General features: G+C 50.8%; 49 protein-coding genes and 1 riboswitch (1 of these 50 running past the window's edge). Of the genes, 22 read left to right on the top strand and 27 right to left on the bottom strand.

What is annotated here, in order from left to right:
• The 4 genes in view from ACYQ2L_RS15820 to ACYQ2L_RS15805 are tightly spaced (at most 38 nt apart) and all read right to left on the bottom strand, a layout consistent with a single transcriptional unit that may run on beyond the window.
• Positions 1–53 carry the 5' portion of a hypothetical protein gene (locus ACYQ2L_RS15820; protein WP_460057763.1) on the bottom strand. The gene continues 553 nt to the left of window position 1, outside the view, so the window shows 53 of its 606 coding nt (coding positions 1–53); its start codon is at positions 51–53; its stop codon lies off the left edge, out of view.
• Positions 50–433 carry a nucleotidyltransferase domain-containing protein gene (locus ACYQ2L_RS15815; protein ID WP_460057761.1) on the bottom strand — a complete coding sequence of 128 codons (384 nt, stop codon included), beginning with the start codon at positions 431–433 and terminating at the stop codon, positions 50–52. The genes ACYQ2L_RS15820 and ACYQ2L_RS15815 overlap by 4 nt, the downstream gene beginning before the upstream one ends.
• A 38-nt stretch (positions 434–471) precedes the next feature.
• Positions 472–843, bottom strand: a complete 372-nt coding sequence (locus tag ACYQ2L_RS15810) for a type II toxin-antitoxin system VapC family toxin (protein WP_460057758.1) — start codon at positions 841–843, stop codon at positions 472–474.
• Positions 833–1,075 (bottom strand): type II toxin-antitoxin system Phd/YefM family antitoxin, encoded by a 243-nt coding sequence (locus tag ACYQ2L_RS15805; RefSeq protein ID WP_460057756.1) that lies wholly within the window; start codon positions 1,073–1,075, stop codon positions 833–835. The genes ACYQ2L_RS15810 and ACYQ2L_RS15805 overlap by 11 nt, the downstream gene beginning before the upstream one ends.
• Positions 1,076–1,233: 158 nt before the next feature.
• Between ACYQ2L_RS15805 and ACYQ2L_RS15800 the strand changes: the two genes are divergently transcribed.
• Complete coding sequence (locus ACYQ2L_RS15800; protein WP_460057754.1) at positions 1,234–1,461, top strand: type II toxin-antitoxin system Phd/YefM family antitoxin; 228 nt, start codon at positions 1,234–1,236, stop codon at positions 1,459–1,461.
• Positions 1,461–1,841: a type II toxin-antitoxin system VapC family toxin gene (locus tag ACYQ2L_RS15795; RefSeq protein WP_460057752.1), complete on the top strand. Its 381-nt coding sequence runs from the start codon at positions 1,461–1,463 to the stop codon at positions 1,839–1,841. Before ACYQ2L_RS15800 ends, ACYQ2L_RS15795 begins: the two co-directional genes overlap by 1 nt.
• A 43-nt stretch (positions 1,842–1,884) precedes the next feature.
• On the opposite strand, the gene ACYQ2L_RS15790 is transcribed toward ACYQ2L_RS15795, so the two are convergent.
• The gene (locus tag ACYQ2L_RS15790; RefSeq protein WP_460057750.1) at positions 1,885–2,484 is read right to left on the bottom strand and encodes an HD domain-containing protein; all 600 of its coding nucleotides are present in this window, start codon (positions 2,482–2,484) and stop codon (positions 1,885–1,887) included.
• A gap of 140 nt (positions 2,485–2,624) precedes the next feature.
• Here ACYQ2L_RS15790 and trhO point away from each other — a divergent pair, with 140 nt between their 5' ends.
• Positions 2,625–3,569 carry an oxygen-dependent tRNA uridine(34) hydroxylase TrhO gene (trhO, locus tag ACYQ2L_RS15785; protein WP_460057748.1) on the top strand — a complete coding sequence of 315 codons (945 nt, stop codon included), beginning with the start codon at positions 2,625–2,627 and terminating at the stop codon, positions 3,567–3,569.
• A gap of 51 nt (positions 3,570–3,620) precedes the next feature.
• A complete protein-coding gene (locus ACYQ2L_RS15780) occupies positions 3,621–5,876 on the top strand; it encodes a SulP family inorganic anion transporter (protein WP_460057746.1) in 2,256 nt (751 codons plus the stop codon).
• On the opposite strand, the gene ACYQ2L_RS15775 is transcribed toward ACYQ2L_RS15780, so the two are convergent.
• Positions 5,873–6,634 (bottom strand): alpha/beta fold hydrolase, encoded by a 762-nt coding sequence (locus ACYQ2L_RS15775; RefSeq protein WP_460057744.1) that lies wholly within the window; start codon positions 6,632–6,634, stop codon positions 5,873–5,875. The two genes, ACYQ2L_RS15780 and ACYQ2L_RS15775, sit on opposite strands and share 4 nt — an antisense overlap.
• A 201-nt stretch (positions 6,635–6,835) precedes the next feature.
• On the opposite strand from ACYQ2L_RS15775, the gene ACYQ2L_RS15770 reads away from it, so the two are divergent.
• Positions 6,836–7,207 (top strand): helix-turn-helix domain-containing protein, encoded by a 372-nt coding sequence (locus ACYQ2L_RS15770; RefSeq protein ID WP_460057742.1) that lies wholly within the window; start codon positions 6,836–6,838, stop codon positions 7,205–7,207.
• A 50-nt stretch (positions 7,208–7,257) separates the two neighbouring features.
• On the top strand, positions 7,258–8,802 hold the full coding sequence (locus tag ACYQ2L_RS15765) for an ankyrin repeat domain-containing protein (protein WP_460057739.1): 1,545 nt from the start codon (positions 7,258–7,260) through the stop codon (positions 8,800–8,802).
• Here the strand turns inward: ACYQ2L_RS15765 and ACYQ2L_RS15760 are convergent.
• Genes ACYQ2L_RS15760 through ACYQ2L_RS15750 form a run of 3 tightly spaced genes read right to left on the bottom strand, consistent with a single transcriptional unit; the run spans position 8,775 to position 12,438 of the window.
• Positions 8,775–9,722, bottom strand: a complete 948-nt coding sequence (locus ACYQ2L_RS15760; RefSeq protein ID WP_460057737.1) for an ABC transporter ATP-binding protein — start codon at positions 9,720–9,722, stop codon at positions 8,775–8,777. The genes ACYQ2L_RS15765 and ACYQ2L_RS15760 overlap by 28 nt on opposite strands.
• A complete protein-coding gene (locus ACYQ2L_RS15755) occupies positions 9,719–11,389 on the bottom strand; it encodes an ABC transporter permease (protein WP_460057735.1) in 1,671 nt (556 codons plus the stop codon). Before ACYQ2L_RS15755 ends, ACYQ2L_RS15760 begins: the two co-directional genes overlap by 4 nt.
• Positions 11,368–12,438 carry a thiamine ABC transporter substrate-binding protein gene (locus ACYQ2L_RS15750; protein ID WP_460057733.1) on the bottom strand — a complete coding sequence of 357 codons (1,071 nt, stop codon included), beginning with the start codon at positions 12,436–12,438 and terminating at the stop codon, positions 11,368–11,370. Before ACYQ2L_RS15750 ends, ACYQ2L_RS15755 begins: the two co-directional genes overlap by 22 nt.
• Positions 12,439–12,533: 95 nt before the next feature.
• Positions 12,534–12,648, bottom strand: a riboswitch (TPP riboswitch).
• Between the two features lie 117 nt (positions 12,649–12,765).
• Here ACYQ2L_RS15750 and thpR point away from each other — a divergent pair.
• Positions 12,766–13,407, top strand: coding sequence for an RNA 2',3'-cyclic phosphodiesterase (thpR, locus tag ACYQ2L_RS15745; protein ID WP_460057731.1), 642 nt, complete (start codon positions 12,766–12,768; stop codon positions 13,405–13,407).
• 11 nt (positions 13,408–13,418) lie between these two features.
• Here thpR and ACYQ2L_RS15740 read toward each other — a convergent pair whose 3' ends face one another.
• Positions 13,419–14,144 (bottom strand): hypothetical protein, encoded by a 726-nt coding sequence (locus tag ACYQ2L_RS15740; protein ID WP_460057729.1) that lies wholly within the window; start codon positions 14,142–14,144, stop codon positions 13,419–13,421.
• An 80-nt stretch (positions 14,145–14,224) separates the two neighbouring features.
• Between ACYQ2L_RS15740 and ACYQ2L_RS15735 the strand changes: the two genes are divergently transcribed.
• The gene (locus ACYQ2L_RS15735) at positions 14,225–15,073 is read left to right on the top strand and encodes a UTP--glucose-1-phosphate uridylyltransferase (RefSeq protein WP_460057727.1); all 849 of its coding nucleotides are present in this window, start codon (positions 14,225–14,227) and stop codon (positions 15,071–15,073) included.
• A 30-nt stretch (positions 15,074–15,103) separates the two neighbouring features.
• On the opposite strand, the gene ACYQ2L_RS15730 is transcribed toward ACYQ2L_RS15735, so the two are convergent.
• Positions 15,104–16,624 (bottom strand): MATE family efflux transporter, encoded by a 1,521-nt coding sequence (locus ACYQ2L_RS15730; protein WP_460057725.1) that lies wholly within the window; start codon positions 16,622–16,624, stop codon positions 15,104–15,106.
• 16 nt (positions 16,625–16,640) lie between these two features.
• Positions 16,641–17,570: a glycosyltransferase family 2 protein gene (locus ACYQ2L_RS15725; RefSeq protein WP_460057723.1), complete on the bottom strand. Its 930-nt coding sequence runs from the start codon at positions 17,568–17,570 to the stop codon at positions 16,641–16,643.
• 112 nt (positions 17,571–17,682) lie between these two features.
• On the opposite strand from ACYQ2L_RS15725, the gene ACYQ2L_RS15720 reads away from it, so the two are divergent.
• The 5 genes from ACYQ2L_RS15720 (at position 17,683) to ACYQ2L_RS15700 (ending at position 23,202) form a co-directional block, all read left to right on the top strand.
• Positions 17,683–18,468 carry a metal ABC transporter ATP-binding protein gene (locus ACYQ2L_RS15720; protein WP_460057721.1) on the top strand — a complete coding sequence of 262 codons (786 nt, stop codon included), beginning with the start codon at positions 17,683–17,685 and terminating at the stop codon, positions 18,466–18,468.
• Positions 18,461–19,345 (top strand): metal ABC transporter permease, encoded by an 885-nt coding sequence (locus tag ACYQ2L_RS15715; RefSeq protein ID WP_460057718.1) that lies wholly within the window; start codon positions 18,461–18,463, stop codon positions 19,343–19,345. Before ACYQ2L_RS15720 ends, ACYQ2L_RS15715 begins: the two co-directional genes overlap by 8 nt.
• On the top strand, positions 19,342–20,589 hold the full coding sequence (locus ACYQ2L_RS15710; RefSeq protein WP_460057715.1) for a hypothetical protein: 1,248 nt from the start codon (positions 19,342–19,344) through the stop codon (positions 20,587–20,589). Before ACYQ2L_RS15715 ends, ACYQ2L_RS15710 begins: the two co-directional genes overlap by 4 nt.
• Positions 20,589–21,488 carry a metal ABC transporter solute-binding protein, Zn/Mn family gene (locus tag ACYQ2L_RS15705; protein WP_460057712.1) on the top strand — a complete coding sequence of 300 codons (900 nt, stop codon included), beginning with the start codon at positions 20,589–20,591 and terminating at the stop codon, positions 21,486–21,488. Before ACYQ2L_RS15710 ends, ACYQ2L_RS15705 begins: the two co-directional genes overlap by 1 nt.
• A 76-nt stretch (positions 21,489–21,564) precedes the next feature.
• The gene (locus ACYQ2L_RS15700; RefSeq protein ID WP_460057709.1) at positions 21,565–23,202 is read left to right on the top strand and encodes an alpha-amylase family glycosyl hydrolase; all 1,638 of its coding nucleotides are present in this window, start codon (positions 21,565–21,567) and stop codon (positions 23,200–23,202) included.
• An 83-nt stretch (positions 23,203–23,285) separates the two neighbouring features.
• On the opposite strand, the gene ACYQ2L_RS15695 is transcribed toward ACYQ2L_RS15700, so the two are convergent.
• The 3 genes from ACYQ2L_RS15695 to ACYQ2L_RS15685 are packed head-to-tail and all read right to left on the bottom strand — an operon-like array spanning position 23,286 to position 27,052.
• Positions 23,286–23,687, bottom strand: a complete 402-nt coding sequence (locus ACYQ2L_RS15695; protein ID WP_460057706.1) for a starch-binding protein — start codon at positions 23,685–23,687, stop codon at positions 23,286–23,288.
• Positions 23,688–23,698: 11 nt separating this feature from the next.
• Positions 23,699–25,789, bottom strand: a complete 2,091-nt coding sequence (locus ACYQ2L_RS15690) for an early set domain-containing protein (protein WP_460057703.1) — start codon at positions 25,787–25,789, stop codon at positions 23,699–23,701.
• A gap of 15 nt (positions 25,790–25,804) precedes the next feature.
• Positions 25,805–27,052 carry a fibronectin type III domain-containing protein gene (locus ACYQ2L_RS15685; protein WP_460057700.1) on the bottom strand — a complete coding sequence of 416 codons (1,248 nt, stop codon included), beginning with the start codon at positions 27,050–27,052 and terminating at the stop codon, positions 25,805–25,807.
• 227 nt (positions 27,053–27,279) lie between these two features.
• Here ACYQ2L_RS15685 and ACYQ2L_RS15680 point away from each other — a divergent pair, with 227 nt between their 5' ends.
• The 5 genes from ACYQ2L_RS15680 to ACYQ2L_RS15660 all read left to right on the top strand — a co-directional run bounded on the left by ACYQ2L_RS15680 (position 27,280) and on the right by ACYQ2L_RS15660 (position 31,541).
• Positions 27,280–27,684, top strand: a complete 405-nt coding sequence (locus tag ACYQ2L_RS15680; protein ID WP_460057697.1) for a glycogen-binding domain-containing protein — start codon at positions 27,280–27,282, stop codon at positions 27,682–27,684.
• Positions 27,685–27,746: 62 nt separating this feature from the next.
• Complete coding sequence (locus ACYQ2L_RS15675) at positions 27,747–29,447, top strand: alpha-amylase family glycosyl hydrolase (RefSeq protein ID WP_460057694.1); 1,701 nt, start codon at positions 27,747–27,749, stop codon at positions 29,445–29,447.
• Positions 29,448–29,495: 48 nt separating this feature from the next.
• Entirely contained in the window at positions 29,496–30,053 is a 558-nt protein-coding gene (locus ACYQ2L_RS15670; protein WP_460057691.1) for a YeeE/YedE family protein, read from the top strand.
• Positions 30,054–30,060: 7 nt separating this feature from the next.
• Positions 30,061–30,510: a YeeE/YedE thiosulfate transporter family protein gene (locus ACYQ2L_RS15665; protein ID WP_460057688.1), complete on the top strand. Its 450-nt coding sequence runs from the start codon at positions 30,061–30,063 to the stop codon at positions 30,508–30,510.
• Between the two features lie 23 nt (positions 30,511–30,533).
• Complete coding sequence (locus ACYQ2L_RS15660) at positions 30,534–31,541, top strand: M48 family metallopeptidase (protein ID WP_460057686.1); 1,008 nt, start codon at positions 30,534–30,536, stop codon at positions 31,539–31,541.
• A gap of 24 nt (positions 31,542–31,565) precedes the next feature.
• Here the strand turns inward: ACYQ2L_RS15660 and ACYQ2L_RS15655 are convergent, their stop codons facing one another.
• The 6 genes from ACYQ2L_RS15655 to fabD form a co-directional block, all read right to left on the bottom strand.
• Positions 31,566–32,468, bottom strand: a complete 903-nt coding sequence (locus ACYQ2L_RS15655) for an ATP-binding protein (protein ID WP_460057684.1) — start codon at positions 32,466–32,468, stop codon at positions 31,566–31,568.
• 84 nt (positions 32,469–32,552) lie between these two features.
• Entirely contained in the window at positions 32,553–34,736 is a 2,184-nt protein-coding gene (locus ACYQ2L_RS15650; RefSeq protein WP_460057682.1) for an ATP-binding protein, read from the bottom strand.
• A gap of 97 nt (positions 34,737–34,833) precedes the next feature.
• Positions 34,834–35,340: a hypothetical protein gene (locus ACYQ2L_RS15645; protein ID WP_460057679.1), complete on the bottom strand. Its 507-nt coding sequence runs from the start codon at positions 35,338–35,340 to the stop codon at positions 34,834–34,836.
• 91 nt (positions 35,341–35,431) lie between these two features.
• Positions 35,432–36,688 (bottom strand): beta-ketoacyl-ACP synthase II, encoded by a 1,257-nt coding sequence (gene fabF / locus ACYQ2L_RS15640; RefSeq protein WP_460057677.1) that lies wholly within the window; start codon positions 36,686–36,688, stop codon positions 35,432–35,434.
• Between the two features lie 23 nt (positions 36,689–36,711).
• Entirely contained in the window at positions 36,712–37,494 is a 783-nt protein-coding gene (fabG, locus tag ACYQ2L_RS15635) for a 3-oxoacyl-[acyl-carrier-protein] reductase (RefSeq protein ID WP_460057674.1), read from the bottom strand.
• Positions 37,495–37,506: 12 nt separating this feature from the next.
• A complete protein-coding gene (gene fabD, locus ACYQ2L_RS15630) occupies positions 37,507–38,445 on the bottom strand; it encodes an ACP S-malonyltransferase (RefSeq protein ID WP_460057671.1) in 939 nt (312 codons plus the stop codon).
• A 140-nt stretch (positions 38,446–38,585) separates the two neighbouring features.
• Between fabD and ACYQ2L_RS15625 the strand changes: the two genes are divergently transcribed.
• The 3 genes from ACYQ2L_RS15625 to ald all read left to right on the top strand — a co-directional run bounded on the left by ACYQ2L_RS15625 (position 38,586) and on the right by ald (position 43,063).
• Complete coding sequence (locus tag ACYQ2L_RS15625; RefSeq protein ID WP_460057668.1) at positions 38,586–39,617, top strand: beta-ketoacyl-ACP synthase III; 1,032 nt, start codon at positions 38,586–38,588, stop codon at positions 39,615–39,617.
• 93 nt (positions 39,618–39,710) lie between these two features.
• A complete protein-coding gene (locus ACYQ2L_RS15620; RefSeq protein ID WP_460057665.1) occupies positions 39,711–41,945 on the top strand; it encodes a methyl-accepting chemotaxis protein in 2,235 nt (744 codons plus the stop codon).
• On the top strand, positions 41,942–43,063 hold the full coding sequence (gene ald / locus ACYQ2L_RS15615; RefSeq protein ID WP_460057662.1) for an alanine dehydrogenase: 1,122 nt from the start codon (positions 41,942–41,944) through the stop codon (positions 43,061–43,063). Before ACYQ2L_RS15620 ends, ald begins: the two co-directional genes overlap by 4 nt.
• A 36-nt stretch (positions 43,064–43,099) precedes the next feature.
• Here ald and ACYQ2L_RS15610 read toward each other — a convergent pair whose 3' ends face one another.
• From ACYQ2L_RS15610 to ACYQ2L_RS15590, 5 genes are all read right to left on the bottom strand, one after another.
• On the bottom strand, positions 43,100–43,468 hold the full coding sequence (locus tag ACYQ2L_RS15610; RefSeq protein WP_460057660.1) for a response regulator: 369 nt from the start codon (positions 43,466–43,468) through the stop codon (positions 43,100–43,102).
• Positions 43,468–44,340: a nucleoside triphosphate pyrophosphohydrolase gene (mazG, locus tag ACYQ2L_RS15605; protein WP_460057658.1), complete on the bottom strand. Its 873-nt coding sequence runs from the start codon at positions 44,338–44,340 to the stop codon at positions 43,468–43,470. Before mazG ends, ACYQ2L_RS15610 begins: the two co-directional genes overlap by 1 nt.
• 465 nt (positions 44,341–44,805) lie before the next feature.
• Complete coding sequence (locus ACYQ2L_RS15600) at positions 44,806–45,510, bottom strand: HAD family hydrolase (RefSeq protein ID WP_460057655.1); 705 nt, start codon at positions 45,508–45,510, stop codon at positions 44,806–44,808.
• The gene (locus ACYQ2L_RS15595; RefSeq protein WP_460057652.1) at positions 45,503–46,810 is read right to left on the bottom strand and encodes a D-arabinono-1,4-lactone oxidase; all 1,308 of its coding nucleotides are present in this window, start codon (positions 46,808–46,810) and stop codon (positions 45,503–45,505) included. Before ACYQ2L_RS15595 ends, ACYQ2L_RS15600 begins: the two co-directional genes overlap by 8 nt.
• 23 nt (positions 46,811–46,833) lie before the next feature.
• Positions 46,834–47,610 (bottom strand): inositol monophosphatase family protein, encoded by a 777-nt coding sequence (locus ACYQ2L_RS15590; RefSeq protein ID WP_460057650.1) that lies wholly within the window; start codon positions 47,608–47,610, stop codon positions 46,834–46,836.
• Positions 47,611–47,691: 81 nt separating this feature from the next.
• Between ACYQ2L_RS15590 and ACYQ2L_RS15585 the strand changes: the two genes are divergently transcribed.
• Complete coding sequence (locus ACYQ2L_RS15585; protein ID WP_460057648.1) at positions 47,692–48,966, top strand: hypothetical protein; 1,275 nt, start codon at positions 47,692–47,694, stop codon at positions 48,964–48,966.
• 34 nt (positions 48,967–49,000) lie between these two features.
• On the opposite strand, the gene ACYQ2L_RS15580 is transcribed toward ACYQ2L_RS15585, so the two are convergent.
• On the bottom strand, positions 49,001–57,610 hold the full coding sequence (locus ACYQ2L_RS15580; protein WP_460057645.1) for a beta strand repeat-containing protein: 8,610 nt from the start codon (positions 57,608–57,610) through the stop codon (positions 49,001–49,003).
• Between the last annotated feature and the right edge of the window lie 61 nt (positions 57,611–57,671).

The raw sequence follows: 57,671 nt of genomic DNA, 5'->3' as shown, positions 1-57,671 counted from the left end.
ACACAGAATGCAGTAAACAACATCACCTGTTTCAAGATGGAAGTATTCTTCATGATTCCTCCTGTCTGAGCTGATCCCGGTTCTCCGCAAGTACAGTGCCGTTTCTCCGTACGAAACCTGCGAAGGCAGCGGGAACATCCTGCAGATTCACAAGGTCAACTTTCTTCCTGCTGCATTCGACCATTGGGTAGATCGTCATAAGATCTCCGGCTTCTATGGCCAGATCAATATCACTGCTGGAATGGTAATTGCGCCAGATTTCGTAGGTCGAACCAAAGCCCCATACTCTCATAGCCTCTGGGTACTTCTCAAGAATATTCCTTGCAAGCTGTCGCCCTTCCGACTGGGCTTCACTTCGCTGTCGGGCGAGCGAAATCCTCTCCTGCTCGTTCCGGGCGAGAATGCGTTTTGCAGCTATAGAAGGATCTACCATAGATTCATTATTACCATGATTCCGGTGCTTCAGCTACTCTACCAGACAGCGAAGCTGCAGTTATTCCGGATGGTGGTATCCCTGGTAAGCAGGCGTTCAGCAGCTGCCTGGGCGTATGCGCTTATCATGCGGTCAAAAGGATCTCTGGTCCATCCGTATCCAGCTGCGATATGAGCTGCTTCCATTGCTCTATGACCGGATTGCTGCAGCCCGATATCCGAGGAAAGATCCTGAATGATGTTGTGTGAGTTGTAACGGATATGCTGTATTTCATACAGATACTGTAGCTCCAGCACGCACATTGGTGAGACAATGAGCGGCTCGGTTTCCAGCAGTTGCCTTCCAAGCTGACTGAATTCAGTTAGTTTGCCGGCATGGAGAAACACCACGGCGTGAGTATCAAGAAACACTATCGGCATCCAATTCTGACCATGTATCTGTCCAGTCAATCTGTAACAGGCTTTCTGGATCTCCAATTATCGTATCACGTTTTTTAAGACAGGAGAGTTTGCTCACCGGCGCATCAGCACTTATACGAACAATACGGCCACGACGCTCCAATTCGACAGATTCACCGGTTTCAAGCACATGATCCAGGTAACGGGCCAGATGTGTACGGAGATCAGTTGCCGTAGTTTTCATAACAATCTCCTGTATATAAACGTAATAAACGTACGTACATGAGTCAAATCAGGGATCACTATATTACTCAAGGCTTCTTCTGGCAGCCCCCTGATGGATTACCGTTGCTATATATAGATCGCTTGAAAGTAGTCATTTTTATGGTTATAATATACTCTATGACTACTTCAAAGAGCTATCTGAAGGCAAAGTTGCTGGAAGTGTTACGGCAGATGGAATCAAGCCATGAGGAAGTAATTGTGACGGATCATAATCGACCTGTTGCTGTGATTCAACCGTACAGTGCAGGGCGTAGTGTGGATGAGTTGTTTGCTTCTTTCCGTGGAAAGCTGGTTGTTCATGCTGATCTCACTGAACCAATTAGTGAGGATTGGGAGAATATCTGATGCTGGTTCTGGATACCTGTGCGTTATTATGGTTCTGCTTTGATCCGGGGTCACTCAGTGAACCTGCTGCAGCGGCGATTTCCGAGGCGGATACACTGCTGGTCTCCAGTATTTCCTTTTGGGAGATTGCTATCAAGGAAAAACGGGGGCAGATTTCCCTGCCCATGGATATTGATTTGTATGTAAAGATGCTGGAGCAGGCCGAGAATGTCCGGATTGTGCCGGTTGATACCGGTCAATGGATACGGTCTGCGCATCTGAAATGGGAACATCGAGATCCAGCAGACAGGTGCATCACGGCTCTGGCGCAGCTCTATCGAGCTGGTCTTGTTACGGCTGACAGGCGAATGCGTGATTGGTATGGCGCTGCTGTGTGGTAGCGCTTAAGTACCCGTACTATCGCAGCTGATCCCTACACTGAATTCAAGCCAGCTTCTGCTGCTCGTCGATGACAAACTGGATCAGTTCCTCCAGGGGAATGCCGACCCGTTCTGCGGCATCGCTTATTTCCTCCCGGCTGACCTGGGCTGCGAAGGAGCTTTCTTTCAGCTTCTTTTTGACTGATTTCACCTTCATGCCTTCATAGCCTTCGGGGCGGACCAGTGATACGGCGTGAATGAATCCGGATAATTCATCGAGGGCGTAGATCAAGTGATCGAGACGACTTACTGGTTCAACCCCGAAATGGCTGGGGCCGTGACTGGCTATGGCATGCAGGAGGTCGGGATCCCATGACTGCTGCTCACCGTAGGAAATAATTCTGGCGCAGTGTTCGTCGGGCCATTGGTCCCAGTCGGCATCGTGCAGGAGGCCAGCGGCTTCCCACAGATTTTGCTGTGATTCATCGAGGCCTTCACGCAGGGCCCAGGCCCGCAGCAGGTGGCCGAGCTGCTCCATGTGCAGTCTGAGCTTATCGTTTTTCACCCAGTTATCCAGCAAGGCGGCTATGGTTTCGCGGCTTGGGATATTTCCGGTATTGGCGGGGTCGCCAAAGATCTGTCGGTTTAGATTGAGTTTTGACATACAGGCTCCTCCTGTTTATCATAATGGGCCTGATTCTGATTGTCCACGCTTGAGATTCAGCATGTTCACATTCTACCTCTTTCACTGCTTTCGGCGGCGGCAATTGACTGATCGGGCTGTTTCTGTATTTATTAGTAAATATGTCGGGAATAAACAATAAGATTGAGTGGCAGATTGCCGCAACATACAAATTTTTTACACAGGAAAATCCAGAGCAGCATATAGAGGGGCTCAGGAAAGAGGCTGATCAACTGGGCATCCGGGGGATTTTTGTTCTGGCCGGAGAGGGTCTGAATACAACCAGCGCAGCCCCTGACCGGCAGCGTCTTGATGCCTGGATCCAGCACCTCGAACGGCGATTCGAGATCAGCCTGGAATGCAAGTACTCGGAGTCGGCAAAAACTCCATTCAGGCGGCTGGCACTGAAGCTGCGGCCGGAGATCTGCACAACCGGAAATACCCGGCTTGTGGTTGATGAAAGTCTGAACAATCACCTGAGTCCTGCCGAGTGGGACAGAATGATAGCGGAGGAGGATCCCATACTGATCGATACCCGCAACGATTATGAGTACGAGCTGGGAACCTTCCGTAATGCCCTGAATCCTCACACCGGGGCCTTCAGCGAGTTCTTTGACCGGGTAGATGAAATGAATATTCCTGCCGATAAGCCGATTCTGATTTTCTGCACTGGCGGGATCCGCTGTCACAAAGGTATATATGAGCTGCAGCGCCGGGGATATCGCAATGTGTACCAGCTCCAGGGTGGTATCCTTAATTACCTGAAGGAACGTTCGGACGGCGACAGTAACTGGCAGGGATCCTGCTTTGTATTTGACCACCGTGTGGCGGTCGGAGACGATCTGCGACCGGTTGAAGGAATAGGACTTTGCACGCATTGCGGGAATCCTGCTGGCACAATGATCGACTGCCAGCGTTGTGACGGCAGAGCCTATGTCTGTGATAATTGCCGTGCTGACAGCATAAAAGGGCTTACCTGTTCCAAGGACTGTGCGAACCACTGGGCTGAGCGTCCAGGTCAGCGGAGCCGACGCAGGAAATCCGGTGAATTTGCTCACAGGATGTAACCGGAACCTGCGTGCTTGTCATTGCAGGCTGTTGCGTGATTGAATCCCTGTATGAAGCTTCCTGAAATATTCAATTTCCATAACCTCAAGGGCGCGCGCGGCCGGATACTGCAGGAAGTTATGGCCGGAACAACGGTGGCCAGCATTGCACTTCCGCTGGCGCTGGCCTTTGGAGTGACAGCCTTCGGGCCGCTGGGGCCAGCTTATGGAGCGCTTGGCGCCGCTGCTGGCCTGACAGGAGCAGTGCTCACTGGTTTTTTCGCTTCAATGTTTGGCGGCTGCAAGCCCCAGATCAGTGGCCCTACCGGTCCGATGTCTATGGCCATCCGCGGTGCGGCGACAGCCTTACTTGCCAGTCCTCTAATTGCGGCTCTTCCTGCTGAACAGATACCGGCTGCAGTAATCCTGCTGTTCTCTCTGAGCGCAGTGCTTGGCGGTATTGTTCAGTTGATTATGGCCTGGAGCCGTCTGGGCAATCTCGTGCGTGGAATTCCCTACCCTGTTGTGGCTGGTTTCATGAACGGGGTCTCTGTTCTTATTGTTCTCAACCAGCTGCTACCTGCCATGGGCTGGATGCATCAGCCTGATTTCAATGAATTTTTTATCCTCCCCTGGCCGAGGGAGCACCTGCCGGCACTGATCTCAGGTCTCGCGGCGGCTGGAATCATGCTGCTGACACCTCGCTTTACCAAAAAGATACCAGCGCCCCTTGCCGCGCTTATTCTGGGCACTGCAGTTTATTACGCTGCAGCAGCCCTGATTGAACCCGAGCTGATGGTAATCGCTGCAAACCCGTACCTGGTCGGCACGGTTCCAGGAGGCTTCCCCTTACCGAGACTGCTCATGAACATCCGCAGCTGGCTTCCCCTGGCAGTTCAGCCGGGAATTGCAGGCATTATTCTGCAGCAGGGATTGGTGCTCGGTATGCTTGGTATAATCGACACCCTGCTGACATCTGTGATTGCAGACCTGAAAACCGGGGAGCGTCATAACAGTACCCACGAGCTTCTTGGACAGGGTATCGGCAATATTGTCGCCGGCTGTTTCACTGCGCTGCCCGGTGCAGGAGCCACCGTTCGTACCCTGGCCAATATTGATGCTGGAGGCCGGACGGGTGTATCCGGTATGTTTCATTCCCTGATTCTGCTGGCTTCACTCCTCATTCTGGGACCCTTTGTCCGGGGAATCCCCCTACCGGTTCTGGCAGCATTAATGGTAGTACTGGGATTCAGGATGGTCGATTACTGGAGCTTCGAGCTTCTGAAGAAACGCTCCGCACATAGCGATTCCCTGGTGCTGTGGCTGGTTACCGCCGTTACGGTTGCGGCAGATCTGATAGTTGCCTTGAGCACAGGTTTGATTCTGGCTGCCTTTCTGTTTGTCAGGCGGCAGACGGAGCTCGGTGCCGGACTTCAATCAAGTGACCGAAGATACCTGAAATCCCGGGTAATCCGCAGTGAAACCGATGAGGCTGTCCTGGCTGACAACGGTCGGGATATCCGCATAGTCCAACTCAACGGCAGTCTGTTTTTCGGAAGTGCGGACGATATTATAGGCAGACTGGAGCAGCAGCTTGGAGGAGCCCGGATTGCTGTCCTGGATATTCACGGGCTCATGAATCTGGATCTGACTGGCGGCCGCATGCTGATCGATTTTATAGACCGTCTTCAGAAAAACGGAGTTTCCCTGTATATCGGCGGCTGGAGTGTTGCAAAGCAGGCTGGACAGTTTCTCGAGGAGCTTGGTATGCGTAATGTTCTCGATGCCGAGCGTCTGCTACCCGATGGTGACATTGCACTTGAACAGGCAGAGGCCGAATGTCTTGAAGGCTGCGGACACTGCAGCGATCATATACTTCCGGAAGATCTTGATTTTATGGCCGCGCTTACTGCCGATGAACGAAGCGAGCTTCTCGCTCTCTTCAGGCATCGCAGTCTTGAACCCGGAGAAATTCTCTACCAGGCAAAAGAACAAGGCAATGAAATCGCCTTTATTCTCAGTGGAATTATAGAGATCAGCGGCAGTCTGTATGAAGACGGAATCAGCAGTCACCGGGCTGCAGCCTATGGAACCGGCCAGCATGTCGGCCTTACCTCCTGGCTGGAGAGGCGGGAGCACAGCTACACTTCAAGCGCACTCGGGAAGGTACAGTTAGCCTGCCTGGATGGTGAGAAACTGAGAGACCTGCTTGAGCAGCGTCCTTCGCTCGGCATGCATCTAATGCAGATATGGGCCCGGCAGCTGGCCGGTAGAATCAGGCGTTCATGGGAACGCGAGATTCACAACAGTATGATGGCCGACATCTAGGAACTGGTTTCGAGAAATCGGTTCAGTGCTTTCGATGTTTGATCCAGGTGACTTGAGTGAAGCCAATGTTCAGCTTCTTCAATACAGACAAGTTCAATTTCCGGAAACAAGCTCTGAAAAAGTTTTTCATGCTGATCGGGCTGCACATATGTTGATTCACTTCCGTATATGCAGCAGGCCGGGCCAGGGAAAGGATCGGCATCCCAGGGCAAATCCCAACCGCGGATTTCCTCGTATTGATCGATAATGCTTTCCACTGGAATTCGCCAGATTGTCTGTGTACTGTCGTAATTCTTGAGGAGGAATCCCCGGACTATGGAATCGCTGATACTGGATCCAAGGTAGCGGTCAGCCTCCTTTCGGCTGCCGGGTTTCAAGCGGGAGATCTCACGCATGGCATACAGAATTCCGAGGTGTTTTTCCGGATATGTGACTGGTGCAATATCAAGAACAGCGAGAGAAGCGACCTGCTCGGGGTGGCGAAGGGCCGTCATCATAGCGGCTTTCCCCCCCATGGAGTGACCAACAAAAATCGCGGGTTCAGTGAGGGAAAGCCCATCAACAAGAATATCGCTGATTGTTTCATAGCTGAGATCAGCACTTTCAGAACTCTTCCCGTGACCAGGAAGATCTGCAAGTATAGCCTTGAATCCGGCTGGCAGACGGCGGGCCAGTCCCAGCAGATTTTCACCTGAACCGAACAAGCCATGCAGAAATACTACCGGCCTGCCCTGCCCGATTATATGTGTATGAATCATGATTTCACGGTCCTTTAATTCGTTCTGTATTTCGGCCTTAATCCGCTTAAAGATACTGAGATCCAGGATTCAGGGCAATTTAATGAACTCAGCAAGTTCGACCGATTAAATAGATACAAAAGTCTATCTTTAGGCTCTGATAAGTCCATAAAAAGCACACTTGTACCACTTTTCTCACCTGCTGTACTCCGAGGAGCTAGTATGGACGATTTTTTACACCGGCTCGAAATGCTTATGAGCAAAAAACGCTGGACAAGAAAGCAGCTTGCCATTGAGGCAGAAATCAATCAATCGACAATTCAGGCATATTGGTCCAAGAAGCGGTATCCAAAAGCAGTGGATCTCGTAAGAATCGCCGGTATCCTGGACACCACAGCAGAGTATCTGATAACCGGAACCAACCCTTCCCTGCACCAGAGTTTTTCTCCGGAGATTATTACTATCGCCGAACAGCTAGAAACCCTCAGCAAGGAGGAACTGCTGGAATTCCGTGGTTTCCTGAGAACCTATTTCATGATGCACTTCAGGAGGAATCTGGATCACCCCCTGCGGGTTGCTGAAAAACCTGAATAAACTGGCATTTAGAAGTCTGTACTACTACAATTTATTGTGAGGAGTACAGCATGGAACATGAAGGCAAGCGCTTCTTCATCTGCTGCCAGTCAGGCTCCCCGGAGGAAATTGCCCGCGAACTGGAGCAGGGCTCTCCGGTAGATCTGACAGGTAGAAACAAATGGACACCGCTCATGTATGCTGCTGCCTCAAACCCCAGTCCGGCAGCAGTTAAGGTGCTCCTTGAAGCAGGAGCCTTTATTGATGCCCGTGACAAGGAAGGCGACACAGCCCTCATGCTTGCAGCAGCTCATAACCATGAATCTTCGGTTATCCAGGAACTGCTACGTTGGAACGCAGAACTCACCCTGAAAAATCATGATGGCTGGAATGCCCTTATGTATGCAGCATTTCAGAATCCAAATCCTCAGATAATCCGATCTTTACTCGAGCCACTTTCACATAGAGAACAGATCGAGCTGGTAAATGAAGTATTTGAACAAGGAAGAACCCCGCTGATGAATGCCGCGGGAAATAATCCGAATCCAGAGGTTGTATCCGAACTGATCCGTTTTGGCGCAGATCTTCACAAGCATGATGATATAGGTTGGACAGCGCGCATGCATGCTGCATATGATAACAGCTGTGAATCAGTGCTTGAACTCCTTCTCGACAATCCGGAACCGATAGACCGACAGGACCACCGGGGATGCTCAGCCCTGATGCTGGCTGCCAACAACAACATCAGCAGCAGTGTCTGTGTCAGACTGCTCGCCGCCGGAGCGGACACAAGCGTATGTGACCGTGAGGGTTTCAGTGTCCTGCATCATGCCGCTTCCTATAATGCCAATACGGACATTATGGCAGTGCTTCTTACCGCAGGGGCAGATCCTGCTGCAGTGACCAGCAAAGGCATGACCTGCCTGATGGCGGCGGCTGCCTACAACCCTGATCCGAAGATCTGCAGAATTTTGCTCCAGACTGGTATCGGCATAAACCTCACAGACAACGAGGGTCGCAGTGCCTTGCACTATGCAGCCTCAAGCAGCAACAATGAGGCAATACTCAAGCTGCTTCTTGAGGAAGGAGCAGATCCAGGCCTGATTGATTCACAGGGTAGAACAGCCCTGATTCTGGCGGCAACACGGGCCAACCTTCCTGGAGCCGTTCAGATTCTACTGGAGTACGGCTCTCCCTATATGATCTGCGATTATGAAGGCCTGACTGCCCTGATGGCTGCCGCAATGTATCAATCACGACTTTCATCGGTGGCAGCACTGCTCAATGCTGGTTCCGATCCCAATCTCAGGGATAAAAAAGGCCGTCATTCACTAATTCATGCGGTACAGTGGAACGGCAAGGAGGAAATCATTGCTACCCTGATTCAAGCCGGTGCCGATGTCAACCTCCAGGATAAGGATGGAAAAACAGCTCTCATGCATGCCGCTGAAAATCTCCAGATTGATGCGGGACCTGTTATCCATTTACTGCTGATCAGTGATGCTGATCCAGAAATACGTGACTCCCGCGGTATGAGTGCGCTCGACTACGCAATGAAGAATACTTTTCTTGCAGAAAGCAGTGCGTATCAGGTACTGCGGGACACTATTCTCTGAGAAGCAGTACACCAGAGTTGCTCGCCTTCGAAAAACTCCTCCATGCATGATGCAGTAAGTAAGCCGTAGTCCGATTCCAGATCAAATTCATAGACAGCCCCGTGATAATGTCGCTGACTGATCCTTACCCTGAACGCACTGTCACTGGAATAATCCCGGGATAAATGCAGCTGTTCGGGGCGATACAATTGCCTCTCCCCGGATGGAAAGGGCAGATAATTTGCCTTGCCCAGAAATCTGGCGGTATATTCACTTACGGGATTAAGATACAGTTCTCTGGGACTGCCAACCTCAAGAATCGCACCATCCTTCATTATAACGATTCTGTCAGAAATCGAGAGGGCTTCGCTCTGGCTGTGCGTTACAAAGATCATGGGGATCTGCAGTTCCCGCTGAATTCTCCGGATATGGCGGCGAAGTTCATCCCGCCGCTCGGTATCTACCGCCGAAAATGGCTCATCGAGCAGGAGGGCCTGCGGTCTGGGAGCCAGGGCTCTGGCCAGGGCTACCCTCTGCTGTTCACCACCTGAGAGAGTCTGAACAGATCTCCCTCCGAATCCGGAGAGTCCAACCAGTTCCAGCAGTTCTGACACCCTCGGTCCATGTTCTGTTTTAGCCATTCCCTGTGCCCTCAGACCATAGGCTATGTTTCGGGCAACATCCAGATGCGGAAACAGAGTGTAATCCTGAAAAACCAGACCAAGACAGCGTTTCTGCGGGGGCAGATGAGATACATCCTGCCCGTTCAGCAGAATACTACCGCTGTCCATTTCCTCAAAGCCAGCAATAATCCGAAGACTGGTGGTCTTCCCGCTTCCACTTGAACCGAGCAGACTGACGATCTCATTAGATTCTACATGGAAATCAGTCTGCAGAAAAAAATCATCATAGCGTCTGGTAATATTACATATCTCGATCATAAACCTTGCTCCTCCCTGCGATACGAGCTGACGTCGATTCCCCAGAAGCATAGCAGAACTATTACGATATAGAGCACGCCGAGTGCAAGGGCGGCATCAAAGCTCTGAAAACCTATCAGACGGTACAACGCAACCGGAAATGTCACCAGATTTCCTCTGGCTATCGTCAGCACAGCGGTAAAATCAGCCAGACTGAGGGCGAAAGCCAGTATATAGCCATTCACAAGCGAACGTCTGAGCACCGGAATATCCAGTGTAAACAACCTGAACAGCCAGCCGGCCCCGACACTCTGGGCTGCCTCGGTATAGTTCCGCGGAAAATCCTCCAGTGCTGTACGGAAGAGGCGGAAAACCATCGGGAATCCCATAACGGACTGGGTCAAAGCGATTATCGCAAACTCCGGCATTCTTCCAAGCCAGATTATCCGCATACCCAGACTGAAGGTCACGCTGGAAATAGCCAGGGGGAGCATGAGGGCGGCATCCAGCGTTCGCGAGCTGCGTCCGCGCATCAGTCGGGCTGCAGTATATGCAAGCAGACAGCACAGCAAGGCTGCCGCAGAAGCCAGAAGCAGACTGTTCACGAATAGCTCCGCAGGGCTTGCTCTCATGATCTCTGCCAGATCACGGTCACCAAGGCGCCCTCCGCCGAGCAATGCCCTGAATGCGGCCAGACTCCAGCTCCCGCCAGGCCGGAAGGCCCGGATGAGCAGGGTCAACAAAGGAGAGAAAAACACCGTTCCTATAAAAGCCCAGTAGCTTATGCAGGAAATTCGCAGTCCACTACCGAGTTGTTCCCAGCTTCGGACCAGAAAGCGTCTGCCACGCGGCTGCAGATGATAACGCCCGGCAAACTGCAGAATGAATAATACCAGACCGGTTATGAGAATCTGCACCAATGACAACAAGGCAGCCCCACCGAGATTTAATCCCTGAAACATTTCCTGATAGATGCGCACTTCCAGGGTACTGTATCGGACACCACCGAAGATCAGCACGATTCCGAAACTGACGAAGCAGTACAGGAAGATTATGGAGAGAGCCGAGACAATCGATGGCATGAGCAGCGGAAGGTCTATCCGAAGCAGCCGTACAGCAGTGCTTTCTCCCAGCGATCGGGAAACCTCGATATACCTTCGATCAACAGCCAGCCATCCCGATGAAATCATTCTTAAAGCAACCGAGATATTGAACAGAACATGGGCCAGAATTATTCCGAATGGGGAGTAAACCAGAGAGATATCAGCAGAAAACAGACGGCTGAGGAAGCCCGCCCTTCCATACATGCTGATAATGGCGAGTACGATAATCAGGCTCGGCAGTACAAACGGCAGTAAAGTCAGGCTCTGAATTGCACGTTTACCTGGAAAGCTGCTGTGACTCAGAAACCACGCTCCGGGCAATGCCAGCAGCACACTGATTACAGCAGATGCAGCTGCCTGGATCAGGGAAAAGCGAATGCTTCCCAGCACTGCAGGACGCCGCAGCTGGGAAAGCAGTTCGATAAGCGCACTACTGCCTCCACGATACCAGGTGTCAGCCACCCCTGCCCCGAGTACTGCCAGTAGTGGCGGTACAAGCAGAAAGAGAAACAGCGCACCCGTCAAATGAGGGGCGCGCCTGGATATGTTCATGCGCAGGAATCCTAACGCATTACGTCTTCCCATTCGTTTAACCACCTGGAAATATTATCGCCTACATAGGCTGGATCCAGCCTCAATGGCCGTGTTACTTCTTCTGTTTCGAGAAATGCTTCAGGAAGCTGAACCCCTGGATGTACCGGGTACATTATCTGACTCAGCGGTATAAGCTCCTGGAATTCCTCACTGAGAATATAATCAATGAGACGTTCAGCATTCAGTCGGTTTGCTGCACCATGTACGATCCCGGCGATCTCGATCTGCATATATGCAGCGCCGTCCATAAGCAGGGATTCATAGCGGTCTGTTTCCTCGAAATGCCGGTGATACGCAGGACTGGTCTCATAGCTGACTACCATAGCCGCCTCACCCTGTGTATACAGACCGTAACCGTCAGACCATCCGCTGGTCACCGTGAGAACATTAGGTTTCATTTCTTTCCAGAAATCGAGGTATCCATCTTCACCGAACTCTGCAATTGTATAGAGCAGAAAATTGCGACCAGGTGAGCTGGTAGCCGGATTCAGCATAATGAATGAATTTCGGTAGGCAGGATCGGTCAGATCACTCCAGCTTGCAGGGCCCTCGGGCAGCTGCTCGCGGTCCACATTGATCGAGATATAACCATAATCAAAAGGAACAGCATAGTAATCAGAATCAATCAGCAGGTCATCGCGAACCAGCTGCATATTCTGCGGCTCATATGCCTCAAGCATGCTCTCCTGCATGAGACGGGGAAGATAACTCTCATCCAGCCCGATTACCACATCCGCCTGCGGAGCCCGCCGCTCAAGATAGAGCTGGGTAAATACCGCCCCGGTATCACCGATTCTCTGCAGATCAACGCTGACACCATATGTATCTTCCATATGTGCACTTATCGCCCGGCGTAGCGTGCCTGGAATAGAGTCATAACTGTAAATTACCAGAGAGTCGGTTTCTACCCGGCGCTCCTGCACCGGTGCAAAAGCCGGCTCTTCAGGACGTCCGCCCGCGCTTACAGAAACCGCGGTAAAAAAAGAAAGTACAATAAGTACCAGAAAACCAGAAAGAACAGATCGTGTATGAAACTTCATTCAGATCCCCCCATAGCAAAATAGTATCGGGTTATGAGATCATCCAATGAGGCTGATAGAAAGGTGTGTATATGCGTGGAAACGCATGCAGCGACGTGCAAAAACAGCATATTTCCTCCGCCGGCATTACCCGGATCAGGTTCAAGGGTATGATCTCAGCCGCCTCGGGACAACAACGTTGTCTCTTGAGCAGCACCCCTACATGGCAAGCTATCAGAATACAAAAGAACAATCAAGAACGGCTGGGACGGAGTTTGGCACCAGTAAAGAATACAGCGGATATCTGAAAGTCTTTATTATAGAACAGTTTTCAGCCTATACTGGGGCATGGCAAAAACGAGACAGGAACATGAAACCCCGCGGCTTTTCATTGCACTTGCCCTGCCTGCAGAACTGCAGGATCACCTGAGGCTGCTGCAGAAAAGATTGAAATCAATCGCTCCATCGGATGTTTTCCGCTGGGTTCAGCCCGGCAACACCCACATTACCCTACATTTTCTGGGAGATACAGATCGCAGTCTGATTCCTGAATTGATTGCCGTCATGCAGCGTGCCATACTCAGTGAGCAGACAGAGCAGAAATCAGGCAGAATCCGTTGTCAGCTTGGTGGACTGGGCTACTTTCCGGAAAAAGGGAATCCCAGGGTCTGCTGGATCGGATTCAATGAGCTGCTGCAGAAGCAGAGCCATGAGCTTCATCCCAGAGGCAGAACCCTGTTCACTGCACTGGAACAGGAACTGCTACTCAACGGGTTCCAGAGCGCAAGCCCCAGATACACGCCCCATATAACTCTCGGGTATCGACGCCGCGGCAGTGATAATAAGGAGGTCGCTACAGTTACCGGGAAATGGAGAAATGAAGCCAATATCCGCGGCCTGGCTTTCAGCCTTTCAGAGCTGGTACTTTACGAGAGTAAAACCACGGATCAGGGGCGGCAGCATATTCCGCTGATGAAAATCACTGTCTAAAAAATCACTCCCTATTGTTCAAACTGCAGCGAGAACTCGTATGGCCTCCGCGCGAGAACAAGATCGATCACCGGAACGCGGAATACAACTGCTGAACCATCAACGCTTCCACCGCGCTGGCTGATAATCGTTCCATCAGGAACAAGTCGAATCATAATTTCTGCACGCTCAATAACCCGGGCAATCGGAGTACTCCCCTCATACTCCTCCAGTGCCCATGACAGATATTCAATGTAGTCAGCACGGGTCAAACCATCGCCAGGAGGAAGCAGATATTCTACAATCGGTGTTTCGCCGATTGGTGAAAGCCGCAGAAATCTCGGAATATCTTCCCTGCCAAAGCGGATATGCATTGTTGACCGCGCACCTGCCCGATCAAAAAAGATAATCTCCGGCACATCCATACGCTCGTCACGCATGAGCTGCTCGACATCCTGAAGTCGCATATCTGCAAACAGATGCCCCGGACTGTCCGATCTCAACTCAAGCAGCTCTATGCCTTGATATCCGGTGAGCACATCCTCAATTTCAGCCAGATCAAAGATCTCTTCCGTTTCCCCTCCGCTTAGATCCCGGTAGTATTCCATAAATACCCGGTCAAGATTGATTTCGAGCTGCAGACGGCCTGAACCATCTATTGTCAGATCCATGTCCTGCCGAACAGTACAAGCTGAAAAAACCAGAATACTTGCTATAAAAATGCTGAACAGGATCAGCGAGCACTTTATTTTACCCATAAAAGAAATGTATCTCGCGTATGAGCATCCGTCAATGCCGGCAATTGGCAATCAAAAGCGTCTGTGCTAAGCTCCGGAGCATGAAAGGTGTAATATTAGCAGGGGGATACGGGACCCGCTTCCTCCCGGTGACCAAGACAATACCGAAGGAAATGCTTCCACTCATTGATAAACCGTCAATTGCATTCATCGTCGAAGAATTTGCTGCAGCAGGAATCAGTGAAGTACTGATTATCAGCTCACGGCGGAAACACAGTATGGAGAATTTCTTTGACCGTGAGGTTGAACTTGAAGAAATTTTCACCAGAGAAGGTCGGACCGAGCTGCTGGACAAGATCGCACCCAGCAAAATGAAGGTCTACTTTACCCGGCAGCAGGAAATGAGAGGCACCGGCCATGCGCTGATGCAGGCAGAAACCTTCGTCGGAAACTCGCCGTTTATTGTCGCCTACCCCGACGATCTTCACTTCGGTGACAAACCGCTTTCAGTTCAGCTTGTCGAGACCTATCATCAGACCGGGAAAACTGTTCTGGCAGGACTTGATAACCCTCCTAACCTGGAGCGTTACGGGGTTCTGGCTCTTGAAAAAGACGGGCTGCACGTTCATGATATTGTTGAAAAACCACTCCCCGGCACAGAACCCAGTACGATTGCTTCAATAGGTCGATATCTGTATACACCGGAGCTCTTCGGTTTTCTGAACGAAGGCTGGGAAAAACATGCCGAAAGAACACCGGAAAAAGAATACTACCACGTTTATGCGCTAAACCAGCTCATGCAGCGTGGCCGTGTCGTTCATCACATTATTGAAGGACAGCGGCTTGATACCGGAGCGCCTCCCGGATTCCTGGAAGCTACCCTGCACTATGCAGCACGTACTCCGGAACTTGCAAAAATCATCAGGGATTTCGCAGCCGGCATGAAGTAGAGGCAAGAAGGAAGTATGCGGGCAGACGAACTATGATCTGTCCGCATCTCCATCGTCTGAATCTGAATCTGACTCAACACATCCGCAATCTTCACAACTGCAGTACTCCAGATCCTCAGCAACCCGTATGCCCGATGCAGTCGCCCCGGCGGGATAAATACTGTGTGGATAATGGTCAGTTTCAACCTCATCTGAACCAGTATCTGCTCTTGAAACCAACACCTTTTTCGTCCAGGCTTTGCTGCGCCAGCGCAGCAGCATAATTATACCCCGAAGGAACTCATCCATGGCAACACCGGCCCACACTCCGGCCACACCAAGCCCCATCCGTATACCCAGCGTATGTCCACCAAGGACCCCAACACCCCACATGGAAATCATACCGATAAATACCGGAAAGCGGACATCCGCAGCACCCTTGAGTGCATGAATTATAATGAGATTGGAAGCCCGACCGATTTCGACAAAGATAGATATCAGCATAAGGCGTGAAGCAAGCTGTATTATGAGCGGATCCGAAGTAAAAACTCCGAAAATCTGGGTCTTGAATAGATTGGCAAGCAACACCAGGGTAATGGAGCAGGACACACCGCTCAGATAATAGGTATAGACCTTGCGGTAAGCCTTATCTATCTGACCTGCACCAAGCATGTGCCCGACATGTATCTGCGCCGAAGCCGCTATGGCGAGAGCCGCAACAAATACAAAACGCATAATGGTAGAGTTATAGACCCAGGCAGACATAGCGGCAGTCCCAAGCGTGGAGGCCATGTTCATGAGGAGAATCTGGGCAATGTTGTAGGCAAGGCCTTCACCGGCCGAAGGAAGCCCCACCGAGATAATTCTCTGCAGATGGATTTTCGGCATGAGCCGCAGCCGCTTGAAATCGACCTTTATTTCACCGCGGTGCTTCAATCTATATGCAAAGATAAAACAAACCATTGCCTGACTGAATACTGTTGCCGAGGCAACTCCTGCTACTCCGCTGACTGGAATGTTTATGAAACCCAAAGCCAGTCCGCGCACTGCAATCCAGTTACCCACAACATTAATCAGGTTACCTGTCATATTGACAGCCATTGTTTCCCGTGAATGACCACAGGTTCGCAGAATATTGGACTGAACTACATTAAAAGCCAGGAACATGGAACCGGCACCGAATATCCGCATGTACTGCAAGGCAAAATCATGCACATGAGGATCCAGGGTGTAGAACGAAAGAATCAGGGGTGCAGAGAAAAACATCAGCAGACTCATGGCTGTGCCGAAAACGGCTGCCAGAGCGAGACTCATGGTGCCGATGTCGGAAGCCTCGTGATAACGCCTGGCACCGAGGGTCTGTGCAAGGATAATACCAGCCCCGGTTCCAACCATGCTGTATATAAGCATCAGAAACATCGAGAACTGATTTGCAAGACCTACTGCGGCAACGGCACCGTCAGAATACATACTGAGCATAAAAACATCGACACTGGAGAGTGCCATCCGCAGAAAGTTTTCAATAAGAAGCGGCCAGACCAGTTTGCGCATGGAAATTGTTGAATGTTTCATAATAATGGCTCAGATGTTAATTTCTATCTGCAACTATTTCAAGCAGGCAGCGGCAACAGTCAGCAAGTTTTAGATTTCCCCGTTTTTCTGCTCCGCGTTCAAAAACCTCAAGCTTTCGCTGCAGTTCCTGCAAGGCAAGTGCATGTTTGCGCGGCTGGAGGCTGAAATCAGCAGCTCTCCCGGGATCGGACAGAAGCTCCGGCAGTCCTGGAGGAGCTGGCAGCTCTTCATGAATCCCGCAGAAATCCAGAAGCGCTCGAATACGGAAATATTCAATTACACCAAACTGTTCTGACAGCTGCGGACCATGTCCTGCCCTCTTTTCTATCAAGGCCTGGTCGATATACTGAACGTGAGTATGCAGGCATAGATGCAGCCACAGCTCATAGTCCTCGGCGACCGGCAGATCCTCCCTGAAACCCCGCTCAACAAGAAGATTCCGGCTGAGTAAAACAGTAGAGGGTCCGATTGTGCACTTTATCAGGGCATCCGGAAACACATCCCCTTCCCGTTTATGATTCTGACCCTTCTGACTGATTTCCCTGCCGTTTCTGTTCCAGCGTTCCCGCGTATGAATCAAAACAGACCCCGAATCTGGCTGCTTTCTGTCGAAATCAAGAAGCGCAAGCTGCTGTTCAAGCTTGTGCGGCATCCATAGATCATCACTGTCAAGAAATGCAACAAGATCGCCTGAGGCCTCGGTCACTCCAATGTTCCGAGCGCGTCCGGGCATTCCACTGTGTCCTGATTCAATAAGTCTGATTTTATTCGAGTTCTGCAGGGGCTCGAGCCGCTCGAGCGTTGCATCAGTTGAACCGTCATCAACCACCAGCACTTCATCCGGAGGAATTGTCTGTGCAAAAACAGAATCCAGAGCCTGCATAAGCAAGGCTTCCCGGTTATAGGTCGGGATGATTACAGATACACTGTGACTCGATCGTTTCATACCCCACTGTAGCAGAAAGAAAAAAAAACTTCTGCAAGCTTTTTTGCAATTTCCTCTGCATTCCTTCATGAAACACTTGACGATGGTAATACTAAGTAATACCCTTATTTATATGAGTTCAACCATCAATCCCACCAGCTCTACCGCAGAGAGCATAGAGATTACTGACCTGACTCTGCGCTATCCAGGCGTGCCGGTTTTTGAAGACAGCTCGCTGTGCATACCAGCCAGGGGACTGGTTCAGATTGTCGGCCCTAACGGTGGAGGCAAGACCAGTCTCGCCAGATTACTTATGGGTCTGATCAAAGCCCAGAAGGGCAACATCAGAATTCTCGGTAGAAATCCCAATGAAATGAAAAGCCGGATCGGCTACGTACCTCAGCACAGCATGTATGACCCGCAATTTCCTTCACTGGTATTTGAAACCGTACTCACCGGCAGACTGAAAAAGCATTTCGGCCCCTATAACGCTGCCGATAAAAAAGCGGTATGGGAAACACTTGAACTCCTGGACATACGCAATATAGCAAAGCAGAGTTTTGCGGATTTGTCCGGAGGTCAGAGACAGCGTGTTCTGCTTGCACGGGCACTTGTCAGTCTGCCTGAACTGCTGATTCTCGATGAGCCGACTGCCAACATTGACCGGGTCAGCGCAGCCCGACTGGAGGAACTGATCCGCCAGCTTAAAAGCAGGTTCGGAATTCTACTTATTACCCATGATTTTGATTTTCTGGCAGATTCAGTTGATCATGTTCTCTGCATTAACCGCAGCATGCATCTGCACAATCGACGGGATCTAACTCACGACGATATGCAGCGCCTGTTTTCCGGACACTTTCATGACATGGGCATGCATGCCGGCTGTCATGATCACAGCACAGGAGAACACAATGACTGAGTTCATCCAGGTCCTGTTCAGCAGCTCTGTCCCGTTCATCCGCTACGCAGTAATAGCCGGACTGGTTTCTGCTCCAGCATTCGGTATAGTGGGATCATATGTTGTAGTAAACAGAATAAGTTATCTTGCCGGAGCAATTGCACACTCAGTGCTGGCAGGTATAGGCATAAGTCTTTTTCTGACCTATTCATTCGGCCCCAGCTGGTTCACCCCCTTCTGGGGAGCTTTTACAGCCGCCATGATTTCCGCACTTATCGTGTCCGCTGCAAGTAAAAGCGGTAAACAGCGCTCTGATTCGGTAATCAGTATAGTCTGGGCAGTCGGAACTGCTATCGGGGTTATCTTCATTGCCCGTACTCCGACCTTCGTTGATCCCATGGCATATCTCTTCGGTAATATTCTGCTGCTCGCCCCGAGCGATCTCTGGGGAATAATCATTCTTGATGCAGTAGTTCTTACTGCTGCCCTGATTCTGTATCCCCAGCTCTTTGCAATCAGCTTTGACCGGGAGTTTGCAGAAACCAGAGGAATTCCGGTGCAGAAACACCTGACTATACTGCTGCTCCTGACCGGCGCTACAGTTGTCCTTATGGTCAGCACAGTAGGCATTGTTCTGGTAATTACCCTGCTGACCCTGCCCGCTGCCACGGCCGGTTTCTTTGCTCGATCTCTCAAGCAGTTAATGATTTCAGCCTCTGTTCTATCGGCTGTTTTCTCTGTTTCAGGCATCGCAGTCAGCTACTACTTCGATCTCCCGAGCGGAGCAGGCATCGTATTGTTTACGGTGCTGGGTTACGCACTATCCTTCAGTATTTCCAGAATCAAAAACTCCGGATTTCTCCGGAAAAACAACATCAAAGAGGAGGAGTTTGTATGAAACATACAAGCATATATCGTCTGTCAGCAATCTTGATTATTTTGACAGTACTCATATTATCAGGATGTGCCAGCGGGCACTCTCACGATCATGACCACGATCATGACCACGGACATTCACATGACCACCATGACGGCGAGACCGATGGCAGGCTGCTGATAGGATTAAATAGCGGAAGTCTCCTGATTGCCGATGCACATGACGGTGACATTCTCAAGGAATTTCATGCCGCACTTCCAGCAGGCAGAATCGCTGTATACAGCAATGCCAGCGGTGAGTTCGGCTATGCTATAAATCGCGATGAATCAGTTACTGTAGTAATCGACAGCGGACAGAAGCTCGTAGAGCATGACGGCCATGAAGATCTTGTCTTTGACCACATCGAAATACTCGGACTGATTGAAGGAACGTTGCGCCCAACCCACTTCACCACAACCTTCGGAAAAAGCGGAATATACAATGACGGCTCCGGGGATATCACCATTATAGATGAACAACTGCTGCGACGTGATTTCCAGACCGCACTGAGCCTGGTGCCCTCACGGGAAGACCATGGGGCTCCGGTCCTGCTGCACGACAAACTGCTTGTCGGATATGTAAATGAAACCAGCATTGATCTGCTCGACTATGAAGGGAATGTCCTGCAACAGTTCCCTGGAATCGGCCGGGCACACGGTCAGGCCAGAGTTGGCCGCTTCACCGCCTTCGGAGCTGTTGAAGGGGTTATGATTATTACCCAGCAAGGTTCCGATTTCAGTGCCCATATGGTAGGAAATCCAGAAGGAACCGCTGAGGGAGTCAGAACCGGAAGAGTACTTTCCCACCCAGCGCTCCCCCATTTCATCGGAAACCTCGGCCCGAATCTTGTAGTGGTTGACCCCGCAGAACTGAGCAGCAGAGCCGTTGAACTACCAGCAGCCCAATGGCAGATGAACATTGACCGCAGCGGCCACTACCTCGCGGTTCTCGGGCAGGATGGAGCCCTCTACACACTTGATGCAGAAAGCCTGGAGCTGATCGGATCTGTTCAGGTTACCGAAGCCCGTGACCCTGATGCAGCCGCCGGAACCCCACTTCCTTCTCTTACACTTGGTAGGGGTACCGCATTTGTAAGTCGACCTTCTGACAACAGCATAATCGAGATTGACCTGAAACATAGCAGAATAGAACGCAGCGTTCAGCTTGATTCGACTGCTGCTATTACCGGGATTACACTTATGACAACCGACGGGATTGTTCACTAATGAAGTATCGAAGCACAGTTTCCGGATTAGTTCTGTCCACCGTGCTTCTGTTCGTTCCTGCACTGATATTCAGTGCAGGAACAGCGGAGCCGCAGCGCGGAGAGATTATCCAGGCACATGCCAGCATTGCCCCACAGGCCGATATAATCCAGCGCATTGGCGGAGACTATATTGAGGTAGAGCTGCTCATTAAACCCGGGCAGGACGCCCACACCTGGGATCCAAGTCCTCGCGAAATTGAACGCTTGGGGCGCTCCGAAGTTCTCTTTGTAACCGGTCTTGAATTTGAGTTCCCGATCACGCGAACCCTGGAACGCTCGGGTTCATCGGTACGAATTGTCAGCCTGACAGAAAACATACAGCTGCGTCAGATCGAACGCCACTACAGCGACCCCTCGGTTCCACACAGTCATGATAATGAAGAAGGCGATCCGCATATCTGGCTAGGCATAGATGAGGTCAGAATACAGACCGACACTATTGTACGCGAACTGAGCAGACTTCGGCCCGAACATGAGAATTATTTCAGACAGAACCAGGCAGATTTTCTATTACTCGTGGACAGCCTCGAGGAAGAGTTAACTGAGCTACTTGCAGACATGAGGGGACGAAGCGTGCTGGTATATCATCCTGCCTTCGGTTATTTCATGGACCATTTCGGCATTACCCAGATCGGCATCGAAGCCGGAGGTCGTGAGCCCTCACCAAGACAGCTGCAGATGACGATAGAAATTGCCCTGGCAGCAGGGGTCGAGCTGATTCTTACGCAGCCCGAATACAACGATACTGCGAGCCGGGCGATAGCCAGAGCTATTGGAGCCAGAAAAGCCGAAGTCACCGATCTCGGCAGCGACTGGGAACAATTAATGCGGGATATCGGAACCGCACTGATTCAGTAGCAGCCATTCTAGAATCCTTGATGAATTGCGGTGCCCGGGGTATAGTAAACCGGTACACCTACTCAAGGAGGCCTTCATGTTTCAGCTATTCCCTGTAAAAATCCTGCGCCCGGCTATCGCGGCATTACTGCTGACGGCTGCCGGTGCAGGAATTCTTTCCTGCGCAAGCAAATCATCTGCTCCAGATAGATTCAGAGATCTCAAAGAAATATCACCGGACTCACATCTCAGTATGGGTGCAGAGCAAGCCGACTGGTACAAGGATGCTGTTTTCTACCATATCTGGATCAATGCATTCCACGATACCAGCGGAGACGGTATCGGTGATATCCGAGGAATTATCGAGCGTCTCGATTATCTTCAGCACCTGGGCATTACCGGCATCTGGCTTTCACCCTTTTTTGAATCTGCGAGCACAGCAATCAACCTGCACATGTACGACACGACTGATCACTACCGGGTTGACCCACGTTTCGGAACAAACGAAGATATTTACGAATTGATTTCCGAAGCCCATGACAGAGGAATCCGTCTGATTTTTGACTGGGTTCCAAATCACATCTCCAACCAGCACCCCTGGTTCCGGGATTCTGCCGCTGGATTGAACGGACGGGACGACTGGTTTGTCTGGAGCGATGAGCCTGGCAATCAGCGGGGGCCATGGGGACAGCAGGTCTGGCACCGCCATGCAAACGGTCGCTATTACTACGGGGTTTTCTGGGACGGCATGCCGGATATCAACTTCCGCAACCAGGAAGCCAAGGATGCCATTACCAACACTGCAATCTACTGGCTGAACAAGGGTTTTGACGGCATGAGAATCGATGCTGTGAAATATCTATATGAATCCGAAGACATCCATGCCGGCAACTACAGTGATCAGGCTGAAAATTATGAATATTTCGAGGCAATTCGCGAACAGATACTCGATGCGTATGCTGATCACCGTGATGCTGATGGTAATCCGTATCATAAATTCATGGCTGCGGAAAACTGGACCGACAGCAGAAGCAGTCTGGAACGCTACATGACCGGACGCACCCAGCCTGCATTCCACATGACCCTCGATTTTCCCTTTGCCGCTGCGGTGAGGGACAGAAATATACGGGATCTTGTGCAGCACTGGGAATGGGTAACCCAACGCTTGTCTCCAGAAGGCTGGATGGGGACCTTTCTTTCAAATCATGACGATGTTGCTCACCGCCCTATGAGCATGCATGGAGAAAATCTGGTGAGAAGTGCGGTAGCGGCTAATCTTCTTGGTCCGGGCACTCCGTTTTTATACTACGGGAACGAAATCGGTATGCTGGATGCACGTGAGTTTGCTACTGAAAGCCATGCCGATCGCCGCCACCGCCAGCCTTTTCAGTGGGATCGTGCCGAGGAACAGCTGCAGGATCCCGGATCACTCCTTTCCTTCCACAGGGATTTGATCGAACTCCGGCAGAGCTTTCCCGCCCTGCGCCGTGGTGATGTTCAGGTCATTTCTACGGAAAATCGACAGCTTGCTTTTACCAGGAATATAGAGGGTGAGAGCCTTCTGGTTCTTCTCAGCATGAACCGCGGCAGCAGCAATTTTTCTGTCGCGATTGATTCAGATGAGCAGGAACCAGAGCTCTTGTTCAGCTGGGGCATGACTGATAGCAGTGTATCCGGGCAGAATCTGCAGGGTGAACTTTCATCTGGAGCAGTTGCAGTCTGGAAGTTGCCCTAAGCTCACAAGTCAATATAAAAAAAAGGGCTGCCTCCATGCGGGGCAGCCCTTTGTCAATCTTAAGATGATTTACTTAAGATGAATTACATCTTTACCAGTTGTCGATCCCTGGTCAGATAATAAACACCCTGTTCATCTACTTCGAGATCTCCAGTCTGATCACCTTCTCCGTCGTTATTAAAAATGACTTTCAGCGAGGTGGCGTCTTCCAGTTCAAATTCCCAGAAGCGGCTATCTACTTCAGCCTCTTCCATGGCAATTCCGGGCCAGCCTGCTTCACTGTTACTTGCAGCCTCAGAACCTTCAGCATCCCACCACCAGACATGAGAAAGCTCACTTGACTGGGGAACGAATATCTTCACTCCGGCGAAATCCGTATCTTCGATCTCCGGGATAATATCGGCTTGATTATGCAGCCCCATATCACATCCTGAAAAGCTGATTACAGCTGCAACCAGCACCATAAAAATCAATAGTTTCTTCATAATCAACCCCTTTAGAAATTCCAGCCGATACCAAGGCGCAGCATGGAAGTGCCATTACCACCAGTATGTTCAATGAAGTCATCTGCAAACGAGATTGTAGACCGCTCAGTGTCTCCAACACCGCTGTACGGATTGAAGTCATAGCTGTACTGCAGAAATGCTATACCATCTCTCCAACCTTCAGGCAGCACAATAGATGCACCAAGAGCTCCACCAAGGGCAGCACCTGCGGGGACGTCTCCATGCTCAGCCAAGCGGTATATCAAAGCAGTATTCGCATGAATATTTTCAAGCAAGTCAGCCCGCGCAGCCAAAGTGACATTCTCTTTATGCCAACCAGCATCGAGTTTCAGTTCCGGCATAAATGCAGCGAGTCCAGTCAGCGAAGTACCCAGGTATACAGATCCTTCATCGGGAGCATCTGCTGCATAACGGTAGCCGAGTCGCAGAGATGAAACATTCGCTGTGAGATCACTCATGGCAACCCGGGCAAACGCAGTATCTTCACCTTCATGTGCATAGGTGTAACCAGCAGCAGCTTCGGACAGCACTGCTATGTCTTTGACGGTAACTGAACCACCGGCTTCATCAAATACGAAGTCTCCACCATCCATTGCCATTTTACCGAAGCTGTTTACTGTAGTATCAATACCAATCAGCCCCGCGAGATACAGCTCAAGCCATGGATTGAAGGAGTTGAGTGTTTTTCCCTCAAGATCGTTGGAAACCTTGAAATCGTAATTAAGTCCCAGTTTCAGCAGATCTACAGGCTGCACTGCAGGACTCAGTGAGAGCAGGATATTTCCCATGTCATCCGGAGCATTGGCGTGAATCATGTCAAAATCAGATCCAAGATAGCGGGCATCAAGCCCCACGGTTAGACCTATGGCATCATGGGAGAAATTCATTCTGGTACCGACAGCCAAAGCCTGTGCCGCATCGAAATCAACGGCAACATCGTAGCTCATGAGAGCCTGCAGACGTGCGCTGAACATGCCATCGAGAAGTGATGCCCGCAGGCCAAGACCACCGCTATGAATACCATCAAATCCGTAATAGCGCAGTCCGTCTTCACGGTTGGCAATGGTATTGTAGACCAGGTAGGCACCATAATCGCCCATATCCAGATCAGCCCATGAATACACACCATGCCCGCCGGAGCGCTTGGTCAGCCCGACCATGACATCAAAATCAAGAAGATCGCCGATTGACTGAAGTTCTGATGCATTGCTGATTTCAAGAAACCCATCATTGGCGCTTCGTTCGTTGTCGAATGTCTTGAAGAAAAATTCCTGGCTGCTGCGGTCGCTTTTCGCATTTGCGTATCCAGTGGACAGTCTGACAAAAGGAGTCTCAAGCCCAGCCTTGAAGTGAGCGAGTTCCGGATTGTTTCCGCCGTTCATCGCGTTGAATGGAGCAAAGAGTGCAGAACCAAGATTTTCCATTCCGTCGGCAAATGAAACCTCCGGTGTGACATCCTCATCGATTGAAGCATCAGCAGCCTGTTTATACAGAGTAATTCCCCCATCATAAACCTTGATTTCTACAAAGGTATCCACTCCGGGCAGGATATCTGCGGTGAGCTTCCAGTAGGATTTCCCTTTAAGTTCAGAGCCAGTAGGTTCATAGCCGAACAGACCTTCCCCTCCCAGATCGCGGGTAAGGAATTCTGTTTCCGAGTACAGCTGAGTAACCGTACCGAATGTCACCCTGGTACGGAAGGCATCGCTGCCGCCGGCACCGAGCTCAGCTACGTTCACAACACCATTGCGTCCGCCGAATCCGTCTTCGGTCGTAGCAGGGGCAAGACCACCCATATCCTGTAGATACTCGCCATCCACAATGTATTTGAATGTTATGCTCGTTGCCGGAGTAACATCCATGCTGTAAGTCCATACTCCGTCAATGTTTTCCATTGGACGGCCCTGGCCATCCCAACTATTGAAACCACCATCGATTGATACCGATGAGGCATCCTGATTCACGTACTCGAATACGAGCACCAGATCTTCGGGTAAATCAAGCCGTACACCTGACTCCCCTGCTGCCGGCAGAACTGCAACAAGCAGCACCGCCAGCACGATACATATATTTTTTCGCATGTATATTCTCCTTGATTACTGCTTTTCGAATGAATAGCTGACTTCAGCTTTATCCGTGGACTCAAATACCCAGGTTCCTGCAGAAGAAATCGGCAATGGTGAAAATTCATTTCCTGTACCGTCATCCGGTCGGAAGTTGCCTACTGCAGTTGCATCTGCTATGGTATATTCAAACCAGCCGTCCACAGCGGTGAGATCAGGACGGCCCCCCCAGTCACCAATATCATCAGCACCCTCTGCATCCCAGTACCAGACTCGATTATATGACTTGCCATCAATTTCTTCGGGCCAGCGTACTGTCACGCCACTGTCAGCAGATGCGGTCCGTATAAGATTGGATTCAAACAGATATGTTCCTCCGCCGGACAGGACCAAATCCGGTGTCTGTGTTCCACTATTAGTGTGAATAAGAACCGAGGCTCCGATCGCCCCATCCAGGGTCACGGTGTTGACGCCGAAGTAATTGGTGGATTGAACCCCTGGCCAGGTCGTATCGTCTATTCCATCCTCACCTTCGGGCACTTCAACATTAAACATGTGCAGATAGCGGCCAGCAAACTGATCGTCAGTCCATACAAAGGTCATACCTATAACGGCATCATCCAGTCCCTCAACATCATCGCTTGCTTCAGCAGATTTCGTGCTCTGGGTCCCGTCGATAGCTATGCGGGCGGTGATTGTATATTCCCCGGATTCAAGATCATCACTGAAAACAGCACGTTCCGTTCCCTTCTCAACGGACATTTCCTGATCATCTTTTCCTTCACTGCTAAGCAGCAATTCCACTGTATCCCAGGCACCTTTCGGATCAGTCCAGGTTGCGGTAATCGAGCCAACTCCTCCACTGACGGAGAAATCCAGAACAGCTACATCATCCAATCCCAGCGGAGTAGCGACATCTGATGTTCCTGCTTCTGCTACCCGGCCATTATTGGCGATTATGCGAACCTCGAAACTGTATTCGGTACCTGACACCAGATCAGAGGCAGTGAAGCTTATTTTTTCACCATCATCCTTACGGCCAAGCATGTGTAGCTCCGTGTCACCACCCTCTGGGGTTATCCTTAGCTGGTACTCACGAAAATTACCTGACAGTTCAAGCCAGGACACATCTATCTGCCCAAGCCCAGCTTCCAGCTCCAATCCGGAAACAGAGCGGCCAGCAGCGGTCCCGCCATCGGAATCAGCAAGGGGATTAGCACAGCCGGCAATAAGAGCCAGTGCGCCAAGTATAACTATCCCCGCGATCAACATTTTTTTCATGTTGACACCTCCTTTAGAATTAACATGACGATAATCCGTTAAAACGGTTAAGTCACGTTCTTATATAAAAACATGGTACAACCGGTTTATCAAGTAAAAAAAACGGTTTAACTTAAATCTTTGGTGCGGCTTATGTACTATTGGTTTATTAAAACTAAAATTCGCCTAAAACAAAGCTTGTTCAATCGGGAATTCGGATATATAGTAAACCGGTAAAGGAGAATCCAATGAAAAAAATACTTCTATTTGCTGTTATCAGCATTGCCCTTCTTGGCTTTGCTGTATCATGTGCCACTCCAGCCGCAGACACAGGCGGATCGCGCGATCTTAGCCTGGGCACTGTCTACGAAGCCGGTATTATTACATTCAGATACTACGGAGAAGCAGACAAGGTTATTCTTGCCGGGAGCTTTTCTGACTGGGCACCTGAAGATGAAAACTGGGCACTTGACTGGAATGGCGAGTTTTTCGAACTTGCTGTTGAGCTTCCTGCTGGTGAATACTATTACAAATATGTTGTAGACGGTGTATGGCAGGCACCAAAAGCCAACCTGGAAAAAATGGATCCAATTCCTACTGATTTTGCCGGCGACGGATTCGGCGGCAACAACGCAATGATTGAAGTGGAGTAATACCTCCTATTTCTGCAGGCAGGATGTCTCCTGCCTGCTTTTTTTTTCACAAGGAACCTATCATGACACAAAAAAAAACCAGACTTTTCTGCGCTGCTGTACTTGCAGCAGCGATCCTTTCTGCCTGTGCAAGCACTGAGTCACAGGAGCAACCAGCACCACGCCGCGTAGTGGTAGTTTCTGCAGATACAGAAGCACATGGTCCGCTCCCTGCCCCTTCAGACCTATCCCCCAGTCCCGGGACATTCAGGGATCTCAGTGAAATCAAACCTGATAAGCTCATTGGTTTAGGCGCAGAAGATCAGGATTGGTACAAGGACAGCGTCTTCTACCATATCTGGATTAATGCATTCAACGATTCCACTGGTGACGGCATTGGTGATATTCCCGGAATCACAGCGAAGCTTGATTATCTAGCCGACCTCGGCGTAACAGGAATCTGGCTATCACCTTTTTTCACTTCTTCCAGTGAAGAGATCAACCTTCATATGTACGATACTGTTGATCACTATACTGTCGATCCACGTTTCGGCAGCAATGATGACCTTAAGGAACTCCTTACCGAAGCCCATGCCAGAGATATACGCGTAATTTTTGATTGGGTTCCCAATCATGTCTCGGATCAACATCCATGGTTCATCGATTCAGCAGCGGGTGAAAATGACCGTGATGACTGGTTCGTCTGGCGGGACCGCCCCGGTAGTCAGGAAGGCCCCTGGGGACAGGGTGTATGGCACCGCCATTCTAACGGCAGATTTTTCTATGCCGTTTTCTGGAGGGGCATGCCCGACATCAATTTCCGTTCACAGGCAGCCAAGGACGCAATTACGGATGTTGCTGTCTACTGGCTGAACAAAGGCTTTGACGGAATACGTATCGATGCGGTGAAATATCTGTATGAGGATGAAAAGAGCGAGGCAGGAGGATACGACGATCAGAGCGAAACCTTTGAATATTTCCAGGCTTTCCGCAGCCAGATTCTTGACGTTTTCAGCCAGCATAGCGATAACGATGGAAATGCATTCCACAAGTTCATGGTAGCGGAGAACTGGACTCACGACAGAAATAATCTTGAGCGGTATATGTATGAAAACGGAAAACCCGGTTTCCACATGACACTCGACTTTCCATTCGCCGGGGCTGTCCGAGGCAGAACCCCATTCCAGCTGGAGAATCACTGGAAATGGGTAAGCGAAAGCCTGAGCTCTGAAGGATGGATGGGCACATTCCTGTCCAATCATGACAATGTCGTACCCCGACCTTTCAGTGTACATGGAGCAAACCTGGTACGAGCAGCTGTAGCCGTTCAGCTCCTGGGTCCTGGCACGCCATTCCTCTACTATGGAAATGAAATCGGCATGCCCGATTCAAGCCAGTTCGCCGGAGCACCTCATGAAGACCGTCGTCACCGACAGCCTTTTGACTGGACAGCTGCCGAAGCACAGCTTGGCCAGGAAACATCACTCCTGTCCTTCCATCGTGATCTGATTGAGCTCCGCAATGACAGGGCAAGCCTGCGACGAGGCGATGTCGCGGTTCTGTCTACCTCAGATCAGGGAATTGTGTTTGTAAGAAGCTACAATAATGAACGCAGCCTCATTGCCATCAACATGAATCAAAACAGCATTGAACTGGATGTGGAAATACCGGCAGCAAACGCAGACCTACTTTTCCATTACGGCGCCGACAGCCTGGAACTGCAAGGCCGCAGACTTCAAGGCAGCCTGGATTCTGCTGGAACCGCAGTCTGGCATTTAGACTGATTTCCATCGACTGATAAAATTACTATACTATAGCCAGGAGGATGCATTATGGATTTTTTAAGCCAATCCTGGCCATGGTATATTTCAGGCCCCTTACTGGGACTTATGGTTCCCTTACTTCTCTTCGCCGGCAACAAGCAGTTCGGCATTTCTTCCAGCCTGAGGCACATCTGCACCGCCGTACTGCCCCTGAAAAAAACAGCCTATTTCAACTACGACTGGAAGGAACACGCATGGAGCCTGTTTCTGACCGCAGGCATTATCTGCGGTGCTGTCATAGCACGTCTGTTCCTGAACGCCGACAGTACTCCCGAGCTGAGCATGCAATTTCAGCAACGGCTGCTATCCTGGGGTCTGCTCCCGGCCCGTGGACTGGCACCTGCAGAAATTTTCGGCGAGATATTTCAACTTCGCAGCCTGCTCATGCTCACTCTCGGCGGCTTCCTGATCGGCTTCGGAACCCGCTATGCCAATGGCTGCACATCCGGACATGCGATCATGGGACTGTCACTGTTGAATTTAGGCTCCCTCATTGCAGTAATCGGTTTTTTTATCGGTGGATTGATTATGAGTCATATACTGCTGCCGCTGATTCTCAGCCTGTAAGGAACACATGATGGAAAAGAAAACCAGAAAAAACAGTTTACCAATACAGTTCGCAATCTACTTTCCGATAGGACTCTATTTTGGCATAGTACTATCAAAGGCAGAGGTTATCAGCTGGTACCGGATACAGGAAATGTTTGCCTTTCAGTCCTTTCACATGTATGGGATAATCGGTTCAGCAGTCATAACCGGAGCATTATCGATACTGCTTGTAAAGAGTCTGAAACTGAAGGCTCCCGGAGGTGGTAATTTCAACCTTGAGGGGAAACCCTTCAATAAAATCGGGAACATCAGCGGCGGCATTATTTTCGGTATGGGCTGGGCCCTGACCGGTGCCTGTCCCGGGCCACTTTATGCACTTGTCGGACTAGGTTACTACAGTTATCTCATAGCTATTGCTTTTGCACTGCTCGGTGTCATCAGCTATGGAAAACTCAAACCCAATTTGCCGCATTGATAAATCAGTAGTAGAATGTAGACATGGAACAAACCCGCAAGATACTGAAAAATATCAGTCCGTCGGCCTGGGAACACCCGGCAGACAGGGCTGCGATGGCGGCCCTGCAACAAATACCAGTGCTGGACGATATTATTAAAACTCTGTTCGGAGGCACTACCGAACGTGCTCTACGCTATCTCTACCTCGCATCCGCCGTCCGCTGCAGTCCAGGTCAGTTTGAACGGCTACACCGACTCTGCAGCGAAGCCTGCAGCATTCTGGACTGCCCCGAGGAGCCTGAGGTCTATATCAGCCAGAATCCCAGTATGAATGCCATGGCTGTCGGCTTTCGAAAACCCTTTATCGTCATTCACTCCAGTCTTGAAAATAACATGAACGACGATGAGCTGCTTGGTATTCTTGCTCACGAAATCTCACATATTATGAGCGGACATGCCCTTTATAAGACCCTGCTGTACATACTTGTCAATCTTGGAATGAACATAGTACAACTTCCTGTCGGCAGAATCGGGCTACTGGGCGTGATCAGTGCACTACGTGAATGGGACAGAAAAAGCGAACTGAGTGCAGATCGCGCTGGCCTTTTGGTCACACAGAATCCCGAAACAGCCTATACAACGCTTATGAAACTTGCAGGCGGCAGCAAGACAGACCAGATGAACATAGCCGAGTTCATTCAGCAAGCTGAAGAATATGACCGCGGGGGCACTGTTATAGATGGTGTCTACAAACTCCTGAACCTCATGGGACAAAGCCACCCTTTCCCCGTGCTGCGCCTCTCGGAATTAAGAAACTGGATTGAAAAAGGATCCTATGACAGAATACTCAATGGCGACTATCCCTTACGGGATACACTGGAACAGGAGAACATTTTCAGGCATTTTCAGGAAGCCGCTGAGGCATACCAGGAAGAAATCCATCGATCAGAAGACCCGCTCGCGAAAATGGCGGATAACCTTCAGCAGCAATTCGAACGTGCCAAAAACGACACCGAGCAGTTTTTCCGGAACATTTTCGACAAGCGGTAGAGGCAAGGTAGAAGCAAGCGCTATTCAGGCGGGTATTGGTAGACGTATAGTAACGCTAGTGCCTCTACCCGGCTCACTGTCGATCCACATGCGCCCATTACAGCAGCGGGTCACAAAGTAAGCCTTGGTCAGACCGAAACCACCGCCCCGGGTAGGCTTTTCCCGAACGTTACTCCCGCGCTCGCCGAACAGAACGACCCTTTCAATCTCGTCACCCGGAATACCCTTGCCGTTGTCACTGACTTTCAGACAGAGTTCACTGCCGGTGCTGAGAAGCTCGGTTTCAATGCGGCCGCCTGGGGGTGAATATTTTCTGGCATTTGCTATCAGATCGCGGACTACATCCTGAAAGACTGCAGGCATCCTGATGTTCTCACCATCCGGACTACGGATAGCAAGCAGGATCAGATAGCTGCTGTCCCTGTAGTCTTCAATCCGCTCTACTATGTTATATGCCCCGTGACTGTTATATTCCACGGCACTGAAAAAATGGTGGAAGTTCTGGTGAAGTTCGGGAATATGATGCTCGACCCAGGCACAGGGAGATTTAGGACGTGCAGTCAGTTCTCTTCCTCTGACCCTCAGAATGCTTATTACGTTCTCGATGTTGAGCGCTGATTTTTCAAGCTCTTCTGCCATACTGGATCTTGCCGGAAGTTTCAATCGTGCTTTTGTAACAGCCTCTCTGATATCGAAAATAAATGAATCGAGTTTCTCAAGCCTGGTGTCAATCCTTTCCGAGTCACGGAGAGATTCAGCAAATCTGTAGATATCCTGAAGGATCTGCTGGACGGCATCCGAGCCGCCGACATTCCTGTCAATAAGACTGAGTTCGAGTACAAGAATATTAAGTATATTCAACACACTATGCATATCAATGAGCGATTTCTGCTCGAAGCTTACCTGAATATCCTGTGTTATTTCCATGCTTCCTCACTTCCCGGATATTTGCAGTGTAACAGGTAAACAGAATTTTTTCCAATCAACTGAGTAAAATACAGGCTACCTTGCTTAAGTGGCTCGGCAATTAGCCGAGTACCAGGCAGTAAGGGATTCCTCTGAATCGGCGATCAGGATCTCAAGATCAACAGCTCCAGGTTCACTGTCTGCTGCATGTTCAATTTTCCGCAGCCTTCTGGCTTCGTCATGGATTCCAAGCTGGGCCAGGACACCATGCAGACTGTGAGCACGTTTTTTTATGACCGGCAGATCTCCGATTGTGAGAGCCTGCTTCATAACAGGGAGATCGGTCTCGAGATACTGTCTGATCCGATCGCATAACACAGGAAGCAGTTCAGGATCCAGGACTTCATTATCCACAACCGAGGATTCCTCACTGAACTGTCCCCCTGAGCCGAGATACTTCCCGACAACAGCCTGTATCTGCTGAAAACCAAGGGGCTTGGTCAGAATATCGTTCATACCAGCAGCCTTTATTTCATGCCCCTTCTGTTTCTCTGTATATGCAGTGACTGCGAGGATCGGTATATATCTGGCCCTTTCGAAAGTATCGCGCAAATGTCGGGACAAAGTCATTCCATCCATATCCGGCATACTGCAATCAACAAAAAGGATATCGAAATTCCGGGCATGGAAGGCATCAAGTGCATCTTTGGCGGATGCTGCCTGTTCAGCATAAATGCCCAGGTGAGCGAGAAATCCACAGAGGACATCTCTGTTGATTGCATCATCATCAACAACGAGTGCCCGCTTCCAGTCTGGTGTCACGGCTTGCTCTCCCACTAATTTTTCAGGTATTTCAAGGCCAGCTTCATCTGCCAGATCTGCAGGGTTGGCAATGGACAAAGGTATTTCCAGAAGAAACACACTGCCCTCAGATGAGCTGGATTCCAGTTGCAGTTCACCGCCAAGCTGGCGAGCCAGGCCTCTGCTGATACTCAGCCCAAGACCACTGCCGCCGGCATCGGAAAAAGCAGTCAGACCTTTTGAGAATCTCTGGAAAAGCTTCTCCCTCATATCATCCGGAATGCCGCAGCCGGAATCCCGGACGCGCACCGAAATGTAAAGCAGCTTCTCCTGTACCTGCCCTTCGACCTCGACAACAACCGCTCCCGCGGAGGTATAGTTAACCGCGTTTGCCAGAAGATTAATCAGAATCTGACGAATACGGTCCCGGTCACCGGATACGGCTTCCGGCAACACATCATCAATGTAAACCTCCAGAGCAAGCTTTTTCTCATGGCAGGCAGGCTCAAAAATAGCAGCTACACTCGAGAAGAAATCTGACAGTCTGAAATTGACAGTTCTGACCTCCTGCTGCCCTGTATTAAGTACTGCAAGATCCAGCAGCTGATTCACCCCCGCCAGCAGAGAAGTCGAAGCCTGCTTGAGAATCATGCTATAGTGCTGCTGCTCCGTACTTAAACCCGTCTTCTCAAGCAGATGTACTGCCCCGATAATTCCGTTGAGGGGGGATCGCATTTCATGCGACATGTTCTCGATAAACTCATCCTTGATTCTGTTCGCATGCTCAAGCAGTTCCTGTTTATGCAGATTTTCCTTCTGTGCTTCCCGGAGATCATCACGGAGAACAGAGACTGCCTCAAAAACCCCGCAGAAATCGTGATCCGGAGGTAGATGTGGAATATCCGCATCATAATCTTCTTCCCAGATTAATTGACCAAGAAGACCCATCAATCGATTAGCGATTTCATTCTGTGGACTGATAGTGGTATTGCGAATTCCTTTTCGCAGCATATCGGTTTTTACTATAGTAAGAGCATCCTCATAGCCTCTGGCTGTAAACATATGCTTACGGATACCGCTTAAATGTATAGCAATATTCACAACGGTTCGCATTGGTGGGTTCATGTTGAAAAAAATAACCAGATGAAGCCTGGGAAGGAGTTCTTTCAGACTTTGAAGCAAGTTCGTACGGTTTCGAACCGGAGGAGGTATCAATTCACTATAATCGAAGAGTGCATAGAATTTTTTACCAGCTGCAAGATTCTCCGCCAGAAACCTCTGCACATGCGCATGTGATCCAGGGGAATCCAGTGGAGTCGGCCGCCCGACAGCCTTGTAGATAAATATGTTGCTGCCAATCTGGGTAATATAGCCGGTGTAGTGATCATCTATGGTAGTAAAAGTCCACTCCGGCCGTAGAACAATATCAAGACCGGTGATCGGACAGCTTGGGGTATTCAGATAATCAAAACTCAAATCCTGTGACATTCAATAATTCCTGATGTCCTGATTATAATTCATTCAGGGGAAAAAAGCCAAAAAAAAGCGCTGCGGCTGCAGCGCTGTTCTCAGGTTGATGACATTCTTAATCACCAAAAAAGAAATTGATACCGGTAATTACCCGGGTGGAGGTGTTAATCCAGGCAGGTTTTCCAATATGAAGATTCTGTTGAACCTCCACATACCAGCGCATAAATGGATGCACAGGTACACGTATACCAGCTTTGATGTGCGGCCCGAGGTAGAAGTGAAAGCCTTCCACACCAGATCCCCAGTTAAAAGCAGGCGTCACACCGACTCCAAGCACACCGTCTACAGCGGGAAGATCAGGAAATACAAATCCGAGACCCGCCTGAAATGGCAGGAAAAAACTCGGCTCGTTATTCTCTTCCACACGGATGCCAAATGTACCGCCAAGTTCAAGCTCAACATTTTCAGCGACCTCACCTACATAGGCCATATGTGTTGAAAGGTAGTTATCGGTATAGTTAAAGAAATCAAATCCGAGTCCGGCAGAAAAAGATGCTGCAGCTGCCTGTCCCGCGCCGATGAGTATCAGCACCGCTATTATAAGTAATTTTTTCTGTTTCATACTATGAATATCGGAATAAAAATGCCGGAAGGACAGCAGGAATTGGTAAATTCCGCAAATCACTTCCGGCTTTAATCAGCGATTACCTGGATTACTTTGTAAAGAGAACAATGCCGTTATGACCGCCGAAACCCAACGAGTTCGACATGACTGCTCTCACCGGTGCGGATAGCCCCTTATTGGGTACATAGTCAAGGTCACAGCCCTCACCCGGCTCATCCAAATTGATCGTTGGCGGAATATACTGGTGCTCTATCGCTTTCACACTGATTATGGCCTCAATCGCACCTGCTGCGCCGATACAGTGCCCGGTCATTGACTTGGTACTGGACACCTTGAGCTTGTAGGCATGCTCTCCGAATGCTCCCTTGATAGCCTTGGTCTCGGTAGGATCATTGATCGGGGTACTGGTCCCATGTGCGTTAATGTAGTCAACATCCTCTGGTGCAAGTCCGGCTTCTGCCAGTGCCAGTTTCATGGCAGCTATAGCACCGATACCCTCGGGATGCGGGGCAGTAAGATGATTGGCGTCACAGGTCATTCCGGTTCCAGCGAGAACGGCGTATACCTTCGCATTTCTTCTTGCCGCGTGTTCAGCACTTTCCAGAACCATGATACCCGCACCTTCACCCATCAGGAATCCATCCCGATCCTTGTCAAAGGGGCGGCTGGCTTTAGTGGGATCATCCTTGTATTTCGTGCTGAGTGCCTGAATTACATTAAAACCTGCAATACCCAGGGTGGTAACCGAGGCCTCAACCCCGCCGGCAACAACAACATCAACAATTCCTGATTCTATCCATCGTTTGGCATTGGTCAGGGCATCGGTTCCTGATGCACAGGCAGTTGCAATACTGAATGCAGGGCCATGGATACCGAACATAATTCCGATATTACCTGGTGCAATATTGGAAATAAGCTTAGGAATCGTCATTGGTGGAACACGTGAAGGTCCCTTCAGGATAAGTGCCCGCAAGGACTCCTCAAAGGTTTCGAATCCACCGATTCCGACCCCGAGAATAACCCCGGTTCGACTGCTGTCAGAGGCTATGGAATTATCAGCGTTCAGAAGGCCGGCGTCCATCAATGCTTCCTTGGCAGCGGCCGTTGAGTACAGGGAAAATCGATCCATTTTCCTGGCATCACGCTTATCCATCCAGTCGCCTGCATTGAAATCCTTGACCTCCGCGGCATACTGGGTCGCATAATCACTGGCGTCGAATCGAGTTATTGGTCCGGCACCGCTGCGGCCAGCCTGAATCGATTCCCATAGTGCGGATACACTGTTCCCGACCGGCGTTATCGCACCCATTCCGGTCACTACTACTTTAGATGTTCTACTGTTCATATCAATTCTCCTCTTGATCCGGCCTACATGCCCAATCCACCGGTGACTTCCAGTACCTGACCGGTTATATAGCTGGCCATGTCCGATGCCAGGAAGACCGCAGCATCTGCTACCTCATGCGAATCACCTATTCTCCCAAGCGGGATCTGCTGGGTAAGAGCGTCCTTATGTTCATCGCTCAGGGCATCGGTCATATCGGTTCTGATAAAACCCGGAGCAATTGCATTGACCCGTACACCGCGGCTGCTGAACTCTCTGGCGAGGCTCTTGCTAAAACCGATCATTCCAGCCTTGCTTGCACAATAGTTACTCTGACCGGCGTTGCCGATAATGCCTACAATCGATGAAATGTTGATTATCGAGCCGGTTCTGCGTTTCAGCATGCTGCGCGTAAGTGCACGACAGAGGTAGAACATTCCATTAAGGTTGATATCCAGAACCTGCTGCCAATCCTCATCGGACATTCTCATTATCAGCCCGTCTCTAGTTATTCCGGCATTGTTCACGAGTATATCGACTCCGTCACATTCAGCCAGAATTTCCTTCACAACCTCATTTACCCGCTCACTGTCGGCAATGCTCCCCTGCTTGTGAGTGATAAACACATTGTTTTCAGCTGCTGCAGCCGCGAACTCTTCACTATGGGGCCCAACACTCTGTGAGAAATAATAGACTGAAGCACCCTGGACAGCCAGACGCAGAACAATATCCTTGCCTATACCCCGACTGCCTCCGCTTACAAGGGCTATCTTCCCCCGGAGAAGTTCACCGGAGCTGTTCTTTCTGTTTGTTTCTGTGTTACTCATAATATATCCTTCCTATCTGATCTGTTCTATTGCATCAAGTGTCCCTGCAGGAACTGCGGAAACCCCGACCTGACTGCAGGAATTAGTATAGGCCTCAAACAGTCCGCAGAGAACCTTGCCAGGCCCGACTTCCATGAAGCGGGTAATTCCTGCTGCCAGTAGATTTTTCTGTTCTTCTACCCATAGTACCGGTGATACCATATGCTTGAGACAGAGCTCTCTGGCTTCTGTAGCTGTAACTATCTGCCCTGCTGTCACGTTTGAATACACCGGGATTTTGGGGTCCGAGAAGTTTACTCCATCCAGGAATGCAGCCATCCGCTGTCTGGCTTTCTCAAGCAGAGAGGAATGAAAGGGCCCGCTTACTTTCAGGGGAATTACCCGGCGTGCGCCAGCTTCTTTCAGTATATCCCGGGCTGCAGTCAGACCACTTGCGGTACCTGAAATAACGGTCTGTGTCGGACTGTTCATATTCGCTGCAAATACATCGCTGCGGCCTTCGAGGGCAGCCTGTACTTTCAACGGGTCAATGCCGATTACTGCCGCCATTCCCGGACTACCCTGTTCATCTACCAGCGCAGCAGATTCTTCGGCCATGATCTGACCGCGGGCTTTTACCAAGCGGAAGACATCACCCACTGATATGACATCTGCTGCAGCCAAGGCTGCATATTCGCCGAGACTGAACCCGGCAAGGGCATCAGGTTTGATTCCCCGCTCCTGCAGTACAGCAGCTGCACTCATATTAATAAGTGTAATTGCAACCTGGGCTACATCGGTCTGTTTCAGCTCGTCCTCGCTGCCATGGAAGATGGTATCGGTCAAGGAGAAATCAAGCACTGCCTGAGCAGCTTCAAAAAGATCCCTCACAGCCTGACTGTGTTTGTATAAATCCTCTCCCATGCCAGGGTACTGAGCACCTTGACCGGGAAACAAAAATGCTGTTTTCACCTGTATCCTCCTCTTAGGCTTGACTATTCGGCCAGCGACCGATAAAACGATAATGGTTTTACCGGATTTAATCAAGCAAGTCAATTGAACAAATACCGGTAAATGCATCAGAATAGATATGGATGATTCCGGGAGGACCAGTGAATACCCCAGCAGAAAACAATGAACAACTGAATAAAGCCTATCTTCGAGGAATTGGGGCATATGTTCCCGAGCGTAGAATGAGTAATGACGAAATAGCAGAATTTCTGGATACATCAGACGAGTGGATACATTCGAAAACCGGCATTCGATACCGGCATATTGCCGCTGATACCCAGGCCACCAGCGATCTGGCTGCCGAAGCCGGAAAGCGCGCCCTCGCAGATGCCGACCTGAAACCGGAGGACCTGGACATGATCCTGGTAGCCACTTCCTCTCCGGATTATATAGGCCTGCCTTCAACAGCCTGTGTGGTCCAGGACCTGCTCGGGGCTGTAAATGCCTCCGCCATGGATATCAGTGCTGTATGTTCAGGTTATGTCTACGCCCTGGAAACCGCCAGAGCATTCGTAAGAAGCGGTGCCGCAGCTAATGTTCTGGTTATCGGTGCTGAAGTCTACAGCCGGATAGTCGACTGGACAGACAGGAGCACCTGTGTGCTGTTCGGAGACGGTGCAGGAGCCGGCCTGGTTAGCGCTGAAGCCCGCAGTTCTTCTATTCCTGCCGGGTGGATACGTGACTCTGTACTGCGCTCCCAGGGCAAGGATTCCCAGGCTCTGATCCGTCCGGCAGGAGGAACCCGGCTGCCGATCAAGGACATTCAGAGTGCAGGTCAGGATCAATATGTGAAGATGGACGGGCGGCGGGTATACAACTTTGCGGTCCGTGCAATCGGTGATATTATCCGCGATCTGCTTGAACGCAATAATCTCGAACTCAATGAAATCGACTGGATAGTTCCCCATCAGGCCAATGCCAGAATACTGGAAGCCGCAGCAAACCGTCTGAATTATCCGGTTGAGCGGATGTACAGCAATATCGAGGAGTTTGCGAATACCTCAGCAGCTACAATTCCAATTGCAATGCGGGAAATGGCAGACAGGAAGCTTTTCCAACCCGGGCAGAAAATTATAACCGTAGGATTCGGAGCAGGCTTGACCTACGGCGGAAACCTGATTGAACTTCAGTAGCTTCAGCAGTAGTTTCCTGTAAATAAGGATTGCGTTTCATTCATATTGCACGTACCATAAAAAGTTCAAAAATCCATATAAAAAAGGTGCAATATGAAAATCCGCTCACTGAAGACGGCAAGATCACTGAAGATACAGACTAAAATAATTCTCTCGATAAGCATTATGTCAACTATAGTCATGCTGTTTGTGAACGGATTCCAGAGTATCATGGTCCGGGACAGCCAGCTGAGAAATGCCGAACAGTATATGGAGGCACTGAGTCAGGCATACGCCAATTATGTGACTTCTGTGCTCGAGGACCCTCTCAGCAGTGCACGTACCCTTGCCCAGATTATGGGTTCCGCGGATGCAATTGAAATCAATCAACGGCGTGAAGTCTACCTCAGCATGCTCCGGGCTGTCCTGAGCCAGAACCGGAATTTCCTTGCCGTCTGGACTGTATGGCAGCCCGATGCCCTGGATGGCGCGGATGCATCCTTTGTCGGTAACAGTGAAATGGGATCTGACAATCAGGGAGCATTCGCCCCGATGTTCTACCGCCCAGGCAGAACCGTTGAACAGACCAACCTGAATGCTGAAGAAATCAGACGTACAGAAATTTATACGGTCCCTGCCAACAGCGGACTGCAGTATCTGAGCGAACCATACAGCAGCAGTATCCATGGGGATAATGTAAGCATTATAACCCTGGCCGTTCCAATACGTCGCCACGGGTCCACTGTCGGAGTTATCGGAATTGATATTGACCTGCTTATGCTGCAGCTTGAACTCAGTTCCGTTGAGCTTTATGAGAGCGGCTTCGGCAGACTGATATCTGCGGAAGGCACTGTTCTTGTGCATCCCTTCGCAGACAGAGTCGGACAAACCGCTCCTGAATGGCTGGCTGACGATGCCAGAGATCTGCGGAACAGAATGCGCTCAGGTGAGACTATAACCCGCAGTGACATTTCGCTCGCGCTTAATGAAACGACCATCAAATCCTTTGTACCTTTATTTATCGGTGATTATCCGATTCCCTGGGTCTACGGTACCGTAGTCCCGCAGGAAGAACTTTATGCAGAAGCAAACAGAATTGACTTCATAAGCTATGTGCTTCTGGCAGCGGGACTTGCAGTCATGGTTCTGGTAATCTGGCTGCTTACCCGTGGACTGATCAAACCCCTGGTAAAGGCCAGAGACGCCCTATCAGATGTAGCCGGAGGCCAGGGAGACCTCACCAGAACACTGACAATCCGCTCACAGGATGAGGTTGGTCAGCTGTCCACACATTTTAACACATTTCTATCAAGCCTCCGGGATATAATAAGCAGCATTAATACCGCACTGCGCGACCTCGAAGAAGCCGGACAGGGTTTATCTGCACACACCGAAGAAACCAGCGCAGCAGCGGAACAGATCAGCCGTGGCATCAGCGAAGTCAAGGAGCAGGTAGCGCAGCAGAATGAGCGCGTACATACAGTCTCGGGTACGGTTGAGGAAATTACCGGTAATATTGAAAGTCTCAACAGAATGATTGCCGAACAGAGCGACAGCCTGGAGAACAGTGCATCCTCGGTTGAGCAGATGACTGCCAATATTCAGTCCGTCACCACTCATATTGACAACAGCACACAAAGCTTCAAAGAGCTTCAGCAGGTTTCGGAAACCGGCCACAACAGACTCAACAAGGTCAGCGAAGCTATCGGCAAGATTTCCGAGCAATCGGAAGGACTTCAGGAAGCCAACAAGATTATTTCCTCCATTTCAGCCCAGACGAACCTTCTGGCCATGAATGCCGCAATTGAGGCCGCACATGCAGGCGACGCTGGCCGCGGTTTCGCAGTTGTAGCCGACGAAATCCGATCGCTGGCGAACAATTCATCGGTACAATCAAAATCAATCGGAAATGTCCTGAAATCCCTGAAGACCCTGATTGATGAGGTTGTATTGATTACCAGGGAATCCGGTCATTCATTCGAGGAGATCAGGGGATCGGTACGCCAGGTAAGCGAAATACAGAATCAGATACGCTCATCTATGGAAGAGCAGAACCAGGGCAGTCAGACGGTACTCGAGACAATAAGCCGCTTGCGGCAGATTACCAGTGAAGTCACTGCCGGATCCAACGAAATGACCAGTGGCAGCCAGCTTATTCTGGCTGAAGTACAGGAACTGGTCAGCATCTCCCAGGGTGTTTCCCAGAGTATGGAAGTAATGGCTCATGGAACGAATGAAATCAAGAAATCCATTCACTCGATTCTTGAGCTGGTACAGGAAAACTCACGCGGAATCGCAACGGTGGAATCACACACCGGAAAATTCATAATAGATTCGGAGAATGTATGAAGGTTGGATCAGTTACAGAAGTAAAACGTCAGGAGTACCGGGTCGGGCTTACTCCCGGCTGCGTCCAGGCCTATATCAAGGCGGGACACGAGGTCTGTATTCAGGCTGGTGCCGGCGAAGGAGCCGGATTCGAGGATCATGAATACCAGCAGGCCGGAGCTGAAATACTCCAGAATGCCGCGGACATCTACAGCTGCTGCGATATGATCGTAAAGGTCAAGGAACCGCAGCCCACCGAGATGAGACTGCTCAGAGAAGGCCAGATTCTGTTCACTTACCTGCATCTGGCCGCTGATGAAGAACTAACCCGTAAACTCGTTGCTTCCGGCGTCAGTGCAGTAGCCTACGAAACAGTTGAGCCGGTTCCCGGAACGCTCCCCCTGCTGAAACCCATGAGTGAAATCGCCGGCCGGCTCAGTGTCCAGGAAGGAGCCAGGTTTCTCGAAAAACCACAGGGCGGACGCGGCGTACTCCTCGGAGGCATCCCAAGCGTCGAGAAAGGGAAAATCGCCATACTTGGAGGCGGCGTAGTCGGCACCAATGCAGCCAGGATTGCTCTGGGACTGGGAGCCCAGGTAAGCATTCTGGACCTTAATGTGGAGCGCCTCGGCTATCTCGATGACATTTTCCAGGGAAGAATTACCACACTCTCAAGCAACCGCAGTCATCTCGAAATGGTACTGCGTGAGAGTGATCTTATTATCGGCGCAGTACTGATAACCGGCGCCAGGGCACCGCGCATAATTACACGCAGCGATCTGAAGCTCATGAAAAAAGGCGCTGTAATTGTAGATGTGGCAGTTGATCAAGGCGGATGCATTGAGACGACCCGGCCCACAAGCCATGATAACCCGGTCTTCGAAGTCGATGGAATACTGCATTACTGCGTCAGCAATATGCCCGGAGCGGTTTCGCGGACATCCACCCAGGCTCTGGCGGCAGCCACCCTGCCCTACGGGCTGCAGATTGCCGGACTCGGACTGGAAGAAGCCGCCCGTCGCAGCCCCGGAATTGTAAAAGGCATTAATACATACCAGGGAAAGCTGAGCTACCCCGGCGTTGCAGAAGCCTTTAACATGCCCTGCGCAGATATTCATGAACTGATCGGCAGTGATTGACTGGCAGGTGATTAATCAGCGGAAGTCAGATTCAGATTAAACCTTCTGTTCAAGCTCGGAGCGAAGCATATCGATAAGCTCGTTGAATTCCCTGGACTTGTCAAACAAAGCCTCGGCACCAAGATCAACCGCTTTTTTCCGGTTCGCCTCGCTCGGATAGTTCGTCAGAATAATAACCCTGGGTCTGGATTCCTTCAGATTAAGGTGTTCAAGCAGATAAAAACCAGTCCCGTCAGGCAGCTGCAGATCCAGAACCACCAGATCAGGCTTATCGATCTCGATCTGCCTGATCGTACTGATAATACTGTGGGATTCAACAATCTCATCCACCCCCTGTATCCGTAACAACAGCTTACCCAGATTCGTCCGTATGAGTCTGGAATCATCAGCAATCAGAATTTTCATTATTCCTCCAGCCGCTTAGCCTCTTCCCAAAGCGCATCCATTTCATCAAAACTATCCTGGCACATCTCACTGCCCCGGACCTTCATATTTTTCTCTACATAGCGGAACCGCCGGTCAAACTTGGCATTACTGCGCTGCATAGCCACCGCGGGATCAATCTTCAGAAAGCGGGCAACATTCACCACTGAAAACAAGAGATCTCCAAGTTCTTCCTCAAGATGCTCCCGCTCCCGCGCTGCCGCCTCGCTCTGTGGGGCCGCCGTGCTCGCCCGAACTGCCGTCTCAGCCCGCGCGGCCCAGGCCTCCCTGGTCTCAGCCAGCTCCTCGGCAATCTTGTCCCAGACCGGCTCGGCAGTGTTCCAGTCAAAACCCGCCTTGGCCGCCTTCTTCTGCAACCGGTAAGCCCGCTCAAGCGGCGGTAAGGCATGACTGACCGCATCCAGCACAGAATCCCTGGTACGCCCCTCAACTTTTTCTTTTATCTCTTCCCACTGCATGGCCACCGCATCCGGATTATCCGCCGCCGCCGTTGAAAACACATGCGGATGCCGCCGGATCAGCTTCTCGTTGACCCCCTGCAGCACATCTTCAATGGAAAAATCGCCACGCTCCTCATAGATCTCCGCAATCATCGTGATCATAAGGTAGGCATCTCCCAGCTCCTCACAGACATGCCCAAGATCACCCTTGTTCACCGCATCCACCGTCTCATAGACCTCCTCGATCAAGGCCGAACGCAAGGACTCCGGCGTCTGCTCCCGGTCCCAGGGACAACCCTCCGGCGAACGCAACTGGCGGAGAATAGTACAAAGTCGATCAAAACCCGGAACATCCGGTCCCGGCGGAGAAAGGCGCGCATTAGTAGAACTCATTCCAACAGTCTACTGCGCAGAAGCATCAGAATCAACACTGATTTGTGACTATCAATGGTGGTGCAGCAAGGCAGGCGCGCCAGGAATCCCTCTGCCATAGTGAAGCATGGACCGCCGAGGCAGAGCAGCGCAGCTGCAGGCCGTCTTGAGTAGTTAGAAGATGGCACCAAGCCTTACTGCTATGTTGTTTCTCTATCATATTTTAAAGTCCGAAATATAAGCACAAATTATGATAATGATGTATGTTTTTGTAAATAATGATAGAGAAACATTATATTACAGACTCATGGTGCCATCTTCTAACTACTTAACAGGCCGTCTGGCCATCGGGATTCCAGGCTCTCCACGCTCGACCCGGCCGAAAGCTCTAAAAGCTCCATGTCTTGTGGGAACAACTACTGCAACATGGCAGATCTGCCATGTTGCAGTTGCAACTTCCACAGGAGGTAGAGATTATGGACATTTCTATCTGGGCACGGGACTGCCGTCGAGCCAGGCAGCAAGATCCTTGTAGACCTCACGTGCGCCGCAAAGGCGTAGCAGATCGGCAGGCAGGCGGGCGAGGATTCCGATCGGATGCATGCCGGCTTTGACAGCAGCAGTAATGCCGGGAGGGCTGTCCTCGAAGACCAGGGCCTGCGGCCGGTCGGAATCAGCGAGCCCGGCCAGTTCGCCGCAGCGCAGATACAGATCGGGGTCCGGTTTGGGGTTGGCGACATCGTCGTAGCCCAGGACGACCGGGATCTGCAGGTCGTGGCCGTCCAAAGCGGCGCGGAGATAGGCGCCCGGCGCGTTGCTGGCGATGCCGTGGGGTATGCCGTTGCGGCGGCACCATTCGATGGCCTCCCGGGCGCCGGGGCGCAGCGGAGGCAGCAGGCTGCCATCACTGAGCATGCGGACCTTGGTGTGCAGGAGCGAAGGGGCCAGTGAGGGCTCACCACCCAGAGTGGCCAGGGCCACGGCGATCTGCTGCGAGCTTTTGCCGGTGAGCATTTCAGGCGGACAGTCCGGCAGCTCACGGCCCGTCAGTTCGGCAAAGGCGCGCCGCCAGCCTAGCTCATGCATTGCAAAGCTGTCGACTATGACACCATCGAAATCAAAGAGACAGGCAGCAGGCATGCCTGAGGCTGGGCTTTGGCTGCCGGTACCTGCGGTCGACCCATCAGACATCGGTAGACTCCAGTCCGAACAATTCACGCAGATAATCATTCAGGAATTTGCCCGAGGGATCCATCTGTGCACGGAGGTCGAGAAAATCCTGCCATTTGGGGTATACCGCAGCAAAGTCAGCTCCGCGCATTTGGTGACGTTTGGCCCAGTGCGGCCGGCCACCGTGACGACGGAAGATCTCTTCTACCATCTCGAAGGCAGCATATTCATTCGCATGTGCGGGAGTTCGGCTGACACAGCCGACGGTTACACTGTCCTGCTCGTAGGCATAGCTGAGCCAGTTCCGGTCGGCTTTCAGAAAGCGGACGTCCATGGGAATATGAGCAAAGGCCGGATTCCCGGGATCATTCAGGGCCGCTGAAAGTTCGGCAAACAAATCATCGAATCGGTCCATGGCCACTGTCCATTCGGCCAGTTCCAGGGTGGAGCCTCTGGACTTGGTTACAGTTGCATCATAGAGCGTCCCGAAGCCTGTCTGCTTGTGACTGAAGAACAAGCGCTTGAGTATTCTGTTGGCAGTAGCCGTAAAACGCGGATGCGCGACCGTGTGCTTATACAGACGCGCTGAAGCTGCCCGGCGGTACTTCACCCACCAGGGTTTTTTGACGGCTGCAGGCGCGGTATCCGAGTAATCACCGATTATGCGGTAGCCATAGCCGGTATGCGGCAGATACAGAACGCGTACGAAGGGATGATCCTTCAACAGCTGCCGGAAGGACGTACTCCACTCATGGTCAGGAGAGGGGCCTTCACTCACCGCCAGTTTGAATCCGGGATCGCAACGCAGAGTAATAGTCGAGAAGACACCAAGAGCTCCGAGTGAAACCCGCAGAGCAGGCATTTCAGCGTCCTGTTCCGTAAACTCCCGGATGCTGCCGTCAGCCAGAACCAGCCGGCAAGCTACCATGTGATCACTCAGGATTCGCCCACCCCCGGCCGTACCATGGGTGGCAGTAGCGACAGCCCCGCCAAGGCTGATCGTATCTATGTCCGGCAGGGCCGAGAGACTCCAACCAAGCTCGTCGATTTTCTTGAGAAGGACCGCAAGACGGATACCGCTCTGGGCCGTAATCTCGCGTTTCTCCTCGTTGATTTCAAGAATACTATCGAGAGAATCGATTGAAATAAGATCATCAGGTCCAGCAGCAATATCGGCTGAAGACTGCTTGTTTCCGAAGGGTCTGATGTTTCCAGCTTTGGCTACTGCCTGTGCCAGCTGCTCCTCGTTCTCGGGTAAATGTAGGTTTCGGTAGTCATGCTGGATATTCCCGTTCCAGCTGATCCATGTTCCGCTGCTCATTGTATTTCTTTCTCCTCAAGCTTTCAGACATGCGACACAGCTGTCTGTGCTTTGGCATGCAGTTCGGGACCCGCTGCAAGAATCCCCCGTGATCCATCCAGAAAATCAGCTCCGCCGTCTATGTTGCTGACCTTTCCACCAGCTTCCTGAACGATGAGGGCACCAGCCGCAACGTCCCAGGCATTCAGACCATGCTCCCAGAAGAAATCGATCTTTCCATCCGCTACAAAACAGAGGTCGATTGCTGCCGAACCTAGCCTCAGTACCGAGCGCACCTGCGGGGCGACATGAGCAAAGGTTGCCAGATTATCCGGTTGCTTTCGGCTGCGGAGGTTCACAAATCCGGTCACCGCCAGACTCCGGGACAGTTCAGAACAGCGGCTGCAGTGAATGGCTGAGCCGTTCAGGTAGGCACCCTTGCCTCTTTCTGCGGAGTACAGGGAGTGCAGCGCCGGGGCATAGACTATTCCAGCCTCAAGCTCACCATTGCGAAGATATGCCAGACTGATCGAGAAATACGGTAGTCCATGCACAAAATTGGTCGTACCGTCTATCGGGTCCAGTACAAAAGCCTCAGCGCTTCGGAAGTCAGCATCAGCAGCTGATTCCTCACCGACAAAACGGACATGAGGATACAGATCCGCCAGTTTTCCGGCGATATACGCCTCAACTTCCTTGTCCGCCCGTGTAACCAGGTCCAGTTCACTCTTGAATTCGATATCCGATGTACTCAATCCCCCGTGGTAGCGGAGGGCAATCTCTCCGGCTTCCCGGACGATTCTTTCAAGTTGCTCTATCATACCCCATAATCTACAAAATACATGCAGATAAAACAATCGAGAATCTTGGTCAGATCATCAGACATGCTGTATATTGTATATATGAAGAGAGATTCCGCTTCGGCGGTGGCCATTATCTGTGTTCTCGGTATATCCCTCATAATCGGCAGCTGTGACCTGAGTCAGTACTTTCCCGACTCATTCAGCGATCTACACGATACCGAGCTGCTCAGCCCGGCGGCCCAGGAATTCAGCCTTGAGTTCTGGACAGCACATGCCCTCGACCATCAGCAACCTGAAGGCAGCGGAATCGGGGCCGATACTTTCATTTATTTCCAGACAGCAGACGGATCGGCTTCCATCGAGGCCAGGAATCTGTTTTTTAACGGAGATTTTTCCCAGTCCACCGCAGGGCCACTACAGGATGTAGACAACCTGCGGGCCAACGGCGCTTTCAGCGTTGACATTGTGGACAATACCAACAGCATAGATGGACACAGTTTGCAGATTGACAGTGGAGCTGCAGGAGATGCCGTTTTCTCACCCCTGCGCGCTTCCTCCACCGGAGCCCACGACTTTCCCGGACTTGGCGACCAGGCTCCCTTCAGTGCCAGTTATTTTGTAAGACTCGATCTGAAGCCTATCGAACCATCCTCATCCTACTCAATCGGAATCAACAATCGAACGGCTGATTTATCCGGCAGTCTTGATGACACCCAGCAGCTGCTGGATGCGATCACCGCCAGTGAAGTTATGAACCTCTACCGTTATCCCTTCGATTTTTTTGGCAATGTCCTTCCGGGAGTCCGGGTGAACAGCATTTTCAGTCTTGACAATGAAGACTGGACCGAACCGGTACTGCAGATTCCAGTCGGCATTCTCGATGATGAGGGTGGGGTATCCAACGTTGTTGTCGACAATATCCGTGTCGGAAGGGCGGATGTGGAACCCTATATCGAGTTTCTGTTGAATAAACGGCCCTTCGGAAGCAGTGGTCCTGAACTGGTCGCCGGCGGACGTTTCGTATTCAGTTTCGAATATTCCCGGGATCCTGCAATCAGCGCATATGATACAGGAGCGAACCGCTTTCACAGCCGCGGCATCTCAATAGATCTGTCTCCGACAGGATCAGAAGGCAGCAACATGCTGTATGTCGATTTTGCCGAGGATGGAGACGGGCTGCCGCCCGAGACCTGGACGCCAATCAGTATTGAGCTTGAAAACGGAATCCCCGGCCCCAAGCTTGATGAGGCCGGCGGAAGCGACCCCGTACTGAGCCTGCGGATCTCACCGCAGAACAATCAGAACGAGCAGTACAGTCTGGATGTCGGCGGACTGCGCATCCGGAACGCCGGACTGCGCTGGCACAAAGACTAAACAACTGCCGGACCGCCAAACAGCCTGTCGGTAATCAGCGAACCACCATGACCCGCCGATACTCATCGATACCCGGCGCCACCACTCGTATAAAGTAGATTCCCCGCGTAACTGCCCTGCCGCCCATATTTGTACCGTCCCAGCTGACCGTGTGCATACCGCTGCCCTGCGGACCCCGGTGCAGCACGTTTATCAGATCTCCAGCCAGGTTAAATACCTGGATAGTGACACTTCCGGGCTCGGTAATGCGGTACTGCAGTATTGTCCGGTCACCAATGTCCGGATTGATTACATTATTCAATATGGTCACACCAGCCCGCTGCTCGATGATCCGTTCTATACCGATCTTCCAGGGGCGCATGGACAGGAAATCATCGACATCCCGATACTCCCCGCCTGCCGGTAATTCGTGATCAACAGAGAAGAGACTGCCGACACGGAACAGGAAGCTGAGTTCACTGCTCGGCCGCAGGCGTTCATCCGCGATGTTCAGTCGATAGCTGCGCAGCAGCCCGTTTATGCTGAAGGGATTCACGAGCCTGGCAGAGGTGTTCGGGAAATCAATCAGACCAGGCTCAACAATCGGCAGCCACAGCTGCCCGAGACTGCCGTACATGAGCGATTCATCGGCATTCACATCATAATACAGGCCCACTGACTGATTGCGGTTAGAACCACTCAGACCGGAGTGCAGGCGCGCCTGCAGACTGATCTGATCAGCAGTCAACGATTGTGACCCATCAAACACTGTTACCGGTGCAGGAGATGCGTAACTCTCGTCTTCAGGCAGGCTGCCGCTTTCCCACAGAGGATCGCCGGAAACATCCATACGGATGCGATCGACCGCATACACCGGCTGGATCAACCCAAGCGCCACATTAGAAATCCTCTGGAATCGGCTGGATAGCATGGGGTTCTGTGAAATATCGTAGACACCAGTCCCGAGATCCGTGTCTGCCGGCCGCGATACGATCACCAGTTCAAAGAGATCATCCGCTTCAATAGCCCGGCTCAGTAACAGCACTGCATCCATAGCACCAGGCACCGCACTTCCTTCATCTCGGCTGTCTACAATCTCCAGAGCTTCAATACTGATTCCGGCAGCCGGATTACCGGCCAATGTCCGGATCTCGAAATCAGCAGCGCTTATTTCAACCGATCCATCCATATTGCCGTAGACGGGTTTCGAGAATCTGACCAGAACCCGCTGGTTCGCATTGCTGCTGTTCTCCGGACTCAAGGGAGCCACCGACAGAAGAATCCGAGGCGGTGTGCGCTCGATAATCCGCATCGGTTCAGGTGATGAAGGCAGCAGGTTACCTGCAAGGTCGGTGATCCAGGCCTCTTCGCGGGTATAGCTCACATACAATGGAGTAATCAAACCCCATGGATGCCCCGAATCCTGCAGAAGCAGTGCAATGTAGGCATCGTCCCTGACACTGATTTCGTCGAAGGCCGGGTTGTTGACATCGCTGCTGATGCCCAGATTGAATGTATTCACCAGCGGCTCTATGCCTTGCTCCTCAATTCTGAACGCACGATACTCAATCAGAGAATCCGGAAAAGCCGTGCTGGTGTCTCGCAGCCCCTGGTTAGCGAATTCTCTAGGGTGCTCACCCAACTGCCCTACCCAGAAGTCGTCCGAAGAATCATCGTTATCAATACTGTTATCCAGTACATGGAATTCCAGCCTGTTCACCAGACTCGTTACCGGCGACACCAGACTGATAATCTCGTGGAATAATGGCCCTCCAGGATTCGAGAACTGATACACCGCAAAATCCGGAGGATCAACATCCCAGCCGGAGAGATCCCCGGCGGGCATTGTAGCCGGCAGAGACCCACCAGTATGAATATTTGTAGGATTATCTTCAATTTGAATCCTGGCTTTTCCATAACCTGACCCATCCGTATGCTCAAGGGAGTTACCCTCTGCATCAGTGATATAGGGATTTGGAGGTATAATAACCAGTTCATCCACAGGATCTCGCTGTTCCAAAGTGCTGTGCTCGGGATCAATCGCTCCTGGCCAATAACGTCGTGTTACTCCAGCTCCATCTACATCCAGGAAACTCCATCCTGCAATATATATAGTCAATCCATGGTCAACAGAAGGATTCTCAGCTCCATCAGTATTATTGCGGCGGAAAATACTATTACTTGCTTCGCTTCCAGATGGCTGACCCTCATCACGACTAATCATATCCAGGCGCCCCGGATACTGCAGATAACCAACAATTTCGGCATAATCAGCACCAGCAATTTCAATTGTACGACCGTGGCCTCCCCATTCATCAGCATTATCAAAGCTGGTTTGAGTGCGTCGATCCGCGTCATCCTTATCAAGATCATCGTTATTACCGATCTGAAGATGTGTTGCGTTTCCAATACTCACCGGCTCGGAGTAGCGTAGATGCAGATAGTTGTGTGCATCGTAGGGATTCTTGTCGGGATCACTAAGATTTTTTTGATGCGGTGAACGGCCGGCCGTAACACTTATCAGTACCGGCCGGGTCTCGTCAGCAGTATCATCAAAAACTGCAAATTCATCTCCATCAGGATCGTTGTTCAGATTGTAGTTCCTCACCGCTGCGCGGCCACCAGCCGAGCGCAACACACCCTTGAGAATCGTTATATCGGGAACGGTCTCGCGATGTGCCGGCCTCTCATAACCCGGATCTCCAGGTTCACCACGTCCGCGGTCGGTACTTCGCCAATCTCCTTCACTATCACCAGTCGCATCGGTATTCCAGCGCTGTTCGGCTGCTTCAGCCGAATTCGCAGGCTGCACCTGTAGGTAGAAGGTCAGCAGGTCGCCTTCCCCGTCGGTACTGTTCGCAAGATCACCCGAGCCATTCACTTCGAGGTCGACAAAGGCCTCAGTGAAAACATAATCCCCGTTATTAAGCCAGATACCGCCATCTTCAGCTGTATTGTTGTTCCACTCCAGCCCATCCAGAATTCTGTTGATCTCATTGTTTCGGTTTGCAATCGGCTGGGTGAAGGTAACCCGAATTACATTGTCGAAAACCGTTTCTGCGCTTTCTATGCGCGGTCTGCCGAAGTTCCAGCCAACAGTGTCGCGGTCACCATTTGCATACCAGCTGTACAGCAGATTGCCTCCGAGGTCTTCAACGCCATTGTTGACCTCAGCCTGACCGGCATAGGCTGCCCCTTCTGAGCCATCCAGGCTAACTGATGCCTGAATAACCCCACCAGTCACCTGACTGAAAGAAACATCACTGAAGAAGACGGTATTATAGTGTTCACCCCAGAGGAAATCAGGATTATCAAGAGCATCTACCGCTGTTCCAGCAGGAGGAGGATCTGTATCCAGAACGTTCAGGGTCCAATTGGCAGTTCCTGTCAGATTAGCGCCATTCACAAAGAAATTGCCGCCTCCACTGCTGCCGACAGTTATCGTCGATGCGCCGAGATCACTGAAGCTCGCCCAGGTCGAATCCGGCTCCAGAAGATCTCCACCAGCATCCGAGAATTGAGCTGTTGAGTTGTCATAACTGCCCCTGTCAGGATAATAATGCAATGAATCAGCATGAGGAGTTGGGTAGGCGAAGTAGATGTTACCCGGTGAGGTAACTGCCAGATCAGCATCGTGCGGATCATACGCAGGTCCAAAGACCACAAAATCACTTTCTGCTGTTAGCGCCTGCCCGTTCAGATCCAGCTCTCCGCGGTAGAACACAAAACGGTCTACATGCAGATTGCGCATAAGCTGAATCGCGTTCCCGGTACTGCCCGGAGCATCTATGTAGAGATCCTGATGACGCAGGTCGATTACTGCATCCGCTGAGGAAGCATTAATTAGCCCTACTGCCCGCTCGAGATGAATATAGTTCAACGGAGTATCCGCACCGGCTGCTTCGCGCAAATCAATCTCTGAAGCACGGAGGGTAAGCACCCGTGGATCCGTCGCGCTGTCTATCGGGCCATAGAAAGTAAGATCAGCCGCGACGTCAAACATGGTATCACTCTGCAGACGAGTGTGCGCTGTTACTTCAATTCTACCGAAAGTCCCATCCTCTGTAGAAATTCGATCGTTCGTAAAAAGACTTCCACCAGAGATCACCACCTCAGTAACAGTATCTACGGAAGAATCAAAGGTAATGCTGGTGACCGGCGTAGCTGCACTGTCTGCAGTCAGCGTAAGACTGCCTGGTTTCTGTGTTGCACCTATAGCCCCGGTGAACCGAATATCGCCTGTCCCACTGTCCACTGACAACGCACGCTGTTCAGGATCTATGCTGTCAACCGTGCCGTTTACAAAAACAGCTCCTGCAGCACTACCAGTGTTGAATTCGGAATCGCTCTCCAGTTCTATAGCTGCAGTAATATTGATGTCGGCATTCGCCGTTGTGTGAACGGCATTAGTCTGAAGCAGATTAGCCGTCAGGGTCTGGCCACCGGCGCTTGTGACATTTTCAGCAAAGCGCAATGTCCCGGCTATGTCAGCTGTAATGCTACTCAGAGGCTCTGTGCCGCCGATTGCAGCATGGAAGATAATATCGCTTTCGCTGTTTAACGTGAACACTGATCCATTGGTCGCAGCACTTTCCGCAGCATCGGTTACAGCGTACATGTCGAATGTAGAATTGACCCCAGTCAGAGCGATACTGTTCTGGGTAGTTACTCCAGGGTTTGACTCATCACTTAGAATCAATTGATTGTTTTCATCGCTGCCGATACCCAACGATCGGTCAACCGTCAAGCTTATTCCCGATAGATGCACATTACCAAGCAGCTGGTTAACCGGAATAGCATTATTGGCAACACCTCCGGACAGATTCACATCCCCGTCAAAGCGCAGATTGGTGCCTGCCTCGGCATGCAGCCCGTTGGATCCCTGCAGAGTATCATAGAAACGCACCAGACCGGTCTGCCCGTTTTGAACCATCAGGCTGTCGCCGCTGCCGCTACCAAGATTGCTGACCGCACCGCGGAAGTATACTGGGGCATCTGCTATGTCGGCATGGAGAGTGACATCGCGGTCTCCGGCATTCAGGGTATGAGTGAAGTCAATAGTTCCATCCACCCCGCCTGCGGTACTTCGCAGCAGCAGATCCGCACCCAGCACAACCGAGTTGTTGTAGGTCTGAAGGCCGGTGGTGTGAATCGCACCTCCGGTAATCTGCACCGTACCATTGTTGCTCGTTGCATCTCCCCCGGAGTCTTTGGTTGTCAGACTGGTGATTTCTCTGCCGCCTGCACCGACAGCAGTAGCCACGAGCGTCAGCCCATCGCTGTTCAGAATAAGGTTTGCTGTACCCGGAACAGCATCATCCTGAATGGTCGCCAGATTCTCAAACCTGATATCCCCGCTGCCACTTTCCAGCAGCACGTTGCCGCTAAGCTCAATCGGCCCATTGAAAATAATATTCGAGTCTGCTGTTCTGATTTCTCCCGCCAACATGGTAGTACCAGTTGTTTGAACCTGCTCAAAGACCCCGTCTATCTCATAATCGATGGTGTCTGTATCATTCATATCAGTACGATCACGAAGGTACAAAATACCACTGTGAGTTACCGTCATATCGCCACCGCCCTGGGTGGTCAGATTTACCTGACTCGTATCCCCGGTATTGTTGAAATCAAGATTGGTACCGGTGAAGGTAAAACCGTCACTGCCCAAGGTGTCCACCGGTGAACGGAACAGTGTAGTATCGGTTCCCGCGTCCTGGCGGAAACTCTGTGCCGCCACCCGACCGGTAAAGGTCACATCGTTCGCAGTTTCAATGATCAGCCTGCCGATTGGTGCGCTTCCATCGACTCCGCCAATGCGAGCGCTTTGTGGGTCTGCAGGATCGGCAGTACCAACAGTTCCGAAGGCGATATCTCCGGTACCGCTGCGAAGTGTGATATCCACTGTGTCAGCTAACGCAGCATCCAAATCCGCTGAAACAATCGCTGCATCAGCAAACAGAATGTCGCCACCGGTTGTTCCGGTATCCAGCCGGACATTACCGGTCAGGGTTACCGGCCGATTGAAGGTGATGTTTTGGCCTGCGGTGCGAATGTCGCCTGCGATCGAAACTGTCCCGGTCCCGGTGCTGGTAAAGGTGCCTGCCAGATCAATATCAAAATTAATGGTGTCTTCAGCACTGGTAGTATCGAGAATTGTTAATGTGCCGGAGTGCGTCAGGAGAACATTTCCATTACCAGCTGTGAACAAACCACTTTGAACCGTTATCTCACCAGCTGTTACAGTAAGATCATTTAACGGACGAGAATCAGAAGCAGCATTTCCCACTGCACCAACGAAATCTACAGCCCCTCCTCCAGCTTCAATGGTCAAGGAGTTTGTTCCTGCTATGACGGCATCGTCATCATCCAGTGTTGATTGAAACGTCAGATTTCCATACGGTGCTGATGTCCAAGTCCTCGTATCGATTGTAATCAGACTGCCGACTTCAGGGCGTAAACGCACTGGTTGCAGAAAGCTGATATTCTGCCCGCTGCTTGCTATATCTTTCGTCAGGTAAATGGTACCTGAGCCTGCAAATATATCAGTAGTAATAGATCCGCCAATATCAACAATGCCCAGCGTTAATGCATCTGGATTACCCATAAGCCAAACACCACTGCTGTTCAATCCATATACATTGATTTCAGTATATCCGTCATTAAGAATAATTGGTCTGTATCCAGCAGGATCATCATATAAAGGAGGCTCTGAGACACCATTTGGCGCAGCACCAATGCTAACACCATTGCCGGCGTCAGTTCTTAAATCAATCGTTCCAGAAAAAGTTATATGTCCGGCTGCAATAGGTTCCTGATTTGCAAGAATAGATTCATACGCGTGTAGTACCAATGTATTTCCGGTATTGACGCCTGCATCGAGCGCAGCAATTCCCGGTGCATTTTCAAGCAATATGCTACCACCAGCTGCATTACTATGAACGGTAAGATTAGTCCCTGTGTCCGTATTTGAAGCTGCAAGGTTAACAGTATGAATGGTAATCTGAGCAGCCTGACTACCATCTTCACCCAGGACGATTGCGCCATGAGTAGCACCCATGTTCAGACTGGCTAACTCACTGTCATCCAGTGACCATTCGCCCGCTGTATCCACTCCAAAGTTCATAGGAACATTGGAATCTTCCGTGTACAGATAAAGTGTGTTTGCTGCCAGATTCCAGGTTCCAAAGGAATCGCCGCCAGGATTCAGAGCGATATCGTTGGAACGGATAGTCACGTTATTCCCTGCAACTGTACTGGTAAGGTTGCCATACATTCCCAGGGTTTCAGGTGTAATAAATTCTATGTCTGCTGTAGTCACTGTCAAAGCTCTCGGGTTAAGAGCTGTTCCTGCCTGCCAGGTTTGATTTACAGAACTGTGATAATAGTTCCCGATGAAATCAATACTTCCATTGGTGTCCATTGTGACCGTTACAATACCCTCTACTCCCGAACTGCCATTGCCGGAATGTCCTATGTCGTTGATCTCTAAAAGGCCATCAGAATTAATAGTAAGTAAACTGAGCGCATTCGTATCGCCAAGTGAACTCAGCAATTCAATATTGCTGGCACCACTGTTTATAGTCAGTGATCTCGCAGACGTACCACTATTTATAGTCTGCTCAAAGCTTAAGGTATTGTCTACATGTCCTGCAGACTGAAAAATCTCTGCATCCTGTTCCAGAACAACCTGACTACTGACGGTAAGGTTAGCCATAGTTTGGCTTATAACAGGGTCAGCACTGAAGTTAAATACCAGATTTTCAAGAGGAGATAGAGTAACATTACCTCCTCCAGCATTTATCTGTTGGCTGAGTATCAGATCTCCCGCACTTGTATCGATGTTCAAGGTGCGATCACCGGTAACCGTTGCAGTACCACCATCAATTATCAGGGAACCAAGTCCCCGTAAGGCAACTTGTCCTGAACCGTATTCATTGTTTATGCGTATGGGAACAGAATTATTCGCGAAAACTATGCGTGTATTTTCGCCTGCTTCACCCAGATCGGTCGCTACGGTTGATATAGTCCGAAGTAAAATGCTGGAACCAGATCCGGTATGAGCAATTGAAGCGTTGTTCCCATTGTTGTTAGCAGTTATACCTGCTTCACCAGTATTTAATGTAAGTAAGGTATTCTCGTTGCCATTAATGTCCAATGCTGTGTTAACTGCATAATCAAGAGCAATACCTCCGACTGTATTGTCGCTGCTAATGGTTATGGACTCAAGACTTGTAATCGTACCAAAGAACTGTGCTCCTGTGGCGGTGATCAGCCCGTATTGAACGCCCTGTTCACCGATATTAATTACCCGGGCTCTCCTGATGCGCTGGAGTTCTGCAGTACTGATTGACAGATCACCAGCCCCAGTACCTAAGCCTATAGTTTCCCCACCAGTTGGGGTATGAATGTTTAAGACACCGAAACCTGTACCACCCTCCACATAGAGTTCTCCGGTCAGGCTCAGATTACCAAGAGTTAAATTAATGTCTCTGGACACAAATACATTCGCCTCAATGGCAACCATTCCTGATGTTGTTATTGTGAGGTCTTGGAGACGGTTGGGTGATTCTGTAGCGGTGCCAATGGTGCCGGAAAGGGTGATGTTGCCGGTTCCCGCATCAAGGCTCAATCGCTCCGCATCAGGTGAGACTGTTGTGGCATTCACTGTACTCTGAAAGCGTATATTCGCTCCGGTCGCAGCTCCCACCGTCGTATCAATGCTCACT

It is taken from the genome of Spirochaeta dissipatitropha (assembly GCF_054657935.1).
The sequence above is the reverse complement of the archived record's forward strand: the minus strand, read 5'-3'. Positions and strand labels throughout refer to the sequence as shown.

Bases quoted from the DNA above. Each gene is read 5' to 3' on its own strand.
- ACYQ2L_RS15815 (WP_460057761.1), bottom strand. From the start codon at position 433: ATGGTAGATCCTTCTATAGCTGCAAAACGCATTCTCGCCCGGAACGAG.
- ACYQ2L_RS15805 (WP_460057756.1), bottom strand. From the start codon at position 1,075: ATGAAAACTACGGCAACTGATCTCCGTACACATCTGGCCCGTTACCTG.
- ACYQ2L_RS15800 (WP_460057754.1), top strand. From the start codon at position 1,234: ATGACTACTTCAAAGAGCTATCTGAAGGCAAAGTTGCTGGAAGTGTTA.
- ACYQ2L_RS15795 (WP_460057752.1), top strand. From the start codon at position 1,461: ATGCTGGTTCTGGATACCTGTGCGTTATTATGGTTCTGCTTTGATCCG.
- ACYQ2L_RS15790 (WP_460057750.1), bottom strand. From the start codon at position 2,484: ATGTCAAAACTCAATCTAAACCGACAGATCTTTGGCGACCCCGCCAAT.
- trhO (WP_460057748.1), top strand. From the start codon at position 2,625: ATGTCGGGAATAAACAATAAGATTGAGTGGCAGATTGCCGCAACATAC.
- ACYQ2L_RS15780 (WP_460057746.1), top strand. From the start codon at position 3,621: ATGAAGCTTCCTGAAATATTCAATTTCCATAACCTCAAGGGCGCGCGC.
- ACYQ2L_RS15775 (WP_460057744.1), bottom strand. From the start codon at position 6,634: ATGATTCATACACATATAATCGGGCAGGGCAGGCCGGTAGTATTTCTG.
- ACYQ2L_RS15770 (WP_460057742.1), top strand. From the start codon at position 6,836: ATGGACGATTTTTTACACCGGCTCGAAATGCTTATGAGCAAAAAACGC.
- ACYQ2L_RS15765 (WP_460057739.1), top strand. From the start codon at position 7,258: ATGGAACATGAAGGCAAGCGCTTCTTCATCTGCTGCCAGTCAGGCTCC.
- ACYQ2L_RS15760 (WP_460057737.1), bottom strand. From the start codon at position 9,722: ATGATCGAGATATGTAATATTACCAGACGCTATGATGATTTTTTTCTG.
- ACYQ2L_RS15755 (WP_460057735.1), bottom strand. From the start codon at position 11,389: ATGGGAAGACGTAATGCGTTAGGATTCCTGCGCATGAACATATCCAGG.
- ACYQ2L_RS15750 (WP_460057733.1), bottom strand. From the start codon at position 12,438: ATGAAGTTTCATACACGATCTGTTCTTTCTGGTTTTCTGGTACTTATT.
- thpR (WP_460057731.1), top strand. From the start codon at position 12,766: ATGGCAAAAACGAGACAGGAACATGAAACCCCGCGGCTTTTCATTGCA.
- ACYQ2L_RS15740 (WP_460057729.1), bottom strand. From the start codon at position 14,144: ATGGGTAAAATAAAGTGCTCGCTGATCCTGTTCAGCATTTTTATAGCA.
- ACYQ2L_RS15735 (WP_460057727.1), top strand. From the start codon at position 14,225: ATGAAAGGTGTAATATTAGCAGGGGGATACGGGACCCGCTTCCTCCCG.
- ACYQ2L_RS15730 (WP_460057725.1), bottom strand. From the start codon at position 16,624: ATGAAACATTCAACAATTTCCATGCGCAAACTGGTCTGGCCGCTTCTT.
- ACYQ2L_RS15725 (WP_460057723.1), bottom strand. From the start codon at position 17,570: ATGAAACGATCGAGTCACAGTGTATCTGTAATCATCCCGACCTATAAC.
- ACYQ2L_RS15720 (WP_460057721.1), top strand. From the start codon at position 17,683: ATGAGTTCAACCATCAATCCCACCAGCTCTACCGCAGAGAGCATAGAG.
- ACYQ2L_RS15715 (WP_460057718.1), top strand. From the start codon at position 18,461: ATGACTGAGTTCATCCAGGTCCTGTTCAGCAGCTCTGTCCCGTTCATC.
- ACYQ2L_RS15710 (WP_460057715.1), top strand. From the start codon at position 19,342: ATGAAACATACAAGCATATATCGTCTGTCAGCAATCTTGATTATTTTG.
- ACYQ2L_RS15705 (WP_460057712.1), top strand. From the start codon at position 20,589: ATGAAGTATCGAAGCACAGTTTCCGGATTAGTTCTGTCCACCGTGCTT.
- ACYQ2L_RS15700 (WP_460057709.1), top strand. From the start codon at position 21,565: ATGTTTCAGCTATTCCCTGTAAAAATCCTGCGCCCGGCTATCGCGGCA.
- ACYQ2L_RS15695 (WP_460057706.1), bottom strand. From the start codon at position 23,687: ATGAAGAAACTATTGATTTTTATGGTGCTGGTTGCAGCTGTAATCAGC.
- ACYQ2L_RS15690 (WP_460057703.1), bottom strand. From the start codon at position 25,789: ATGCGAAAAAATATATGTATCGTGCTGGCGGTGCTGCTTGTTGCAGTT.
- ACYQ2L_RS15685 (WP_460057700.1), bottom strand. From the start codon at position 27,052: ATGAAAAAAATGTTGATCGCGGGGATAGTTATACTTGGCGCACTGGCT.
- ACYQ2L_RS15680 (WP_460057697.1), top strand. From the start codon at position 27,280: ATGAAAAAAATACTTCTATTTGCTGTTATCAGCATTGCCCTTCTTGGC.
- ACYQ2L_RS15675 (WP_460057694.1), top strand. From the start codon at position 27,747: ATGACACAAAAAAAAACCAGACTTTTCTGCGCTGCTGTACTTGCAGCA.
- ACYQ2L_RS15670 (WP_460057691.1), top strand. From the start codon at position 29,496: ATGGATTTTTTAAGCCAATCCTGGCCATGGTATATTTCAGGCCCCTTA.
- ACYQ2L_RS15665 (WP_460057688.1), top strand. From the start codon at position 30,061: ATGATGGAAAAGAAAACCAGAAAAAACAGTTTACCAATACAGTTCGCA.
- ACYQ2L_RS15660 (WP_460057686.1), top strand. From the start codon at position 30,534: ATGGAACAAACCCGCAAGATACTGAAAAATATCAGTCCGTCGGCCTGG.
- ACYQ2L_RS15655 (WP_460057684.1), bottom strand. From the start codon at position 32,468: ATGGAAATAACACAGGATATTCAGGTAAGCTTCGAGCAGAAATCGCTC.
- ACYQ2L_RS15650 (WP_460057682.1), bottom strand. From the start codon at position 34,736: ATGTCACAGGATTTGAGTTTTGATTATCTGAATACCCCAAGCTGTCCG.
- ACYQ2L_RS15645 (WP_460057679.1), bottom strand. From the start codon at position 35,340: ATGAAACAGAAAAAATTACTTATAATAGCGGTGCTGATACTCATCGGC.
- fabF (WP_460057677.1), bottom strand. From the start codon at position 36,688: ATGAACAGTAGAACATCTAAAGTAGTAGTGACCGGAATGGGTGCGATA.
- fabG (WP_460057674.1), bottom strand. From the start codon at position 37,494: ATGAGTAACACAGAAACAAACAGAAAGAACAGCTCCGGTGAACTTCTC.
- ACYQ2L_RS15620 (WP_460057665.1), top strand. From the start codon at position 39,711: ATGAAAATCCGCTCACTGAAGACGGCAAGATCACTGAAGATACAGACT.
- ald (WP_460057662.1), top strand. From the start codon at position 41,942: ATGAAGGTTGGATCAGTTACAGAAGTAAAACGTCAGGAGTACCGGGTC.
- ACYQ2L_RS15610 (WP_460057660.1), bottom strand. From the start codon at position 43,468: ATGAAAATTCTGATTGCTGATGATTCCAGACTCATACGGACGAATCTG.
- mazG (WP_460057658.1), bottom strand. From the start codon at position 44,340: ATGAGTTCTACTAATGCGCGCCTTTCTCCGCCGGGACCGGATGTTCCG.
- ACYQ2L_RS15600 (WP_460057655.1), bottom strand. From the start codon at position 45,510: ATGTCTGATGGGTCGACCGCAGGTACCGGCAGCCAAAGCCCAGCCTCA.
- ACYQ2L_RS15595 (WP_460057652.1), bottom strand. From the start codon at position 46,810: ATGAGCAGCGGAACATGGATCAGCTGGAACGGGAATATCCAGCATGAC.
- ACYQ2L_RS15590 (WP_460057650.1), bottom strand. From the start codon at position 47,610: ATGATAGAGCAACTTGAAAGAATCGTCCGGGAAGCCGGAGAGATTGCC.
- ACYQ2L_RS15585 (WP_460057648.1), top strand. From the start codon at position 47,692: ATGAAGAGAGATTCCGCTTCGGCGGTGGCCATTATCTGTGTTCTCGGT.